58 protein-coding genes and 14 tRNA genes (1 of these 72 only partly in view) are annotated in these 55,680 nt (G+C 49.0%); 49 read left to right on the plus strand and 23 right to left on the minus strand.

Going from position 1 to position 55,680, the window contains the following annotated elements; translation table 11 throughout:
- Positions 1–128: 128 nt before the first annotated feature.
- Entirely contained in the window at positions 129–737 is a 609-nt protein-coding gene (locus MAQ5080_RS13435) for a uridine kinase family protein (RefSeq protein ID WP_067213395.1), read from the minus strand.
- A 157-nt stretch (positions 738–894) separates the two neighbouring features.
- Here MAQ5080_RS13435 and MAQ5080_RS13440 point away from each other — a divergent pair, with 157 nt between their 5' ends.
- From MAQ5080_RS13440 to MAQ5080_RS13455, 5 genes are all read left to right on the plus strand, one after another.
- Complete coding sequence (locus MAQ5080_RS13440; RefSeq protein WP_156496608.1) at positions 895–1,296, plus strand: hypothetical protein; 402 nt, start codon at positions 895–897, stop codon at positions 1,294–1,296.
- Positions 1,290–1,427: a hypothetical protein gene (locus tag MAQ5080_RS17435; RefSeq protein WP_156496607.1), complete on the plus strand. Its 138-nt coding sequence runs from the start codon at positions 1,290–1,292 to the stop codon at positions 1,425–1,427. The genes MAQ5080_RS13440 and MAQ5080_RS17435 overlap by 7 nt, the downstream gene beginning before the upstream one ends.
- Before the next feature lie 13 nt (positions 1,428–1,440).
- Positions 1,441–1,773 carry a DUF3392 family protein gene (locus tag MAQ5080_RS13445; protein ID WP_067213391.1) on the plus strand — a complete coding sequence of 111 codons (333 nt, stop codon included), beginning with the start codon at positions 1,441–1,443 and terminating at the stop codon, positions 1,771–1,773.
- Between the two features lie 266 nt (positions 1,774–2,039).
- Positions 2,040–3,410, plus strand: a complete 1,371-nt coding sequence (locus tag MAQ5080_RS13450) for a glyceraldehyde-3-phosphate dehydrogenase (protein WP_067213388.1) — start codon at positions 2,040–2,042, stop codon at positions 3,408–3,410.
- Positions 3,411–3,770: 360 nt separating this feature from the next.
- A complete protein-coding gene (locus MAQ5080_RS13455) occupies positions 3,771–4,688 on the plus strand; it encodes a LysR substrate-binding domain-containing protein (RefSeq protein ID WP_067332980.1) in 918 nt (305 codons plus the stop codon).
- A gap of 3 nt (positions 4,689–4,691) precedes the next feature.
- Here MAQ5080_RS13455 and MAQ5080_RS13460 read toward each other — a convergent pair whose 3' ends face one another.
- A complete protein-coding gene (locus MAQ5080_RS13460; protein ID WP_067213382.1) occupies positions 4,692–5,459 on the minus strand; it encodes a TSUP family transporter in 768 nt (255 codons plus the stop codon).
- A 186-nt stretch (positions 5,460–5,645) separates the two neighbouring features.
- Between MAQ5080_RS13460 and MAQ5080_RS13465 the strand changes: the two genes are divergently transcribed.
- Positions 5,646–5,930, plus strand: a complete 285-nt coding sequence (locus MAQ5080_RS13465; protein WP_067213379.1) for a hypothetical protein — start codon at positions 5,646–5,648, stop codon at positions 5,928–5,930.
- A gap of 53 nt (positions 5,931–5,983) precedes the next feature.
- On the opposite strand, the gene MAQ5080_RS13470 is transcribed toward MAQ5080_RS13465, so the two are convergent.
- Positions 5,984–6,505 carry a DUF501 domain-containing protein gene (locus MAQ5080_RS13470; protein WP_067213375.1) on the minus strand — a complete coding sequence of 174 codons (522 nt, stop codon included), beginning with the start codon at positions 6,503–6,505 and terminating at the stop codon, positions 5,984–5,986.
- Between the two features lie 8 nt (positions 6,506–6,513).
- Positions 6,514–6,924 carry a PilZ domain-containing protein gene (locus MAQ5080_RS13475; RefSeq protein WP_067213401.1) on the minus strand — a complete coding sequence of 137 codons (411 nt, stop codon included), beginning with the start codon at positions 6,922–6,924 and terminating at the stop codon, positions 6,514–6,516.
- A 457-nt stretch (positions 6,925–7,381) separates the two neighbouring features.
- Between MAQ5080_RS13475 and MAQ5080_RS13480 the strand changes: the two genes are divergently transcribed.
- The 3 genes from MAQ5080_RS13480 to ppnN all read left to right on the plus strand — a co-directional run bounded on the left by MAQ5080_RS13480 (position 7,382) and on the right by ppnN (position 11,406).
- Positions 7,382–9,358 carry a methyl-accepting chemotaxis protein gene (locus MAQ5080_RS13480; protein ID WP_067213372.1) on the plus strand — a complete coding sequence of 659 codons (1,977 nt, stop codon included), beginning with the start codon at positions 7,382–7,384 and terminating at the stop codon, positions 9,356–9,358.
- A gap of 61 nt (positions 9,359–9,419) precedes the next feature.
- Positions 9,420–9,899, plus strand: coding sequence for a peroxiredoxin (locus tag MAQ5080_RS13485; RefSeq protein ID WP_067213368.1), 480 nt, complete (start codon positions 9,420–9,422; stop codon positions 9,897–9,899).
- A gap of 133 nt (positions 9,900–10,032) precedes the next feature.
- Complete coding sequence (gene ppnN, locus MAQ5080_RS13490) at positions 10,033–11,406, plus strand: nucleotide 5'-monophosphate nucleosidase PpnN (protein WP_269447877.1); 1,374 nt, start codon at positions 10,033–10,035, stop codon at positions 11,404–11,406.
- 68 nt (positions 11,407–11,474) lie between these two features.
- Here ppnN and MAQ5080_RS13495 read toward each other — a convergent pair whose 3' ends face one another.
- From MAQ5080_RS13495 to MAQ5080_RS13510, 4 genes are all read right to left on the minus strand, one after another.
- Complete coding sequence (locus MAQ5080_RS13495; protein WP_067213365.1) at positions 11,475–12,563, minus strand: zinc-binding metallopeptidase family protein; 1,089 nt, start codon at positions 12,561–12,563, stop codon at positions 11,475–11,477.
- Positions 12,564–12,619: 56 nt separating this feature from the next.
- Complete coding sequence (nudC, locus tag MAQ5080_RS13500; RefSeq protein ID WP_067213361.1) at positions 12,620–13,423, minus strand: NAD(+) diphosphatase; 804 nt, start codon at positions 13,421–13,423, stop codon at positions 12,620–12,622.
- 80 nt (positions 13,424–13,503) lie between these two features.
- Positions 13,504–14,538: an L-threonine 3-dehydrogenase gene (tdh, locus tag MAQ5080_RS13505; RefSeq protein ID WP_067213357.1), complete on the minus strand. Its 1,035-nt coding sequence runs from the start codon at positions 14,536–14,538 to the stop codon at positions 13,504–13,506.
- A 10-nt stretch (positions 14,539–14,548) separates the two neighbouring features.
- Positions 14,549–15,745: a glycine C-acetyltransferase gene (locus MAQ5080_RS13510; protein WP_067213352.1), complete on the minus strand. Its 1,197-nt coding sequence runs from the start codon at positions 15,743–15,745 to the stop codon at positions 14,549–14,551.
- 33 nt (positions 15,746–15,778) lie between these two features.
- On the opposite strand from MAQ5080_RS13510, the gene MAQ5080_RS13515 reads away from it, so the two are divergent.
- The 13 genes from MAQ5080_RS13515 to MAQ5080_RS13575 all read left to right on the plus strand — a co-directional run bounded on the left by MAQ5080_RS13515 (position 15,779) and on the right by MAQ5080_RS13575 (position 18,201).
- Positions 15,779–16,942 carry a polysaccharide deacetylase family protein gene (locus MAQ5080_RS13515; RefSeq protein WP_231870877.1) on the plus strand — a complete coding sequence of 388 codons (1,164 nt, stop codon included), beginning with the start codon at positions 15,779–15,781 and terminating at the stop codon, positions 16,940–16,942.
- 52 nt (positions 16,943–16,994) lie between these two features.
- A tRNA-Ser gene (locus MAQ5080_RS13520) sits at positions 16,995–17,085 on the plus strand.
- 44 nt (positions 17,086–17,129) lie between these two features.
- Positions 17,130–17,205: transfer RNA gene (locus tag MAQ5080_RS13525), tRNA-Asn, on the plus strand.
- Between the two features lie 3 nt (positions 17,206–17,208).
- Positions 17,209–17,285, plus strand: a tRNA-Pro gene (locus tag MAQ5080_RS13530).
- 23 nt (positions 17,286–17,308) lie between these two features.
- Positions 17,309–17,384: transfer RNA gene (locus MAQ5080_RS13535), tRNA-His, on the plus strand.
- Positions 17,385–17,399: 15 nt separating this feature from the next.
- Positions 17,400–17,475, plus strand: a tRNA-Lys gene (locus MAQ5080_RS13540).
- Positions 17,476–17,518: 43 nt separating this feature from the next.
- A tRNA-Asn gene (locus MAQ5080_RS13545) sits at positions 17,519–17,594 on the plus strand.
- Positions 17,595–17,597: 3 nt separating this feature from the next.
- A tRNA-Pro gene (locus MAQ5080_RS13550) sits at positions 17,598–17,674 on the plus strand.
- A gap of 26 nt (positions 17,675–17,700) precedes the next feature.
- Positions 17,701–17,776 (plus strand) — tRNA-Lys (locus tag MAQ5080_RS13555).
- An 11-nt stretch (positions 17,777–17,787) separates the two neighbouring features.
- Positions 17,788–17,878: transfer RNA gene (locus MAQ5080_RS13560), tRNA-Ser, on the plus strand.
- A gap of 29 nt (positions 17,879–17,907) precedes the next feature.
- Positions 17,908–17,983: transfer RNA gene (locus tag MAQ5080_RS13565), tRNA-Asn, on the plus strand.
- Positions 17,984–18,000: 17 nt separating this feature from the next.
- Positions 18,001–18,076 (plus strand) — tRNA-His (locus MAQ5080_RS13570).
- A 49-nt stretch (positions 18,077–18,125) separates the two neighbouring features.
- Positions 18,126–18,201: transfer RNA gene (locus tag MAQ5080_RS13575), tRNA-Lys, on the plus strand.
- Positions 18,202–18,683: 482 nt separating this feature from the next.
- Here the strand turns inward: MAQ5080_RS13575 and MAQ5080_RS13580 are convergent.
- From MAQ5080_RS13580 to MAQ5080_RS13610, 7 genes are all read right to left on the minus strand, one after another.
- Positions 18,684–18,767, minus strand: a tRNA-Tyr gene (locus MAQ5080_RS13580).
- A gap of 197 nt (positions 18,768–18,964) precedes the next feature.
- Positions 18,965–19,048, minus strand: a tRNA-Tyr gene (locus MAQ5080_RS13585).
- Between the two features lie 53 nt (positions 19,049–19,101).
- Positions 19,102–20,097, minus strand: coding sequence for a ProQ/FINO family protein (locus MAQ5080_RS13590; protein WP_067212130.1), 996 nt, complete (start codon positions 20,095–20,097; stop codon positions 19,102–19,104).
- Positions 20,098–20,279: 182 nt separating this feature from the next.
- Entirely contained in the window at positions 20,280–20,747 is a 468-nt protein-coding gene (locus MAQ5080_RS13595) for a hypothetical protein (RefSeq protein ID WP_067212127.1), read from the minus strand.
- Positions 20,748–20,751: 4 nt separating this feature from the next.
- Positions 20,752–20,973, minus strand: a complete 222-nt coding sequence (locus MAQ5080_RS13600; protein WP_067212126.1) for a cell division protein ZapB — start codon at positions 20,971–20,973, stop codon at positions 20,752–20,754.
- 47 nt (positions 20,974–21,020) lie between these two features.
- Positions 21,021–22,211, minus strand: a complete 1,191-nt coding sequence (locus tag MAQ5080_RS13605) for a flagellar assembly protein FlgT (protein WP_067212123.1) — start codon at positions 22,209–22,211, stop codon at positions 21,021–21,023.
- Positions 22,211–22,717, minus strand: coding sequence for an LPP20 family lipoprotein (locus MAQ5080_RS13610; protein WP_231870852.1), 507 nt, complete (start codon positions 22,715–22,717; stop codon positions 22,211–22,213). The genes MAQ5080_RS13605 and MAQ5080_RS13610 overlap by 1 nt, the downstream gene beginning before the upstream one ends.
- Positions 22,718–23,090: 373 nt before the next feature.
- On the opposite strand from MAQ5080_RS13610, the gene MAQ5080_RS13615 reads away from it, so the two are divergent.
- The 9 genes from MAQ5080_RS13615 (at position 23,091) to MAQ5080_RS13655 (ending at position 29,426) form a co-directional block, all read left to right on the plus strand.
- Positions 23,091–24,077, plus strand: coding sequence for a hypothetical protein (locus tag MAQ5080_RS13615; protein WP_067212118.1), 987 nt, complete (start codon positions 23,091–23,093; stop codon positions 24,075–24,077).
- A gap of 72 nt (positions 24,078–24,149) precedes the next feature.
- Entirely contained in the window at positions 24,150–24,815 is a 666-nt protein-coding gene (locus tag MAQ5080_RS13620) for an alpha/beta hydrolase (protein ID WP_067212116.1), read from the plus strand.
- 11 nt (positions 24,816–24,826) lie between these two features.
- Positions 24,827–25,642 carry an inositol monophosphatase family protein gene (locus MAQ5080_RS13625; protein WP_067212113.1) on the plus strand — a complete coding sequence of 272 codons (816 nt, stop codon included), beginning with the start codon at positions 24,827–24,829 and terminating at the stop codon, positions 25,640–25,642.
- 301 nt (positions 25,643–25,943) lie between these two features.
- Positions 25,944–26,405, plus strand: a complete 462-nt coding sequence (locus MAQ5080_RS13630; protein ID WP_067212110.1) for a DUF2489 domain-containing protein — start codon at positions 25,944–25,946, stop codon at positions 26,403–26,405.
- Between the two features lie 3 nt (positions 26,406–26,408).
- On the plus strand, positions 26,409–26,777 hold the full coding sequence (locus MAQ5080_RS13635) for a hypothetical protein (RefSeq protein ID WP_067212101.1): 369 nt from the start codon (positions 26,409–26,411) through the stop codon (positions 26,775–26,777).
- A 24-nt stretch (positions 26,778–26,801) separates the two neighbouring features.
- Entirely contained in the window at positions 26,802–27,629 is an 828-nt protein-coding gene (locus MAQ5080_RS13640) for a mechanosensitive ion channel family protein (RefSeq protein ID WP_067212098.1), read from the plus strand.
- Between the two features lie 101 nt (positions 27,630–27,730).
- Positions 27,731–28,237, plus strand: a complete 507-nt coding sequence (greB, locus tag MAQ5080_RS13645; RefSeq protein ID WP_067212096.1) for a transcription elongation factor GreB — start codon at positions 27,731–27,733, stop codon at positions 28,235–28,237.
- Between the two features lie 2 nt (positions 28,238–28,239).
- Entirely contained in the window at positions 28,240–29,100 is an 861-nt protein-coding gene (locus tag MAQ5080_RS13650; RefSeq protein WP_067212094.1) for a DUF72 domain-containing protein, read from the plus strand.
- A 17-nt stretch (positions 29,101–29,117) separates the two neighbouring features.
- A complete protein-coding gene (locus tag MAQ5080_RS13655) occupies positions 29,118–29,426 on the plus strand; it encodes a YqfO family protein (protein ID WP_067212091.1) in 309 nt (102 codons plus the stop codon).
- Here the strand turns inward: MAQ5080_RS13655 and MAQ5080_RS13660 are convergent.
- The 3 genes from MAQ5080_RS13660 to MAQ5080_RS13670 all read right to left on the minus strand — a co-directional run bounded on the left by MAQ5080_RS13660 (position 29,407) and on the right by MAQ5080_RS13670 (position 31,996).
- On the minus strand, positions 29,407–29,952 hold the full coding sequence (locus tag MAQ5080_RS13660) for an NUDIX hydrolase (protein WP_067212087.1): 546 nt from the start codon (positions 29,950–29,952) through the stop codon (positions 29,407–29,409). The genes MAQ5080_RS13655 and MAQ5080_RS13660 overlap by 20 nt on opposite strands.
- A gap of 11 nt (positions 29,953–29,963) precedes the next feature.
- Positions 29,964–31,220, minus strand: coding sequence for an HlyC/CorC family transporter (locus MAQ5080_RS13665; protein WP_067212084.1), 1,257 nt, complete (start codon positions 31,218–31,220; stop codon positions 29,964–29,966).
- 71 nt (positions 31,221–31,291) lie between these two features.
- Positions 31,292–31,996 (minus strand): cytochrome C assembly family protein, encoded by a 705-nt coding sequence (locus MAQ5080_RS13670; RefSeq protein ID WP_231870851.1) that lies wholly within the window; start codon positions 31,994–31,996, stop codon positions 31,292–31,294.
- A 191-nt stretch (positions 31,997–32,187) separates the two neighbouring features.
- On the opposite strand from MAQ5080_RS13670, the gene ffh reads away from it, so the two are divergent.
- From ffh to MAQ5080_RS13720, 10 genes are all read left to right on the plus strand, one after another.
- The gene (gene ffh / locus MAQ5080_RS13675; protein ID WP_067212077.1) at positions 32,188–33,570 is read left to right on the plus strand and encodes a signal recognition particle protein; all 1,383 of its coding nucleotides are present in this window, start codon (positions 32,188–32,190) and stop codon (positions 33,568–33,570) included.
- 153 nt (positions 33,571–33,723) lie between these two features.
- Complete coding sequence (gene rpsP, locus MAQ5080_RS13680; RefSeq protein WP_055464159.1) at positions 33,724–33,972, plus strand: 30S ribosomal protein S16; 249 nt, start codon at positions 33,724–33,726, stop codon at positions 33,970–33,972.
- A gap of 15 nt (positions 33,973–33,987) precedes the next feature.
- Complete coding sequence (rimM, locus tag MAQ5080_RS13685; RefSeq protein ID WP_067212075.1) at positions 33,988–34,533, plus strand: ribosome maturation factor RimM; 546 nt, start codon at positions 33,988–33,990, stop codon at positions 34,531–34,533.
- An 18-nt stretch (positions 34,534–34,551) separates the two neighbouring features.
- On the plus strand, positions 34,552–35,304 hold the full coding sequence (gene trmD / locus MAQ5080_RS13690; RefSeq protein ID WP_067212072.1) for a tRNA (guanosine(37)-N1)-methyltransferase TrmD: 753 nt from the start codon (positions 34,552–34,554) through the stop codon (positions 35,302–35,304).
- Positions 35,305–35,374: 70 nt separating this feature from the next.
- Entirely contained in the window at positions 35,375–35,737 is a 363-nt protein-coding gene (gene rplS / locus MAQ5080_RS13695) for a 50S ribosomal protein L19 (RefSeq protein ID WP_067212069.1), read from the plus strand.
- A 101-nt stretch (positions 35,738–35,838) separates the two neighbouring features.
- A complete protein-coding gene (locus tag MAQ5080_RS13700) occupies positions 35,839–36,546 on the plus strand; it encodes a thioredoxin fold domain-containing protein (RefSeq protein ID WP_067212139.1) in 708 nt (235 codons plus the stop codon).
- A 153-nt stretch (positions 36,547–36,699) separates the two neighbouring features.
- Complete coding sequence (locus MAQ5080_RS13705) at positions 36,700–37,995, plus strand: homoserine dehydrogenase (protein ID WP_067212064.1); 1,296 nt, start codon at positions 36,700–36,702, stop codon at positions 37,993–37,995.
- Between the two features lie 12 nt (positions 37,996–38,007).
- Positions 38,008–39,393 (plus strand): threonine synthase, encoded by a 1,386-nt coding sequence (gene thrC / locus MAQ5080_RS13710; protein WP_067212061.1) that lies wholly within the window; start codon positions 38,008–38,010, stop codon positions 39,391–39,393.
- A gap of 71 nt (positions 39,394–39,464) precedes the next feature.
- Entirely contained in the window at positions 39,465–40,175 is a 711-nt protein-coding gene (locus MAQ5080_RS13715; protein ID WP_067212058.1) for a 16S rRNA (uracil(1498)-N(3))-methyltransferase, read from the plus strand.
- 130 nt (positions 40,176–40,305) lie between these two features.
- Positions 40,306–41,358 carry a GGDEF domain-containing protein gene (locus MAQ5080_RS13720; protein ID WP_197464636.1) on the plus strand — a complete coding sequence of 351 codons (1,053 nt, stop codon included), beginning with the start codon at positions 40,306–40,308 and terminating at the stop codon, positions 41,356–41,358.
- 76 nt (positions 41,359–41,434) lie between these two features.
- Here the strand turns inward: MAQ5080_RS13720 and MAQ5080_RS13725 are convergent, their stop codons facing one another.
- The 4 genes from MAQ5080_RS13725 to MAQ5080_RS13740 all read right to left on the minus strand — a co-directional run bounded on the left by MAQ5080_RS13725 (position 41,435) and on the right by MAQ5080_RS13740 (position 45,288).
- Complete coding sequence (locus MAQ5080_RS13725; RefSeq protein WP_067212056.1) at positions 41,435–42,679, minus strand: sugar MFS transporter; 1,245 nt, start codon at positions 42,677–42,679, stop codon at positions 41,435–41,437.
- Positions 42,680–42,907: 228 nt separating this feature from the next.
- On the minus strand, positions 42,908–44,635 hold the full coding sequence (locus MAQ5080_RS13730; RefSeq protein WP_067212053.1) for a methyl-accepting chemotaxis protein: 1,728 nt from the start codon (positions 44,633–44,635) through the stop codon (positions 42,908–42,910).
- A gap of 14 nt (positions 44,636–44,649) precedes the next feature.
- Positions 44,650–44,967 carry a hypothetical protein gene (locus tag MAQ5080_RS13735; RefSeq protein ID WP_067212049.1) on the minus strand — a complete coding sequence of 106 codons (318 nt, stop codon included), beginning with the start codon at positions 44,965–44,967 and terminating at the stop codon, positions 44,650–44,652.
- 27 nt (positions 44,968–44,994) lie between these two features.
- Entirely contained in the window at positions 44,995–45,288 is a 294-nt protein-coding gene (locus MAQ5080_RS13740) for a hypothetical protein (RefSeq protein ID WP_067212046.1), read from the minus strand.
- 148 nt (positions 45,289–45,436) lie between these two features.
- Between MAQ5080_RS13740 and recJ the strand changes: the two genes are divergently transcribed.
- The 8 genes from recJ (at position 45,437) to MAQ5080_RS13780 (ending at position 55,427) form a co-directional block, all read left to right on the plus strand.
- Positions 45,437–47,167 carry a single-stranded-DNA-specific exonuclease RecJ gene (gene recJ, locus MAQ5080_RS13745; protein ID WP_067212043.1) on the plus strand — a complete coding sequence of 577 codons (1,731 nt, stop codon included), beginning with the start codon at positions 45,437–45,439 and terminating at the stop codon, positions 47,165–47,167.
- Between the two features lie 108 nt (positions 47,168–47,275).
- Complete coding sequence (gene folD / locus MAQ5080_RS13750) at positions 47,276–48,118, plus strand: bifunctional methylenetetrahydrofolate dehydrogenase/methenyltetrahydrofolate cyclohydrolase FolD (protein WP_067212039.1); 843 nt, start codon at positions 47,276–47,278, stop codon at positions 48,116–48,118.
- Positions 48,119–48,212: 94 nt separating this feature from the next.
- On the plus strand, positions 48,213–48,803 hold the full coding sequence (locus MAQ5080_RS13755; protein WP_067212035.1) for a UPF0149 family protein: 591 nt from the start codon (positions 48,213–48,215) through the stop codon (positions 48,801–48,803).
- A gap of 31 nt (positions 48,804–48,834) precedes the next feature.
- Complete coding sequence (locus tag MAQ5080_RS13760; protein ID WP_067212031.1) at positions 48,835–50,160, plus strand: aminopeptidase P N-terminal domain-containing protein; 1,326 nt, start codon at positions 48,835–48,837, stop codon at positions 50,158–50,160.
- A 19-nt stretch (positions 50,161–50,179) separates the two neighbouring features.
- Positions 50,180–51,376, plus strand: coding sequence for a UbiH/UbiF/VisC/COQ6 family ubiquinone biosynthesis hydroxylase (locus MAQ5080_RS13765; protein WP_067212028.1), 1,197 nt, complete (start codon positions 50,180–50,182; stop codon positions 51,374–51,376).
- A 293-nt stretch (positions 51,377–51,669) separates the two neighbouring features.
- On the plus strand, positions 51,670–52,641 hold the full coding sequence (locus MAQ5080_RS13770) for a Fe(3+) ABC transporter substrate-binding protein (protein ID WP_497706740.1): 972 nt from the start codon (positions 51,670–51,672) through the stop codon (positions 52,639–52,641).
- A 27-nt stretch (positions 52,642–52,668) separates the two neighbouring features.
- Entirely contained in the window at positions 52,669–54,330 is a 1,662-nt protein-coding gene (locus MAQ5080_RS13775) for an ABC transporter permease (RefSeq protein ID WP_067212024.1), read from the plus strand.
- Positions 54,331–54,347: 17 nt separating this feature from the next.
- Positions 54,348–55,427: an ABC transporter ATP-binding protein gene (locus MAQ5080_RS13780; RefSeq protein ID WP_067212021.1), complete on the plus strand. Its 1,080-nt coding sequence runs from the start codon at positions 54,348–54,350 to the stop codon at positions 55,425–55,427.
- 55 nt (positions 55,428–55,482) lie between these two features.
- On the opposite strand, the gene MAQ5080_RS13785 is transcribed toward MAQ5080_RS13780, so the two are convergent.
- A protein-coding gene (locus MAQ5080_RS13785) for an HDOD domain-containing protein (RefSeq protein WP_067212016.1) crosses the window boundary here: on the minus strand, positions 55,483–55,680 show its 3' end. 669 nt of this gene lie beyond the right edge of the window; the window shows 198 of its 867 coding nt (coding positions 670–867); its start codon lies beyond the right edge, outside the window — the gene reads right to left on this strand; the stop codon is at positions 55,483–55,485.

The raw sequence follows: 55,680 nt of genomic DNA on the forward strand, positions 1-55,680 counted from the left end.
GGAATGAAGTTCATCGATACTAAGTAAGAGCTGTTGAATAGACACAAAAAAATCCGATTAAGAATGCTTAATCGGATTTTCTGGGGCTATTCAATTAAATTCAATCCTTAAGTGAACAGCATTAGCCATTAGGCTCCTTTTTCCGTTAATACGCTATCGATAAAGTGGCGTAGTAGATTAGCGGCGTTGGTAAAGCTGTTATTGTTAGGGATAACAAAGTCAGCCTTGTGGCGTATTTCGATGGTTTTCAAGGAGGCCTGACGCACATGACGCATATAGCGGCTGGTTACTTCGTTAACATTGCGGCCGCGCTCGGCGATATCGCGCTTAAGACGACGCACAACAGCAATGTCCATATCCGTATCCACAAACAGTAGATAGTCGACGGCATCGCGAATGGCAGGCTCTTGAAACATCATGTGCCCCTCGACGAGCACGACTTTTGATGGTTCTAGGTTACGGTAACCAACGCGTTTGTGTTGCGAGTGATCGTACACGGGGATTTCATTGGGCTGCTGCTGATTTTTACAGTTGTGGATGGCCAAGGAGATGCTTTCTAGGTCTAAGGCATTCAGGTCATCAAAATTGTACACATCCGTGTCGATGTTACCGCAGCCTTTGTAGAAACTGTCCTGACAGATGACAGTGAGCTTATTTCCTAAGCCTTCTGCTAATAAAGAGCACAGGCGGCTTTTACCGCTACCAGAAATACCGGTGATGCCGATTACGAGTGCCATGAGCTACCTCAAGAGAAAATGAACTTGCATTACAGAATGGAATAATTAGGCTCTAATTGTACCAGAGAAGTGTTAGAATCGCTTCCTGACTTAATGGTTAAAACTGCGAAGAAAAGAGATCATGTGGAGTATCCGTCCTAGGTTAAGAACAGTATTGGTGAGCGCATGCCTGGTGACCAGTGCGGTGTGTGCTGCTGAAGAAGAGACGGCCGCGCCAGCAACGCCTGTTTATTCAAAAGGAGCTGAGTTGTTTGGCATCCCTTTTAATGATTTGTCCAAGGCCGAGTTTGAGATGCATCTCTCGAAAATGGGCTTGGAGCCTTACCCTTCCTATCGTCAAGGGGTGGCCAATTACAGTTTGGGCGCTTCCGGTATTTTAGGGATTAAAGAGCTGACGGTCGCCTATAACCAATATAATTATGTTGAGCGAGCCACCATGTCTGGGGTGGTTGAGGATCCTGAGCTGCGTGCCAAGCTTGGCTCGGTATTAGAAAAAAATACGGTCCCCCTTCCGTTGGTTTTGTGCGTGATGGCTATGGCCGGGCACGTTGGATGCTGACCGACGGTACCGAGATCGAGCTGCATAACACGACTTTTGATGTGTCGGTGATTTATTCGGATCGACAGCCCAAGCGGGTGGCACCCTCGGGCCGTATCGACGTGGAAGCGCTTCTTAAACGTAATCAGTGATAGTGATGTATAGATGGACCTGATACTCAATTTTAATATGGATATGGCGCTTAAACTGCGTCCCTATCTACAAGATATTTCCCTTGCCTTGGTGGCCACCATGCTCGTGATCTTTGGGGATCATGTGAATCGTACGCTCAAACGCACGGTATCGAATTGGGTGTTTATCGCCCGCATTGGCGCCTTTGTTCTGATGTGTACGTTTGGCTATGGCCTGCTCACTTTATGGGGGCAGCCGTTGGTGTATTGGTTGCTGACACACCTTGAGCCCGCCCTGCGTCCTGCGGCCATCCTCTTTAGCTTCTGTTTGCTCGGTGTTTTGGCTGAGCGAAAGCGTTATTTATAAAAAAATTTAAGAAAGTTTCCTTCTTTTTATGTATGGAAATTACGTAAATTTATTAGATTTTGGCCTCTATTTTTGGTCTAAATCGCCTAATGTTGTTATTTAATGACATACTTCTGATAGTTACGTTGTTTTCATAAAAAAACGCCCTAAAGCCCCGTTTTTAATGGTTTTTTGTTGCCTTGTTACAATTTGATGTTAGTTCTGTGAATGGGTAGACTGCGCCCAAATATTGATGCGAAACGTTTGTTTTTCTCGGGGGCAGATAAATGGCAAACACTTGGTTAGAAACGGTTTCTAAAGTTGAATCAATGATTCCACTTTTGGGCAAGTTAGGTCGCGAACAGTCAGTGAAAGTTCAGCTAGCTGGACAAACTCTGATGTCTGATTCAGTTACTGGTTTGGTAGCATTGTTCGACCAATATCCAGCTGTAGATCTAGCGCGTGTGTATCAAGTGTTAGAGCAATTGATCGCAAACAAAACTTCCAACGCTGTCGTTGAACTTGAAGAAGCACTTTCTGATGCAGACCTTGCATCGATTGAAAGCTTTGCGCAAGCGGGTTCAGCAACACCAGTTGTCCTATACGGTTTCGGTCGTATCGGTCGTCTGCTGACACGTCGTATGTGCACTCTAGGCCACACGACTCCAGGTATGAACTTAGCAGCAATCGTAGTGCGTAAAGCATCTGACAAAGACTTAGCGAAGCGTGCTAGCTTGCTTAAGTTTGACTCAGTACACGGCACTTACGAAGGCGTAGTGAAAGCAGATGAGGAAAACTCTCAGCTAATCATTAACGGCCAGCCTGTTAAAGTGATCTACGCGTCTGATCCAAGCGAAGTAGATTACACTGCTTACGGCATCGACAACGCTCTTCTAGTTGACAACACTGGTCGCTGGCGTGACCACGATGGACTAAGTGTTCATCTAGCGCGTCCTGGTATCGACCGTGTGGTGCTAACAGCACCTGGCAAAGAAATGAAAAACATCGTCTTCGGTGTGAACGATTCTGACATCGAATCAAGCGATCAGATTCTATCTGCTGCGTCTTGTACGACTAACGCGATCACTCCGATCCTTTCTGTTTTAGAAGAGAAATACGGTATCGAGTCTGGTCACGTTGAAACCGTTCACGCTTACACCAACGACCAAAACCTAATCGACAACGTTCACAAAGGTGATCGTCGTGGTCGTGCGGCAGCGATGAACATGGTGATGACAGAAACAGGTGCTGCAAAAGCCGTTTCTAAAGCGATTCCTTCTCTAGAAGGCAAGCTAAGCGGCAGTGCGATCCGTGTTCCTGTGATCAACGTTTCGATTGCAGTGCTAAGCTTGAACCTAAAAGCAGCAACCTCTGTTGAAGAAATTAACGAAGTACTGAAAAACGCTTCTGCAAGCGCAGCCTTGACTGGCCAAATCGGCTTCAGCGCTGAAGCTGACGCAGTAAGCTCAGACTTCATCGGTAGTGAGCAAGCGGGTGTGCTTGATTCACTGTCTACTAAAGTACGTGGTAACCAAGCGACACTATACGTTTGGTACGACAACGAATACGGCTACAGCTGCCAGGTTGTGCGTCTAATGGAAAAGTTAGCACAAATGGCTTTGGTTGATAGCAATGCTGTAGAAACTGCAGCAGCGTAATATGACCGGACACATTTAAGCATGTGTGTTAGTTCGGCGACCCTCGGGTCGCCGTTTTTTTTGCCTAAAGAAAAGTGTGCCAGCAAGGGTTCAGTCGCGACCTAAAATTAGGGCAAAAAAAATCGGGCCAGAGGCCCGATAGAAAATTAACTAGCAGTTTGTGATGAATGGCGCTCACCAACATCACAATCTAATACATGGCTGTGGGGGCATGTATTAGAAAAGGCATCAACATCATAAAAATGCCGAAGTTTGGAAGCAGTACTACCAAAACATGTGCTCCATTTTAGTCATTGCTTCAGATTCCACAAACGATATAAACTGAGTTTTTGGATTAGCTGAACTAATGCAAGAGTGCCCATGAATAAAGCCTCATTACCGTTTCTTCATACCTTTGTGGTGGCGGCAAAGCACCTTAGTTTTACCAAGGCTGCGCATGAACTGTTTCTGACGCAAGGTGCTGTAAGCCAACAAATACGCTTGCTTGAGCAGCGCTTAGGTTTTTCTCTGTTTGTACGCTATCACCGTAGTTTAGAGCTGACGCCAATGGGTGCTCGGCTGGCGCTACATTTGCGTCATATGTTCGCTGACCTAGATGGGCTTATTGAAGAGCTGCGTGAAGAGCGAGACTCCACCATCATTACGCTCTCGGTGATGCCATCCTTTGCCACGCGTTGGTTGATGCCGAGGCTGGGGCGCTTGCAGGAGCGTCATCCAGGTTTGCAGTTGCGCATTCAAGCCAATGATCGAGAAGTGAACTTTACCCGTGACCGTATTGATGCGGCCATCGTGCACAGTCATTTGCATTCGGGCAGTGCTTACACAGTGCCGTTATTAGTGGATCATGTCTTCCCGGTTTGCAGCCCCGCATTTGCTGAGCAAAATACCTTACAAACCCCGGCGGATCTGGTGCATGTGCCTTTGATTAATGATGATTCCGAATGGCGCTTTTTTAGCCCCTATGCAGCATGGGAAGCCTGGTTAGCCAAGGCGCAAGTCAAAGGTGTACGTCCTAGTCGAGCGATGAGTTTTAACCGCGGTGATCTGGCGGTGCAGGCGGCGTTATCGGGACAAGGGGTCGCGCTCGGTCGAACTCCTTTGGTGATGGACGATATTCGTGAAGGTCGTTTGCTAAAGCCTTTTGAGCAAGTGTATGACAATGGCCATGTGTACTTGTTTGCTTGCCCCAATGAGTATCGTGACCGTGAGCCGATTCAACAGGTACTCAATTGGTTGCAAGACGAATGTCGCCGCTACATGGATGAGGTTGCGCAGTAGCGATTAATGATCGGTTAAGAGCTTAATCGATAGGGCGATACACATGACGATTACCATGGGGCGGATCAAGGTGCTGCCACGGCTGATGACTAGGCGTGAACCAATTTGTGCCCCGAACCATTGTCCCAGCCCCATGACGATGCCGATGCCCCATAGTACATGGCCTGTAAAACTGAACAAAATCAGCGAGGACAGGTTGCTGGTGGCATTGAGAATTTTGGTGTGGGCAGTGGCGGCAATGACGGAATAGCCCATCAAACAAATAAACGCAGTGGAGAAAAAGGCGCCGGTACCGGGGCCGATCAAGCCATCGTAAAAGCCAATGCTAAAGCCGGCTAGCAAGGCAAACTGGGTCATGCTGATACGCACAAATTTGGCAATCACTGGCTGAATCTTCGGTAGCACATAGAAGAAAATGGCGACACCGATTAACACAGCAGGAATCATTTTAATCAGCAGGCTACTATCAAGGTACGACACCAAGGTGGTGCCCAACAAACTGCCCAGTGCGGTCATGGCAATCGGAATGCGCATATCGCTTAAAGAGACCTGCTTGGTTTTCACGAAGTGATAGGAGGCAGATAAGGTGCCGGCACAGCCTTGCAGTTTGTTGGTGGCCAGAGCCTCGACTGGCGACACGCCTGCCGCAATCAGGGCCGGTACTGTGATGAGTCCGCCACCACCGGCAATTGCGTCAATCAATCCAGCGACAAAAGCGATCAGAAATAGGCAGGCGACCATCCACAGGGAGATATCCGAAAACCACTCCAATTGAGCCTCCTTGGCGAAAAAAGTATTAGCATCTGTGGCGCATCTTACAGTATGTTTACATTACTAAGCTAGCAGCCCTATGGAGAGGCCCTGTGTTACGTATTGCTACGCAGGCTTGCTTGAGGTTCACGAGGTATCTGGCTAACTTATGGAACTGGTATTGGTTATTTTTGAAGGATTGAATGGATGACTAAACAATACGCAGAAGTGCATCAAGATGACTTTATGAAGTTTGGTGGTGAGCGTCCTAGCTACCTTGATATTGAAGATGCTCTGTTGGCGCTGGGTGGACACGGTGTGTCTGGCAATAACTTTAAAAAAGAAGCCTTGAAGATGGCGGGTTGGACCGGTGGCGCCTTGACCACTTATGCACAGCGTCCAGTCGTGGCGGCGAATGCTTTTAATAAAATTCGTGAAGGGCTAGGTCAAGCGTCGAATGCGGATGAGTTGAAAAGCTTTTTGCAGAGTTAACTGGCGGATAAGAGCAACAATGTATAAGCGGGCTTATACATTGTTTTGCTGCATTACTTCATTTCGGCGTCAGCAATCTCGCGGATGCCATATTCTTCATCAAGAATCTTACCGATGATGTTGTCCCCTGCTAGGTGATGGGCGTATTGCATGTGTAGGCAGCGGATCTGATCCCAGTTTTTGATACCACCAATGCCAAGCTCTTCAAATAGGTGGGTAAAACCTTTCTCTTCGATGATCTGCTTGTGCTCATCGCTCATGGCGTCCCAACGGCGGCGCACATAATCTTCATGGGACTTGTGGTACGCCGCACGCAATTCTTCATCGTCACGAATACGTTGTTCCAGTTCTTTTACCACGCCTTGGCTTTCGATGCGTGCTAATGCTTTGTCGATCGCGCTGCTGGAGAGCCAGTACAGAGTCGGGAAAGGTTGGTCAAATACCCAAGTTTCCATTTCCAGTACTTGAGGCACGCCATTGGGTGAGTAATGTGCAACGCTGCGAATGCCGCTAGGAGTGCGGCCTAATTGCTGAGTAATGATGTCAATATCAGCTTGAGATAGGGTATTAGTCATTAGGGATTTTAACGTGTGAAAGCTGGGAAGCTAGCGGCGAACTGATTGATCCATTCCGCTGCGGCTTCGTTATAGTTTAAGCGCCGGCCTTGATGCTTAGCTTGTCGTCGATAGTGCTCTATTTGTGAGAGCTGCTCAATCATTCGCACACAATAGCAGTCGTCGCTATTGGGGAACTCAATGGCGATGCGGTATTCCTCTTGCTCTTTATCACACCAAGCAATACGTCCCGTCACACAAAAATGCGGGTCGATTTCCTGTAATGTGATACGCACACAAGTGCCTGCCTGATAAGACAGCGGCGCCAAGTAGGTAATCCCCACAAAGCCGAGCCGATCAGTGCCAACAGTTGGTAAAGACTGGTCCTCGACAATCGTAATGTCTAAGGGTAAGTCTTTAGGATGTGCAACAAATTCCATCGCAACAAGCCAGTTTTCGTTCAATTAATCAGTCTATCGGCCGGACAGCCAGATGGTTTAAGAAGAAAGCGAATTGTACGCTTTTTACTCTGACTGTACAGACGAAATTTAGGATAAATTTCAGTCAACGCATAACTTTTTGGAGATCAAATATAACAAACTGAATATTTCACTTCCCAGTGTCTTGCCCATGCCGTTAAAGCGCCTTGAAAACCCTATTTCAGCCACGCTTATGCACGCTATCTTAGGTGTCTAACACCTTTTCAATATGCATAAACCGGTCCAATCAACCATGCTCTATGTGAAATAGTTTTGTAATGAAATGTTAAAAACGTAACAGCAGGTACTTGCAGGCTGGATAAATAACAGGCAGTATTTTTATTTAAATGACTATTTAATTAAAATCCTTTGCCAAGTGATGGTGACAGTAAGCTTGTTTGAAGGGGGGGAGGGATCGATGTCGTTATCCGTTGTGCAGCGAGTATTAATGGGCTTTGTGGTGCTGTTGCTGCTCTTATTTGTGGTGGCTGGGGCCGGGGTCGGCGGTTTGAATTCCGTTCAGGAGCGTATCGAAACCGTGACTGGGGAGATTGCGGCCATTTCTGATGCCAGTATGGATGTTAGCGACACCCTCGCGCAGACCAGTAGTGCCGCGCTGCAGTATCTGGTGGCGTCCTCTGATAGCATGCTGGACGATGCGTTGAGCCAGTATCAGTCGGGCCAGGAGCGTTTTCACGCCAGTGCTGCCGCCTTGAAAGCGCAAGCAGCGGAGGCCCCCGAGGTATTGGCGACCGTGAGTGCCATTGAAGAGCAGTCCGAAGCCTTTTTTAGTTTGGCGGACAATGCTATTGCCGATCACAATCGAATGGTGCAGTTGGAACGCGGCATGGCCGATAAAAAGCTCGATCTGAAAGATGAGTTGAGCTACGCCATTGACGACTTGGATGCCATTGTTGGCTACCCAGACACGGACGAACAGGCGTTTGCGGCGGGCTTAGCGAAAACCCAAATGGAAAGCTTACAGTTGTTGGTTGGGGATTATTTCGATTCGACCACGGTGTCGGCCTTGACCAGTATCCGTCAGGAGATGGGGAAAGCCTTTGCCCCTGTGGACAAGGTGATCGGCAAACTGGGTGACGAGATGATCACCGAGAACATCAATAAAATCCGCACGGCAACCGAGTCTGAAACGGGGGTTGTCAGTGAGGTATTGCTCTACAATCAAATCCAAGTGGCGTCAGAACAAGCGGCAGCGGCGCTTTTACAAAGCTTGGCGGCGATGAACGCGCAACAAGATACCTTAGAGGCGCAAGTGGCGGCGTTACGTGAACACGCCAAAGTCAATGCCTTAGAAAGCTCCAATAATGCGAAAAACATTTCCTACCTTGTGGTGGCCATTTCCGTGGTGATTGCCATCTTGATCGCCTATTGGGTGAGCCTCAGCATTCGCAAACCGTTAGCCAAAATCTTAAAAGTGTTGGATCAAATCGCCAACGGCGACCTGACTCAGCGAGTCAATGTGTCCAGCAAAGACGAATTTGGCCAGTTGTCTTATTGGGTCAATTCGCTGGTGCAAAAGCTGGGAGATGTCATTAAGCAGATCGATGACGCATCCCATCAGGTTGTGTCTTCCGCAGATACTGTTTATCAGTCAACCTCAAACACCCAATCGATGATGCGAGAGCAAAATGATCGCACGACCTCCGTGGCGACGGCGATGGATGAAATGTCTGCGACCGTGCGCGAAGTAGCACAGCATTCGGAGGTGACTTTAGAGAAGGTGCAAGAGGTAGATCACAGTGCCGAAGTCAGCTTGCAACGTATGAATACTAACATTGCCCAAGTACAGCAATTGGTAACGCAGCTGGAATCCTCGGCGGAAGTGGTGAAGCAGGTGGAGCAATATTCACAGAACATTGGCTCCATTCTAGAAGTGATCCAAGAGATTGCTGAACAGACCAATCTACTCGCGTTGAATGCGGCCATTGAAGCGGCGCGCGCCGGCGAGCAAGGGCGTGGCTTTGCGGTGGTGGCCGATGAAGTGCGTACCTTGGCAAACCGCACGCATACCTCGACCGAAGAAATTCAACGGGTGATTAATGAGCTGCAAGGGGGCGTGAAAGCGACGGTAGGCACGATGGCGCAAAGTTGTCAGCACGCCCGTGACAGCATGGCAGAGGCGCAGGGGGTTGGCGACGTTTTAACCGACTTACGTGCTTTTATCGTGGAAATTCGTGATCTTAGTATGCAAATTGCCACATCCGCTGAGCAGCAATCCAATGTCGCACAAGACATCAATCGTAGTGTGCATGAGATTTCCCATAGCTCAGAAGGGGCGATGGACGAAGCCATGGCCAGTCAAACCAATTGCCAGCATATGAATGAGTTGGCACAACAGCAGCGCGCCTTAGTGGGGCAGTTCAAAATCGCTTAGCGTCGCCGTTCTCCTAGTTTCGCGTTATGATGCAGATAAGCGACCTAAAAGGAGAACCAGCATGAGTGTACAGATGGGAGACATGTTGCCCTACGGCAACTTCCTAGTGATGGGGCAAGATGGCCCAGAGTCAGTCGATGTGACCAGTTTTTTCGCCAACAAAACGGTACTCATGTTTGCTGTGCCGGGGGCTTTTACACCGACTTGCAGCGCGCGACATTTGCCAGGCTATGTGAGCAACTATCAGGCTTTTAAAGACAAAGGCGTGGATGATGTGGTGTGCTTGTCGGTGAATGATGTGTTTGTCATGGATGCTTGGGGAAAAGCGCACCATGCAGATAGCATCGTTATGGCAGCGGATAACCTCGCCCAGTTCACTCAGGCGCTAGGGCTAGAGATTGATATTGCCACGGCACAGATGGGACTACGCAGTCGACGCTATGCCATGTTGGTAGAGAATGGTGTGATTCAACACTTATGGCTCGAAGAGCCGGGTGAGTTTGGCATCAGTTCTGCGGAGCAGGTGTTAAGCCAATTATGATCTAAGAAAAGCCGCTAACGCGGCTTTTTTGTGTTTTCGGCGCAATATAGGATTCATGGAAATTTGCTTGCAATTTTATTTTCTAGGATCAATATAGGTTATAAGACAAGCACATAGAAAAAGGAGGGCGATCATGATGTTAGAAGATCGCGTGGATGCGCTGGTATCACCCAAAGGCGCATTAGAAATGTTGTCACAGGAAGAAATCGCACGCATGTCAGAAGACAGCGGCGATTTGCATGAACTATTTCGTCGTTGTGCATTGGCCATCTTAAACTGTGGCAGTGATTCCGATGACCCCGCCGAAGTGATGGCGGCTTTTAAAGATTTTGAAATTCGTATTATTCAACAAGAGCGCGGTGTAAAGCTTGAGCTGACCAACGCACCGAGCAGTGCTTTTGTTGACGGCAAGATGATCAGCAGTGTGCGTGAGATGTTGTTTAGCGTATTGCGTGACATCATCTTTACCTACCATGAATACAATTTCGCACGAGGCATGAACGATGCCTCTTCAGACAAAATCACTAATGTCGTGTTTGAACTGCTGCGTAACGCCAATGTGTTTCGTCGAATTCAAACGCCGGATATGGTGGTGTGTTGGGGTGGTCACTCCATTGCCCGCCATGAGTACGATTACACTAAGCATGTCGGCCATGAACTGGGCTTGCGTGAACTGAATATCTGTACCGGTTGTGGTCCGGGAGCAATGAAAGGCCCGATGAAAGGGGCGGCCATTGCCCATGCTAAACAACGTATCCAGAATGGTATTTATCTGGGCTTAACCGAGCCTGGCATTATCGCCGCAGAGTCTCCTAATCCAATCGTTAATCAGCTGGTCATCATGCCAGACATTGAAAAACGTCTGGAAGCGTTTGCACGCACCGGTCACGGTATTGTGGTATTCCCTGGTGGCGCGGGCACGGCCGAAGAGATCCTCTATATTTTAGGGATTTTATTGCACCCGAAAAATGACGGTATGCCGTTCCCCTTGGTGTTTTCAGGGCCGAAAGAAAGTGCTCCTTATTTTGAGCAAATTCACGAGTTCATTGGCTCAGTGTTAGGGCCAGAGGCGCAAGCCAAGTACCAGATCATCATTGATGATGGGGTAGAAGTGGCACGTGTGATGAAGGCCGGCATGGAAGAGGTGCGTTTGTACCGTAAGGCGCACCAAGATGCCTTCTATTACAACTGGAAGTTACATATTCCAGATGAGTTTCAGCGCACTTTTGAACCGACCCATGAGAACATTGCTGAGTTGAATTTGTTCTTTGGTCAAGAAACACATCTGTTGGCTGCTGACCTGCGTCGCGCTTTCTCTGCCATTGTGGCCGGTAATGTGAAGCCGCAAGGTGTGGCCAGCATTAAAGAACGTGGCCCATTTGAAATCCACGGTGATAAAGCGTTGATGAAGAAACTAGACGCCTTGTTAGAAGCCTTTGTGAAGCAGCAGCGTATGAAGCTACCTGGCACAGAATATGTGCCTTGTTATAAAGTCATTACAGACTGATAGCTTAGTTTGAGCATCAAAAATGCCGCATTAAATGCGGCATTTTTTTGGACGCTACTTCAGAACTGTTACTTATCAGGCATGTCATTGAGTGCGTTGGCTTGATTCTGAATTAACAGCTGGTGAATAAAACCAAGCTTTTCGCGTACTTTAGGGACGATGACAAATGGGTACAGATCCGGCTGTCCCATGCTGCGGTTAAGGTTATTAGCCGCAAACGTCAGTGGTAAATATTGATTGAGCAGCTCATCAAAGTTCAGATGTTGATAAGGGTCGAGCGTAATCTTAGTGGCTAAGGATGAATGTGTGCCATGCACTGGTTGAATTTGAATACCAAATTCGTAGGCGGTTTCAAGCGTATCCAGTATATGAAAATAGTGTGCCCATGTTTCCGCCCAGTCTTCCCACGGATGCGAAGACGCATAGCTGCTGACAAAGTTCTCCTGCCAATTCGCTAGAGGTGTTGCATAGTGTTTTTCTAGTGCTTCACCATAGTCTGCTCGCTCATCACCAAACATCTGGCGATAACTTTTTAAGATTGGAGTGTTCTCTGCAATCAGGTGATCCCAATAGTAATGACCCACTTCATGGCGTAAATGTCCGATCAAGGTCCGGTAAGGCTCATTCATATCCTTGCGCATTTGTTCGCGATCGACGCTGTCAGCTTCAGCGGCATTGATTGTCACTTGACCTAGTGCGTGCCCTGTTGTTGTTTGCGCTCCGTCTGGTACAACGTTTTCCTCTGAAATAAAGTCAAAGGATAGGCCTTCTTCAGGAGCATCTTTTTTGCTGACAACCGGTAAATTTAAGCGTAGAAGAGAATACACTAAGCGATGCTTAGCGGATTCTAGCTCCTGCCATGCTTGTTGTTGCTCGTAATTTTGTAAGTTAGGGATATGGCGGTTTAAATCACAGGCTTCGCAGAGTTCACCTGGCTCTTTCACCATCCAATTACAGACATTGTGTTGTTTGTTTTGGCAGTAATGCCAGACACTATTGGAATCATCCGCTAAAGCGTTAAAGCCACTTTCTAAAGGCGTAAGAGCGCTTAATGTCATCAGCTCAGGTAAAAAGCCAAGTTCTGACTGGCAGTTTTCACATAAGTTATTTTCAAATAAAAGCGGTTGCGAGCATTGTTGGCAATTAAAAAGTTTCATTCAGAGTATTACCTGTCATAAGCCCGAAGGCTGCTTTTAATGAAAGAATGCGTCAGCTAAGCTGACTCATTGGCTATGATATCTGCATGGGCCAAGATTAATTGACCTGAAATACTGGCTGGGTTGGGGATATTGGGTAAATCATCGTAATCCCACCAGCCGGCTTCGGCGATCTCATCGGGCGCAGGGCACAGTTCGCCGCTGTCATATTCGGCAAAGTAGCCGACCATTAATTGATGTGGGAACGACCAAGGCTGGCTGCCACGGTATTCAAGGTTTTTAATGTGTACGCCAACCTCTTCAAATACCTCCCGCTGTACTGCTTGTTCGAGCGTTTCGCCTGCCTCGACAAAGCCTGCGATATTGCTGTAGCGTCCCTCTGGCATAATAAAGGAACGTGCTAATAGCAGTTGTTTGCCCTTTCTGACTGAGACAATGATGCAAGGAGAAATACGAGGATAGTGGCGCGTGTTGCAATGCTGGCACAGCTTGGCGTGTTCTTTATCGTGCTTTTGCGTCATTGGGTTACCGCAGCGGCCACAGAATTGGTGATCCGCATCCCAAGTGGCTAGCTGATGCGCTCTACTGAGGACGCCAAAGTAGGTCTCGTCGGTGCTAAACAACATATCGCGTAGTCCGACTTCTTCAAAGCCTTTAGGCGAGTGAGGGAAGTAACACACGAACAGGTCCTGTCCTTCGAATTGGCCGACGAACACACTGCGCATTTGCGCCGTGGGGTGAAAGTCGGACAGGGTAAATAAGAACTGCTGCTGCAGTGTTAGGACTTTTTGTTTTGCAAGTAAAATGTAGCGCGCATTGCTGTGTGGTGACGGATGCGCGTTGGTGCCGATTTCTAGCATAACAGTCTCGTTCTACAGATGATTCTATAACGCTACTCCGAGCGTGTCGTACACGCAACCGTATGGCGATGAATCCTAAATCAATCAATGGCTTGCCAATCCAATATGACCTTGCCCGATTCCCCTGATAACATGGCGTCAAAGCCTTTTTGGAAATCATGAATGTCAAAGTGGTGCGTTATAATAGGGCTGATGTTCAGTCCAGACTGGAGCATGGCGATCATTTTGTACCAGGTTTCGTACATTTCCCGTCCATAGATACCTTTAATAGTCAGCCCTTTGAAAATGATCTGGTTCCAATCGACGGCGATGTCTTGGCTCGGGATGCCAAGTAAAGCCACTTTACCGCCGTGACTCATGTGGCGGATCATGCTTTTAAGAGCTTTATCGTTGCCAGACATTTCTAAACCGACCGAAAAGCCCTCGTTTAACTGGAGCTCTTCGATGACCTGATGAAGGGATTCCCGTTGCGTGTTTACAACACGGGTGGCGCCTAATGATTTGGCCAGTTGTAGGCGGTAGTCATTGATATCAGAAATGACCACATTGCGGGCGCCAACATGTTTAGCAATCGCAGCAGCCATGGCGCCAATGGGGCCAGCCCCAGTAATTAAAACATCTTCTCCCACTAGGTCGTAGGTCAGGGCCGTATGGGTAGCATTGCCCAGCGGGTCTAAAATAGCGGCGAGATCGTCACTAATGTTGTCGGGTAACTTGACCACATTGCAGGCGGGAATCACTAAGTATTCAGCAAAGGCTCCAGGGCGGTTGACGCCAACCCCTTGAGTGTCTTTGCAGTAATGGCGTTTACCGGCGCGACAATTACGGCAATGGCCGCAGGTAATGTGTCCCTCTCCAGACACGCGATCGCCTACTTTTATGTTGCTGACCTCGACACCCACTTCGGTGACAGTACCGACGAACTCATGACCTACCGACATGTTCAGTGGTACGGTGCTTTGCGCCCACTCATCCCAGTTGTAAATATGCACATCGGTACCACAAATGGCGGTCTTGCGGATTTTTATCAGCACGTCATTGTGCCCACAGCTGGGGCGTTGTGTTCGGGTTAGCCAAATTCCTTGATCAGCTGTGTGTTTTAAAAGTGTCTTCATGTGCAGTTCCTTACAGCATGTTTAACTGCCTGCCGACTTTATAAAAAGCCGCAATGGCGTGATCGAGCTCGACCGGTGTCAGAACCGCCGACATTTGTGTGCGAATCCGAGCTTCGCCCATGGGGACGACGGGGTAGGAGAAGCCTACCACCAATACGCCTTCTTCTAATAGGGCATTGGCCATGCGCTGAGCTAGGTTGGCGTCATGCACCATAATGGGAATGATCGGGTGTTGCCCGAGAATCAATTCAAAGCCTAACTCTGTCATGCGAGCTCTAAAGTAATCAGCATTTTGTTGCAATTGATGACGCAAGCCAGAACGCTGCTGTAAAAGTTTTAAAATGCTCAGGCTGGTGGCGACGATCACCGGGGCTAGGCTGTTGGAGAACAGGTAAGGGCGAGAGCGTTGGCGTAACCAATCGATGATAGGTTGCGCAGCACAAATGTAGCCACCCGAAGCCCCACCTAACGCTTTGCCAAGCGTGCCACTGATAATGTCCACGCGTCCCATGACCTGGCAATGTTCCATCGTGCCTTTACCATGTTCCCCTAATACGCCCACCGCATGGGAGTCATCGACCATGACTAGGGCTTGGTATTGCTCAGCGAGATCGCAGATAGTGGGCAGGTTGGCGATGGTGCCATCCATTGAAAAGACCCCGTCGGTGACGATGAGTATGTTATTGCTGTGTTGTTGGCGAGCCTGCTTTAAACAATCTTCTAGGGCCTGCATATCATTGTTAGCGTAGCGCAGGCGCTTGGCTTTACTGAGGCGAATGCCATCAATAATGCTGGCATGGTTGAGACTGTCGCTGATGATGGTGTCCTGTTCGTTCATTAAGGTTTCAAACAGTCCACCGTTGGCGTCGAAACAGGAGGAGTAGAGGATGCAGTCTTCCATGCCTAAGAAATCGCTAAGCGCTTGCTCAAGCTGGCGATGAATGGTTTGTGTACCACAAATAAAGCGCACGGATGCCATGCCATAACCAAACTGATCCAACGCTTGGTGGGCGGCGGCAATGACTTGTGGATCATTGGCGAGCCCTAAATAGTTGTTAGCGCATAAGTTGATGAGTTTGGCATGCTGGGAGATGGCCACTTGGCTGGCTTGTGGAGTCAACAGCGCTTGCTCGGTTTTATACAGCCCCTGAGTCTGCAGCTCACTGAGTTGGCGATTAAGTTGTGCTAGAAGGCTTTGAGATAGCATATCGTTCCACCTTGGTTTTTCTTATTAGTATAGTTGGCCTTTTCCGTGCGCTGCTATTTTGCTTGGCTGTCACCTACTGATCGTTTCACGTACAATGCCAGCAAAAATTTACAGCTAAGGTTCCTCATGTCATTACCTAAAACTCTGGCCGCGGGCGCATTCCTTTGTGGAAGCGCACTCGCGCTAGCGCAAGATTATTTACCGATTCTGCAATATCACCATGTTGATGCAAACACGCCGCGCGCAACATCGGTTGCGCCAGATGAATTTCGTGAGCACATGGACTATTTAAAGAGTGCTGGCTTTCAAGTGGTGGATCTCCCCCAGGCGTTAACGGCTATAAAAGCGGGGGAACCGTTACCGGAGAAGGCAGTGGCGATCACCTTTGATGATGCCTATCGCAATATTTATGAAAATGGCTTTCCGGTGCTAAAAGAACATGGCTTTCCTTTTACTGTCTTCATTAATACTGGGCCGATTGAAAAAGGGCATAGTAGCTTTTTAACGTGGGCGCAGATGCAGGAGATGGAACAGTCGGGGGGCGTGTTTGCTAACCATACTGTCAGTCACCCTTATATGCTGCGCTTAAAAGACGGTGAGACGCATGAGCAATGGCGAGCTCGTATGGCGCATGAAGTGAATGCGGTGGAGCAGCTACTGAATGACAAGCTCGGTCATTCGCCAAAAATGCTGGCCTATCCCTACGGTGAATCGAACGCTGAGATCCGTGAGCAATTAGCAGAGCAAGGTATGATTGCTTTCGGGCAACAGTCCGGAGTGGTGGATCAGCATTCTGACTTCACCAACTTGCCGCGTTTTCCGGCGGCAGGCCATTACGCCAACTTGTCATCACTCAAGGTAAAGCTCAATGCCAAGCCAATGCCTTTGCTTTCGTTTGAGGATCAAGGGGAGTTTGCCAGCCATCAACCTGTGTCGATGACGCTGAACTTTCAAGGTGGCAATTATCGATTAAAGGACTTGGCTTGTTATGTAGCAGGGCAGGGCAAGGCCAAATTGGAGTGGCTGGAGGCGAATCAAGTAAAGGTTCAAGCAGAACAAGCATTTCCAGTGGGGCGAGGGCGCATAAATTGTACGATGCCTGATCAATCTGGACGCCACTATTATTGGTTTTCCAATGTTTGGATTCATGCGAGCGCCGATCAGGCATATGTTACGGAAAAAATTAAAAAAAATTAAAAAAAGTGTTGCACTGAAATTTAGAATCCGTAATATACACCTCGCTCGCAACGGAGGGGTGGCAGAGCGGTTGAATGCACCGGTCTTGAAAACCGGCGAAGGTTAATAGCCTTCCGAGAGTTCGAATCTCTCCTCCTCCGCCATTTCCTTTTAGGATCTGGTCTGAAGCGAGTTAAAAATTAGTTGTTCCCTGATAGCTCAGTTGGTAGAGCAAACGACTGTTAATCGTTAGGTCACTGGTTCGAGTCCAGTTCAGGGAGCCAATTCGGAGTATAGCGCAGTCTGGTAGCGCGCCTGCTTTGGGAGCAGGATGTCGGGGGTTCGAATCCCTCTACTCCGACCACTAATTTTAAATCAATGGTAATGGTGGGCGTAGCTCAGTTGGTAGAGCTATGGATTGTGATTCCATCGGTCGTGGGTTCGAGCCCCATCGTCCACCCCATTGCCATACATAGTTGGGTCGTTAGCTCAGTTGGTAGAGCAGTTGACTTTTAATCAATTGGTCACTGGTTCGAATCCAGTACGACCCACCAACTATGATAGTGTACAGGAATTATGTTTCTGTATTCTGACAATTCCCTGATAGCTCAGTTGGTAGAGCAAACGACTGTTAATCGTTAGGTCACTGGTTCGAGTCCAGTTCAGGGAGCCAATTCGGAGTATAGCGCAGTCTGGTAGCGCGCCTGCTTTGGGAGCAGGATGTCGGGGGTTCGAATCCCTCTACTCCGACCAGTCAGATAGTGAAAATTCAAATGTGCGGGTCGTTAGCTCAGTTGGTAGAGCAGTTGACTTTTAATCAATTGGTCACTGGTTCGAATCCAGTACGACCCACCACTTTGATATACGGAGGGGTGGCAGAGCGGTTGAATGCACCGGTCTTGAAAACCGGCGAAGGTTAATAGCCTTCCGAGAGTTCGAATCTCTCCTCCTCCGCCATTTCACCTGCCATGTGCGGGTTTTATTGTTCCCTGATAGCTCAGTTGGTAGAGCAAACGACTGTTAATCGTTAGGTCACTGGTTCGAGTCCAGTTCAGGGAGCCATTCTAATGCTTTTTATGGTGGGCGTAGCTCAGTTGGTAGAGCTATGGATTGTGATTCCATCGGTCGTGGGTTCGAGCCCCATCGTCCACCCCATTAGCATCATATCTTAGCGTTACAACTTCACTTCTAGTGTTGCATCAATGGGTCGTTAGCTCAGTTGGTAGAGCAGTTGACTTTTAATCAATTGGTCACTGGTTCGAATCCAGTACGACCCACCATTTCGATGTGCTTTTTTCTTTTTTAGTTTCTTCTTCTCATTGTTTTAAAGCGCTTTTTTGTCTTTATCCTATTCTGCGTTCTGCGTTCTGCGTTCTGCGTTCTGCGTTCTGCGTTCTGCGTTCTGCGTTCTGCGTTCTGCGTTCTGCGTTCTGCGTTCTGCGTTCTGCGTTCGGCGTTCGGGGTGCGTGGTTCTGCGTTCGTGGTTCTTCGTTCTGAGTGCGTGCTTGTGGTGGCTGGGGTGGTCGTTGTGTGTGCTTGGTGTGGTGGTCGGACGGCGGGGTTGGCGGTGTCGTAGAGAGATGTTGTGCTGATCTCGGCTTACGGCTTACGGCTTACGTGCAGCTGGGTAATTGAGTGGTTATGATAAAGATGTAGGTTTGATATTTCTGCAAGGTAAAGCTTGCTGGCGATTCTTGGCCAGGTATTGATAAAGGAAAGGAAGAAATAGGTGTTTCTAAGAAGAAATATAAGAAAAGAAAAGTGGTGGAGGGAGGTGGATTCGAACCACCGAAACTTTCGTGGCAGATTTACAATCTGCTCCCTTTGGCCACTCGGGAACCCCTCCACAGCAGCGGGAGATATACTACTTTTGGTGGCTTTCTTTGTAAAGGGTTTTGGCGCTAATGTTTGAAAAAATAAACGTATATCACGTTGATTTAAATAGAGAAGTTATTGGTATCAAGAGATTGGTTTGCTTTGAGTGTCTCTGGTTGAGGCAGAAATAAATCAGGAGAAAAAATAAATAAGAAGAGAAAAGAGAAATGGTGGAGGGAGGTGGATTCGAACCACCGAAACTTTCGTGGCAGATTTACAATCTGCTCCCTTTGGCCACTCGGGAACCCCTCCACAGCAGCGAGGCGTATATTACTGATCGCCCCGCTCCTTGTAAAGCACTTTTTCTATTTTTTATTAAGAAGTTGCGCTAATTTTGCCTGCATGCGTTCTTCGGCAGACAAATTATCAAATTGTGAGTCTTGTTTAGGCTGAGCCTTGTCTTTGTTTGCTGGACGAGACTGGCCTTTTGCCTTGTTAGACTGTGGCTTGTTACCTTGTGGACGCTTGCCTTTGTTGCTCTTAGGCATTGGCTTTTTGTTTTCCACGGGCTTCTTCGCATTCGGAAGTGCTGGCTCATCGCTTACCGCGTTGCCTTCTAGGTCGATACGTGGCTGACCTGACAGTAGGCATTTTTTGTAGCGATCAGAGCGAGTGTAAGCAGCCATGGCACGCTTTTGTTTGCTGGCGTTGAATTCTTCATCTAGCACCATGTCTTTGTCGATGCCGACCTTCAATGGACGAGGATTATTCCAGTCAAATGCTTTTGGGTAACGCTCTTCTAATAACTTGATTAGGCGGCGGTTGTTCTTTTGGTTTTTCTGACGACGCTTCTCCTCGGCACTGAGTGCTGCTGTTTCAGGAGTGTCGCTTTGTGCAGTTGCTTGGGTTTGCTCAACTTCAGTCGCAGCAGTCTCTTGGATGTCAGCGGTGGTCGTTGTTTGTTGTTCAGTAGTCATAGGAGAGTCTTTAGTTTCTTTAAGGTCTTCAGTTGGTTGATCTTCAAAAGCATGGTGAAGAAGGTCAAAGTGAAAATGGTTTTGGGCTTCGTGTCCGGCGTTGCTGTCGGCGGCTGCCGGTTCGAAAAGGTCTTGGCTGTCGTCGATGTCAGGTTGGGCTGGTTCTAATAGATCCAGGCTGTCTTCGATGTACAGCTGAAGTTGTTCTTCGGTCGAACGCTTTTGGCTCATGGAAGAGAGTAAATCCAGCGAAGCATCGCTAGGCTTGCTGTCTTGTGTCGAGCTTGAGCTTTCGCGTAGACGAGTGATTTCCTGTTGTGCTTGCTTAAGCTGCACAACAAGATCCTCGATACGCTCCTCTAGAGCTTTGATTAAGCGATCCATAGGTTAGTTTCCTGCGTCGGCTAGCCAAAGGGGAACACGAGGTGTTCCGGTACGACCAACCATTTCATTGAGTTGCTTTGAGGTCGGCAGAACAACATCTGCTGGGGCATGGCTTTCTACCCAGAGATAAACGTTAACCAAAGCGATACTAATGATTAAGAGTGCAAACAGCTTCATAGCAATTAGAAAGTTAGGCCTGCGCCAAGGGTTGCGTGTCTGTCGTAGGCGGTATCGTTGCTGTTATAGACCTTCATAAAAAGATCTAAGCGCGTATTGTCACTGATACCAATGCGAAAGCCAATTTCTGGAAAGAAGGCGACATTATCTAGGACGTTAGCGCCTAAACCAACATAGCTCCACACTGGTGCAATGCCATTGACATAGAAAAGAGGCTCTGGCGTATAAAAGCGGCTACCCAGCTGGGCGGCCGTTTCAAAACTGTCACGCAAGATAAAGGTAAAGCCGCCATACACAGATAGGCTGCGCGGGTAAGTGTACTCCATCGTGGCATTGATCATGCTGGCGGTGTTGCTGGTCGCGGTCGATGGCGTACTGTAAACGTGTTCGTAGCTAACAAGTGGAGAAAATTGTCCAGCGGCAAATGCGCTGGTGGCCCCTGCAAGCAGTGCCGCTGTAACAAATTTTTTCATGTGCTTAATCCAGTTGGTTAAGTTTGCTTAGCATTTGGTTCAAGCTGTTTTCCCAGTTGCTGCTTTGTTCAGCTTGTTGTGTCAGTTTCGCTTGGGCTTCATCACGTTCTTCTGAAAGCTCGTAATTTTGCATTTCCAGCTCAGAGATACGCTGACGTAAAGTAGAGATCTCTTCTACGGCTGCATTGATGCGTTGTTCTAGGTGATGTAATAGTTCGTTGTTCATGGTACTTCTAATCCTGATCCTGTAGGTTGTGCGCTGATTTTATAAATTTACCAAGCGATCACAACATCTTGTTGCTGTACGTTTAAAATTCGCGCTTCCACCGCTAATTCACCGATCGCAAAATTCGGCTGCACTTGCGTAATAGTAACATTGATGTTGGCATTATTAAGCTGTGTTTGCGCATTCTGTAATTGGTCAAATATCTCATAGCGACGGAAAACTTGAAACTGGTCGCCTTTTTTAATGCCCGCTAATGCGCCGGCATTTAGGTAGATACGGTTGCCTTCGGTGCGAAAGATGTTCGCGACAAAAGGTTGGCAGTTTAAATCATCGCTGCTGTCTAGTGACATAGCGGTTAAAGCTTGTGCCACGACTTTACCGTAGTGCAGGCCCCAAAACTGTGCTGACCCAAAACCTACCTTGTTGTTATCTTTGGTGTTCCATTTGCCTGTCTCATCGTAACGATGTTGGAAGATTAACGCACCACTAAAACCATCATAAATGTATAAATCCAACACAAATTTACGCTGATCGTCTTCTTTGTTGGCCCAGCTCAGCAGAGAGTTGAGTGGTGTCTTCTGATTTGGGTGCTTGGGGTAGACTTCACCGATGTCGCGAATCACACCGCTGACCACGTATTGTACACCAAGCTCTTCGCCAATGCGGGCGACATCGGTGAGCGAACCATCGTTGTTGGCAGAGGTTGGTGCGTTAATTAAATCGGGGTAAACGCTTAAGTGAGTAGCGGCGAGTGCGCGCAGATAGCCCTGTTGATTCATGGCGTCGACTAGGCTTTTTGGCAGCTCGCGGCCAATGTTATGCAAGGCCCCCAAGGTGGCTTGCTGTGGTGTTTGCAGGGCGAAACCGGTCACGCCGACGGATTTTCGATAAGTATTGCTGGTGCCGTTATCACACATCCCTTCGGTTTCGATGTCCGCTTCGATCGTTAAGCTTAGGATGTCATCAAAAATCTGTTCGGAGAGAATTTTGACATCACTGGCTTGCCCCGCTGATTGCACTCGCGTGTTTGAATGCAGGGTGCCGTTGTTGAGGGTATCGCTGGAGCGTACCGAAGCACTGGCTTGTAAGCTGGCTTGTTTGATGGCCTGCTGCGTGGCGCGATAGCGGGCGTCATTAATGTCTTGGTTGTAAATGATGGCTTGGCCATCGGCACGGATGATCTGTCCGTGCGCACTAAAACAAAGCAGTATAAGGAGGGGCGTGATAAGCGCTTTCATTACTGAACACTATAAAAGGTTGAAGGTTGCTTCTTAGGGGTGGACGTCGTACTGCTGGAGCGTTTGATCAGTTGGCAATTTGGGTTTGAGCGAATGGCTTCCGGAGAGCCAGCACATTGGCGGAAGTTTTCTTGCAACGCCAGTTCAACCACGGTTTCAAAGGTGCCATCTTCTAGCTCCCGTTGCGAAATGACTTTCGCACCGACCAAATACGCATTGACGTAGGTGCGCAGGTCGTCGTGCTGCGCCATCATATTGCTTAACGAGCTGCTGCCATCCAAACTGATGCCGTAAACTCGTTCTGATAAGTTGCGGTAAGCGTCCAGCTTTGAGCCACGTAAAGACATCAAGCGTGCTTGGGCTTTGGATAAGGCTTTATTGGTAACAGGAGCAGAGTAGCCAGTGGCGTTGACAATAATCGGGTCGCGCGGCTGAGCCTCGATGATTTCATAACTTTGCGTCGCGTTGTTCATGCCTAGGTTGTTGCTACTGGTCTGGCTGCTCATGCCATTCACGCAAGGGGACGTTGAATTGCACACAGGTGACGTGGGCTGTGTGACCACACACCCAGTTAACACTGTCGAAAAACATGCCAAAGCAAGTAAGCGACCTTTAAGACTCATTGAAGCTTCTCCATTTTTACAGCCCATTCGGGGTGTCCAACCTAGTTTCAACTCTATTAGACGGGATAATTACAATCTTGTCCCATAGTGTACGGTGTTTGCTACCCAATCTTGAAGTAAATTTGCGCAAAGTTAAGCGGAATTTAAGGTTTTTTACCATTTTGCGGCGCTGTCATGGCAAAGCCGAGTGTTACGCCGGATGGTCAAATAATGATCTGTGTCTATACTTAGGGGGATACAGTGCGGGAGGTAGCGTATGATAAATGTTCTTGAACTTAGCTTGTTAAGCCAAGCTCATAATCTACCAGCCTCATTAGCGGAACGTTTGCGTTTTGAAGTCGAGCAAACTCTGAAAGGGTTGTATGCTGATGAGTCCTTGGTAGAGCGTATTGACGATCTCTTTTTGCCCTTTGCAAGATGGGTCAGTGAGTACAAAAAACCGAAGCATGCGCCCTTAATTTTAGGGTTAGGTGGCCCTCAGGGCTGTGGTAAAACCACGTTCTGTTCGGTGGTCAGCCATATTCTTGCCAAAGGTTTTGACCTGAATGCCATTGTTGTCAGCTTAGATGACTTGTATATGCAGCGTTCTGATCGTTTGCATTACGCGCAAAAGGTGCACCCATTGTTCGCCACCCGAGGGGTGCCAGGCACCCATGACATCCCGCTGGCGTTGAATATCTTTGATCGTCTAAAACACTTACAGGCCGGTGAGGTCATGTATGTCCCCACCTTTGATAAATCTCTGGATGATCGAAAACCTGTGCACCGTTGGCAGGAGGTCGCAGGCCCAGTAGATGTGATTTTCTTTGAGGGCTGGTGCGTCGGTGCGCAGCCGATGGCCCATGAGCATTTGATGGACCCCATCAATGTACTGGAAAAAGATAAAGACCAAGATGGCAGCTGGCGCTTGGCAGTGAATGACCATCTAGAAAACGATTACCGCAAGCTGTTTAATCTGATTGATGTGCGCATGTGGATGCAGCCACCGAGTTTTGATGTGGTGTATGACTGGCGTAACAAACAAGAGCGGGTGCTCGAGGCACACTTACACGATATCCACGGTGGGGTGTTGGATACCTTGGATATTAAAGTGATGTCACCCGAAACCTTGAAGGGCTTTATGCAGTATTTTGAGCGCATCACTCGGCATATGATTTGTTCTATGTTGCAGCAGGCGGATGTGCAATTTGTGTTGGATGCTAATCAGAAGGTGCTGGAAACAAAGTTGCCAGTGTCCCACTAAGCGGCGCAGCAAATGCTTGAAAATATGATAGGCTATCGAGTAAATCGATAGCCTATTTTTTTGGAGAGTACGGTGTCTGAAGCACTTGAATACATTACAGTCGACACAGCGGAGAATCCCACTCATGCGGTGATTTGGTTACATGGCTTAGGGGCGGATTGTCACGATTTTGAGGGCTTAGTACCGCAGCTTGGCCTCGCCAATAAAGCCGTTCGTTTTGTCTTTCCTAATGCGCCGATTCGCCCGGTGACGGTGAATGGCGGCATGCAGATGCGCGCCTGGTACGACATTTTAGAAATGTCCTTGGACCGTAAGGTGGATATGGACAATATTCACGAATCGACGGCGCAAATCGAAGCCATTATCGAGTCCTTACAAGAGCAGGGGATCGCTAGTGAGCGGACCGTGATGGCGGGCTTCTCCCAAGGTGGTGTGATCGCCTACCAAGTGGCGTTGTTTGGTCAATACCCGTTAGCAGGCGTGATGGCGTTATCGACTTACCTAGCGGACTCAGAAAGTGTGCCGCTGGCAGCAGAGTCGATCAATCGTCATGTCCCGATTTTGATTCACCATGGTTCATTTGATCCGGTTGTGGCGCCAACGCTCGCTGGACGTGCCCGTGCGCGCCTAGATGAGCAAGGGTTTAGCACTGAGTATCAGGTGTATGATATGCCCCACTCTGTGTGTCCTGAGCAAGTGGGCGACATTGCCCGTTGGTTAGCGCAGCGCATCGTATAGGAGGATTAAGCATGGATGATGCATCGGTAAATGAATGGCTGGGCTATGCCAAAAGCTGGGCCACGCACGCGGGGGCGATGATTGTCGACGCCCGTGAACAAGCGAACTTCTCAGAACAGTATAAATCCGGTCATGAGCTGGTCACGTCAACGGACTTAGTGATCGATGCCTATCTGTGTCGTCAGATCAAGCAGACTTTTCCGGAACATTTGATTCTCTCGGAAGAGTCGTCGCCGGATCTGGAGTTGGCGAACAACAGCGAGATACCGGTGTGGGTGATTGACCCGATTGATGGCACCATCAACTTTGCCCAAGGTTTGCTGCATGTGGCGGTCTCGATCGCGGTCTACTATCGAGGTGAGCGTTGGGTTGGCGTGGTGCATGCGCCGTTTCTCGGCGAAACTTATTTCGCCATCAAAGGCCAAGGTGCTTGGCTAAACGGCGAAGCCTTGAAAGTCAGTGGCCGTTCGGAGCTGCGCAATGCGATTGTGGCCACTGGTTTCCCGTATAACAAAGACAGTTTGCCGGATTTGCTCACCTTGCTCAGTCGCGTGCTGGAAAACTGCCAAGACATTCGTCGTAATGGTTCAGCGGCATTAGACCTGTGTGCAGTGGCGCGTGGTCAAATGGATGCTTATTATGAATCGGTCAAACCTTGGGACATGGCGGCAGGCGCCTTGATTGCTGTGGAGGCGGGGGCCAAAGTCGGTCACTTTGCTGAATCGCAACAGAGTTGGCCGACGCTGATAAACGGTGATTATTTGATCGCAGCGACTCCTGATGTGTATCAGGGTTTATTAGATATTTTGCAAGTGGCTAAAAAGTAATCTGATCTGCGTCAGCGGTAGAGATCCGTCTGCGGCCTACTCTAGCAATGCAACATATTGCTGATTAGGAGGTTGTTATGTTCTCGGACGGTGTTGTTATCGCTAGTGTGGTGGTTATTGGTCTGTGTGCTGTGTTTATGGTTTGGTTTGGCATCATTGCCTACCGTCACATTATGCAGGACAAAAAATGAAAACTTAGGGCATCGTACTTGGTACGACGCCCTAAATCCCTTCTTTTGCTGATCGTTTCCTGAAGCCTGTGTAGAATAGGTGTATTGCTTGAGATTATTTCAGGAGACTTATGTCTATCAGCGTCTTTGTATCCGTTCTCGCCGTTTGCTTGATTGTCATCGGCGTATCTATCTATTTCATCGTTAAACAGTTAAAGCTGAATCGTCAGCGTGCGGAGCGTATTCAAGCGGGTGAACAGCGCCTGAAAGAAGAACGCGCCAAACGCATCGAGAGCATTCAGGTGATCATGCAGGCGATTGAGCAGGACGAAAAGCTGTCTTGGACGGAAGCCTCAATCCGTGTCAAGAATCTGCTCGATCAGTTGAGTGTGGATCTGTCAGAGCATGAGCATGTGCAAGCCATCTATGCGATTGAAGCGGGCACGCAGCACATTCCAACCCATGACCAATGGAATGAGTTGCCTTTGCAAGCACGCCGTAAATTTCGCGATGAAATGGAAGCCTTAGAAGCCAAGCACATTGAGCAATTACGCCAGGCAAAAACCTATTTACTAGCATTCAAGTTTGAGTAAGGTATGGCACAAGTCCTGCTTGCAATACTGATAAGCTTTGTTTTGTTTGTGTCGATCTTGGTATTTTTTATCAAGCACAAGCAGCGTATGCCTTATTACCAGATTGACCAAGCAGGCTGTGTGCAGCTACTCAGGCAGGCTGTGGATGGGGAGTTATTGGAGCGAGACTGGCATGTATTTATCGGAATAAGTGTACGATATGATGCTGAAATAGAGCAGTTGCGCTTGCAGTGTATTGTGATTGATGAAAATCATGTTATAAATTCTGTCACTAAAAAAGGGCAGAATTATGTCGTTTTCTCCAAGCAAGGATTGTCTGAGTTACAAGCTTTGCTTGAGGAGTGGCAACACAAAGTGGACTATTTGGCCTAAATATTTAACAGAGTGGGAATACCTATGGATGAATTAGAGAAGTTGTTGGATGAAGGAAGTCAGTGGCTACCTTGGTTAACGGAGAAAGGGGTGTCGATTCTTGCTGGCATCGTTATTTTCTTTATCGGTAAAATGATCGCTAGGCGTGTTTCCGATTGGGTCGAAAACCGTATGCTGAAATCCAATGTGGATAAAGCGGTGGCGGGATTCGCATCAAGCATTCTGTATGCTTTGATGTTTGCTGGTGTGGTGTTGATGGCACTGGGGCAAATCGGTGTTGAAACCACTTCCTTTATCGCTATTTTGGGTGCCGCGGGTTTAGCGGTAGGTTTGGCGCTGCAAGGTTCCCTATCGAACTTCGCGTCAGGTGTCTTGATTATTTTATTGCGCCCATTCCGTGCTGGAGACTTCGTTGATGCAGGTGGTCACATGGGGACAGTGGAGCGCATTGAGTTGTTCCATACACACATGAAGACCCCAGATAATCGTGTCATCATCATGCCGAACTCGGACATTATGAACAGCGCGATTGTGAACTATTCACGTGAGGCAACCCGTCGTTTAGACCTAATGGTGGGTATTAGCTACGATTCAGACATCAAGAAAGCGCGTGACTTATTGGAAGATATTTTGGCCAGCGATGAGCGAGTGCTGAAAGATCCAGAGCCTGCTATTTGGGTATTTGAACTGGCAGACAGTTCGGTGAACTTCGCGGTGCGCCCTTGGGTGAAAGCGGACGATTACTGGGCATTACGCTCCGACCTGCTTGAGCGAGTAAAATACACGTTCGACGAAAATGGCGTTGGCATTCCATTCCCACAAATGGATGTGCATTTGTCAAAAGAAGACTAACCTTAGTTAGGGTTATCTAATGGCGCCACGAGTGATCGTGGCGCCATTTTTATTTTTAGAAGACATAAGTTGTTGTTAAACGGTTTCTGTAGAGAGGTTATATGAGCAGATATCGCCCACCTGGAGCTCCCAAGGGTGCCTACATTACCAAAGAAGGGGCTGACAAATTGTTGGCCGAGCTTAAGTATCTGTGGAAGGTGAAGCGCCCAGAAGTCACTCAAACTGTCAGTGACGCGGCAAAGCTTGGCGATCGCTCTGAGAACGCTGAGTACATCTATGGCAAGAAGCAATTGCGTGAAATCGACCGTCGTGTGCGCTACCTCGAAAAACGCTTAGATCAGTGTACTGTAGTAGATCGCGTGCCACTGGATCGCTCTACAGTGTTCTTTGGGGCCTGGGTGACATTAGAAGACGACGACGGTCATCAAGAGCGTTTTCGCATTGTTGGGCCGGATGAGATTGACCATCACGACGCCTACATCAGTATGGATTCTCCGGTAGCGAAGGCACTGCTCAAGCGTAGCGAAGGCGATGAGGTGGTGTTGCGTCGTGCTGACGGAGAGCGAACCTTCTTTATCGAGTTAATTGAATATGTGGATCCTGTGTGACCATGATTCGCTATGGTATGGCCCAGTGGCAGCATCCTGCGTGGGTGGACTATCTTTATCCACGTTCCGAAGCGACAGGGGCGCGTTTAGGGCACTACGCTAAGTTTTTTAGCAGTGTTGAGGTTGGTAGTACCTTTTATACCGATGTGGCGCCCGAGCAAATCGAGCGCTGGGCATCTCAGGTGCATGATGACTTTCGTTTTTCCTTTAAAGTGCCACGGACTATTTCGCATCAATTTGCAGAATTAAGCGAAGCGGAATGTCAGCAAGCGTGGCAAGCTTTTCAAGCCTTATTAAAGCCGATTGAGCATTTGCTGGGACCGACTATGTTGCAGTTCCCGGCAACGGTTGAGCCCCGTCATCTGCCGATCATTAGCAAACTTTGCCAAAATTGGCAGTTAAAGGCACCTTTGAGTGTGGAAGTGCGCAGCTTGGATTTCTTTGATAAAGGCGAGCATGAGGGGGCTTTTCTACGCATGCTGTCAAACACTGAGTGCGATAAGGTGGTGATGGACTCGCGCCCAGTATTTTCCACTGAGGCTTATTGCGAGAGCTTGATCGACGCACAGCGTAAAAAACCTCGCGTGCCTTGTCATGCCGTGGCTACTGCAATGCATCCTGTGGTGCGCTTTATTGGTCACCCTGAGCTTGAGCGCAATCACTCCTGGCTGGATCAATGGGCTGCAAAGCTGGTTCAATGGTTACAAGAAGGGCGTGCGCCGACGGTGTTTGTCCATTCATCGGATAATATCGCTGCGCCAACATTGGCTGCTTGGTTGGATGAGAAACTACAGCAGCAGATGCCTGAGTATGTGCCTCAGGTACATTTGCCGGTGCAGCATGAACAAATAGGCCTGTTATAGAGGTAAAGGAGTAGACGATGTATTCATTGGTGTTTTACGTCCCTGAGACGCATCTAGAGTCAGTGAAAGAGGCGGTGTTTGCCGCAGGGGCGGGACGTATTGGCGAGTATGAGGCTTGCTGCTGGCAAGTTAAAGGTCATGGACAGTTTCGCCCGTCGGCCGCGGCCAACCCGTTTATCGGTGAAGCGGGCAAGCTTGAGCAGGTAGAAGAGTATCGCGTGGAAATGGTGCTGTTGAGCGAGCTAAAAGAGGCGGTGGTCAGTGCTCTGAAACACAGCCACCCCTATGAAGAGGTGGCCTATCATCTTATTCAGGTCGAGTGCTGATCAGAATGCTGTCTTCGTGAAAGCCATAGTCGCCGCTTTTGTGATCGGCCACGAAGAACTCTAAGGATTTTCGTACGCTGCTAAAGGCCATCTCATCCCATGGGATATCAGAGAGCTCAAACAGTTCCACTTCCGAACTCTCGGTGGTGGGGTGAAAGTCAGGCTGCTTTAGCTCGGCGATGTAGAACAGGTGAACCTGGTTTACATGGGGAATGCTGACCATTGAAAACGGCTGCTTGATGGTGACTTCTGAGCCACTTTCTTCCAAGGTTTCGCGTAATGCCCCTTCGACAGTGGTTTCACCGTTCTCCATAAAGCCTGCGGGTAACGTCCAGTAACCGAAGCGTGGCTCAATGTTGCGCTTACACAATAGGACTTTGCCTTGATACAAAGGAATGGTGCCAGTGACCATGAGAGGGTTGTCGTAATCAATGAAGCTACAGTTCGGACAGACCGCGCGCTCGCGGTTATCGCCATCTGGAATTTCCATGTTCACTTGGTGACCGCACTTTGGACAAAATCTCATAAGGTTACCTGCTAGCGTTTGTGTTCTAAGCGCGCATATTTGACAACTTTGTCTTCGATCTCTTGGATCTCAATCATATAGTTGTCGACCCACAGACTGATTGGATGCTCAGGAATGAACTCAAGTGTCTCAATAATCAGACCGTTTAGGGTTTTTGGCCCATCCGTTGGTAGGTGCCAGCTTAGCGCTTTGTTGATGTCGCGAATATGGGTGGTGCCTTCGATGCGGAAAGAGCCATCTTCTAGGATGCTGATTTCCTCTTCCTCATCTTCCTGTGGCGGCGTGAACTCTCCGACAATCTCTTCTAGGATGTCTTCCAATGCCGCAATACCTTGAACGTCACCGTATTCATCCACCACGATACCCATTTGTTGGTGATCTTTCTGGAAGTTTAGCAACACAGTGTTGATTGAGGTGCTTTCCGGAATAAAGTAAGGCTCCAGAGTGGCTTTTAGTAGGGCCGCTTTAGTGGGGTTTGGCTCGCGTAAGAATTGCGCCGCATGGCGCGCATGCAAGATACCGATAACCTTATTGATCTCGCCGTTATAGACCGGCATACGCGTGTGACGTGATTGACAGATTTGCTCAATGATTTCTTCAATCGAGTCTTCGATATCAATGCCGATGACTTCGTTACGAGGCACCATAATGTCTTCGACCGAGACTTTTTCAAGGTCGAGGATCGATAGCAGCATTTCTTGGTGGGCTGGAGGGATCAAGCCGCTAGCTTCATTGACCACGGTACGTAGTTCTTCAGAACCAAGCGTATCGTGGTTGCCGTGGATGTGTTTAATGCCAAATAGGCGCATTAGGCCATTCGACATGGTGTTCACGATCACGACCAATGGGTATAGCGCTTTTAATAGTACCGTTAGCACCCAAGACGCCGGGAAGGCAATTTTCTCTGGGTGGATCGTGGCCATTGTTTTAGGTGTCACTTCGGCGAAGATTAGGATGATTAGAGTCAGCGCACCGGTAGCGATGGCGACCCCGGCATCACCCCAAATACGTACCGCGATAATGGTCGCGATCGCCGATGCTAAGATGTTAACGAAGTTGTTACCAATTAGGATAACGCCAATCAAACGATCTGGGCGCTCCAGTAGTTTGCTGGCTTTTTTAGCCGAGCGATGCCCGCTTTTAACCAAATGCTTGAGTCGATATTTGTTCATCGACAGCATGCTGGTTTCTGAGCTTGAGAAAAAAGCAGAGAGAATGATTAAAAAAAACAGTATTCCAGAGAGAATACTTAAGGGAACTTCGTTCAAGAAAAAAATGCCTCAGTTATTAGATCTGATCGGATTATTAGGGGTTGAGCATCGAGTGTCAAATGCCGAACTCATTTACTCAAAATTTCCAATGCTATCTGTGAGCCAAAATAGCCCAACATAAGCAGGACAAAGCCACTTAGAGTCAGCTTAACTGCCAGTTGACCACGCCAGCCAAGGTAGAGTCGGCCCGCTAGCAGACCTGCAAATACAAACCACGATGCGATGGTGAACGCGGTCTTATGGACTAGGTGCTGGGCGAACATGTCTTCAATAAAATAGAAGCCAGTGGCGATGGTGATGCTTAATAAGACAAACGCCGCCCAGATAAATTCAAACATGAGGCGTTCAAGTACCTGCAAGGGCGGTACGCGTAACAGTTGTTTTAGGTGGTGATGCTTGAGTTGATACTCTTGGATTGCCAGCAAAACACCAATGCCACAGGCGGCGGTAAATAGGCTGTACGCGACTGAAGCAATCAGAATATGCATAGAAGTCCCCAGCGAAGCGCTGTGCAACTGTTGTAAATCCCAAGGTTCGACCGCATTAAGAGCAATAATGAGCGCCGCTAAAGGAAAGGCGATCGACAGCAGTAACGAAAGATCCTTGTCGCGATTGCTAAACCAGAGTAACAGATTGCCGATTAGGGCGATGAGTAAACCAATGGTTAAGAAGTCAAAGCCATCTTTGCTGGCCAAGAGCTGGATCAAGGCCATCGTGTGCAGCACAATCGCAATGGCACCGAGGGTCTGTGTCGTGCGGAGTCCAGGGCGCATGTAGTAGGTGCCCCCAGCTGTGAGCGATAAAATACAAGCAAGCCAAAGCGAAAGATGTGTCATGTATAAGCCGATCCACTGGTTAAAACTATAGGGTGACGATCAAATCTTCGTTATAATAAAGTCAATTTCACCTTGGATAAACTGAATAACGCGGTTTTTTCCATCTAAAGCAAATTTTTGAGGGCAACATGTTTGACAATTTATCAGAACGTTTAACGTCATCCTTAGACCGAATCCGTGGTCGTGCCAAACTCACCGAAGACAATATTAAAGATGTATTGCGCGAAGTGCGCATGGCGCTGTTGGAAGCTGACGTCGCGTTGCCCGTTGTAAAAGACTTTATTAATGCGGTGAAAGAGCGTGCCGTGGGCACCGAAGTGACGCGTAGCTTAAGCCCAGGTCAGGTGTTCCTGAAGATCGTTAAGCAAGAGCTTGAAGCCGTGATGGGCCAAGCCAACGATGAGCTTAACCTGCGTGCTAAGCCACCAGCGATCATTCTATTGGCCGGTCTTCAAGGTGCAGGTAAAACCACATCGGCAGGTAAGCTGGCGAAATACTTGAAAGAGCGCCAGAAGAAATCCGTGGCGGTGGTCAGTGCCGACGTTTACCGTCCAGCGGCGATCAAACAGCTGGAAACGCTGGCCAATGACATTGGCGTGGACTTTATCCCAAGTGATATCTCGCAAAAGCCGATTGATATCGCAAACAACGCCATTGATGTGGCGAAGAAAGCTCATAAAGACGTTCTGATTGTCGATACCGCAGGTCGTTTGGCCATTGATGAAGACATGATGGCGGAGATCAAAGCGCTGCACGGTGCCATTGATCCAGTGGAAACCCTGTTCGTGGTTGACGCCATGACCGGTCAGGACGCAGCCAATACCGCGAAAGCGTTTGGTGATGTGTTACCACTAACCGGTGTTATCCTAACTAAGACCGACGGTGATGCCCGTGGTGGTGCGGCGCTGTCTGTGCGTCACATTACTGGCAAGCCAATCAAGTTCTTGGGTGTGGGTGAGAAAACCGATGCGCTAGAGCCATTCCACCCAGATCGTTTGGCGTCTCGTATCCTAGGCATGGGTGACATGCTGTCCTTGATCGAGCAAGCTGAAGAGAAAATCGACAAGGATAAGGCTGAGAAACTGGCTGGCAAGCTGAAGAAAGGTAAAGGCTTCGATTTAGAAGACTTCCGTGAACAGCTACAACAAATGAAAAACATGGGCGGTATGACGTCGATGTTAGACAAGCTACCTGGTATGGGACAGCTTGGCGATATCCAAGATAAAGTGAACGATAAAATGTTCGTGCAAATGGAAGCCTTAATTAATTCCATGACGCCAGAAGAACGTCGCAACCCAGATGCGATCAATGGTTCACGCAAAAAACGTATCTCTGCCGGTGCCGGTCTACAAATCCAAGATCTCAACCGTTTGCTGAAGCAACACAAGCAAATGCAGAAGATGATGAAGAAGTTCAGCTCCAAAGGCGGCATGAAGAAAATGATGCGCGGCTTGGGCGGAATGATGCCAGGTGGTGGTATGCCTGGTGGCGGGAACTTCCCGAAATTCTAAGACTCGTGCTTAGAATGAAAAAAATGTTTAAAGGGCGATCAATTCGCCCTTTTGTTTTTCGGTCGAATCGACTAGAATATGCCGCCTTCTTGTAGTAGGTCTCATAAAGAGGCCGACAAGAGGTGTTTCGTTAAGCAATAAGGAACCAATCATATGGTAACTATTCGTCTTTCTCGTGGTGGCTCTAAGAAGCGCCCATTCTATCACTTGAGCGTGGCAGACAGCCGTCGTGCACGTGATGGTCGTTTTATCGAGCGCGTAGGTTTTTTCAACCCTGTTGCTCGTGGTCAAGAAGAACGTCTACGTGTTGACCTAGACCGTGTTAATCACTGGGTAGGCCAAGGCGCTCAGCTTTCTGACCGTGTTGCTCAGCTTGTTAAAGAAGCTGGCAAAAACGCTTAATACTGAGGTAATGCTATGTCTACGTTAAAACAGGCGAAAGCTCCTGAGCAGGCGCTTGTAGTGGGACGCATTACATCAGTTTATGGTGTTAAAGGGTGGGTTAAGTTGTACTCCCATACCGAGCCAATGACTGGAATCTTTGATTACAAGCATTGGTGGCTGAAAACCCCTAGTGGGTGGAAAGTCGTAGAACTAAGCCAAGGTCGCACCCAAGGGCGCGGATTGGTGGCAGCAATTAAAGGCTATAACGATCGTGATCTTGTCAAAGAGATCTGTGGTTGCGATATCTATATTGATGCAAAAGATCTACCTAAGCTTGAGGACGGTGAATTTTACTGGTCACAGCTGGTGGGTCTAAAGGTGACTACCAAAGAGGGTGTTCTTCTAGGTAAAGTCTCGCAACTGATGGAAACCGGTGCAAACGATGTGCTGGTAGTACGAGGTTGTGAAGGCAGTTACGATCGTGAAGAACGTTTGATTCCCTACGTGCCAGACCAGTTTGTTCTAAACATTGATTTAGACAAACAAGAAATGGTCGTGGACTGGGATCCAGACTTCTAAGATCGAACGAGGCCTAGCGTGCGAATCGGTGTTGTGACGCTGTTTCCAGAGATGTTTCAAGCCATTACCCAACATGGTGTAACGGGCAGAGCCGTCAAATCTGGCATTGTCGAAGTGGATTTTTTTAATCCTCGCGCCTTTGCGTACGATAAGCACAAAACGGTCGATGACCGTCCTTATGGTGGTGGCCCTGGGATGCTGATGAAAGTTCAGCCCCTAAAAGATGCAATTGAGAGCGCCAGACAATGGGTTCCCAATGCAAAAGTTATTTATCTATCCCCTCAGGGGCGCACGCTCACACAGGAAGGCGTGCAACAGCTTGCTAAACAAGCAGAATTTATTCTGGTAGCAGGCCGTTATGAAGGCGTTGATGAGCGTTTGATTCAATCTCAGGTTGATGAAGAATGGTCGATTGGCGACTTTGTCCTAAGTGGTGGAGAGTTGCCGGCCATGGTGCTGATGGACTCAGTCTTTCGCATGGTGCCGGGAGTGCTTGGTAAACAAGCCTCAGCCGACGAAGATTCGTTTGCTGATGGGTTACTTGATTGCCCGCATTACACTCGCCCCGAGGTACTTGAAGGTGAACCTGTACCACCTGTACTACTTAGTGGCAACCATGAGGCGATACGGCGCTGGCGCTTAAAGCAAAAGCTCGGAAGAACTTGGCAACGCCGGCCAGACCTTTTGCAAGACCTTGAGTTGGACAAGGAACAGCAGAAGTTGTTAAAAGAGTTTATTCGTGAAACTGAAGTTTCAACCTCGGCAGAGTAAGAATCACGAGCTTGTCAGAACGTTAAACCTTCGCGCTGATAAGAAACCATATTCATTAGGAGTCACATCCATGAGCAATAAAACTAAACTGATTCAACAAATTGAATCAGAACAAATGACAAAAGAGATCCCAGCCTTCGGCCCTGGTGATACTGTTGTTGTTCAGGTAAAAGTTAAAGAAGGTACTCGTGAGCGTCTACAGGCTTACGAAGGTGTTGTAATTGCAAAACGCAACCGTGGCCTAAACTCTGCTTTCACTGTACGTAAAATCTCTAGTGGTGTAGGCGTTGAGCGTGCATTCCAAACTTACAGCCCTCTAGTTGATAGCATTGAAGTGAAACGTCGCGGTGACGTACGTCAAGCGAAAATCTACTTCCTACGTGAGCGTTCAGGTAAATCTGCACGTATCAAAGAGAAATTGGCTAAGCGCTAATCTCTTCGTAGTAAAAAAAGGCGACTTCGGTCGCCTTTTTTTATGGAACTTCGTCAGGGTATGATGGCCTAATGCAGCAATCAAAGAGAACAGAGGTGGGTATGGGATATTTAGTCAAAACAGTGTCCGCAGTGGCGTTGACGCTATTAGGGATGACGCAGGTGCAAGCGGGTGAACAAGAAGTCCGTGCTGCCATGGCAAAGGCCTTGCCACAATACTCAATTGAATCCATGGAAGCGCATCAAGGCAGCGGCTTGTATGTGGTCACTCTGAATAACGGTCCGATTTTGCATGTCACTGCAGACGGTAAGTATTTTGTTGCGGGCGATTTGTATCAGGTCGATGGTCAGAACTTGGTGAACGAAACGGAGCAGAAGAAGCTGGCAAAAATTGAACAGATTCCAGAATCGGAAATGGTGGTGTTCAAGGCAGCCAATGAGAAAGCGCATATCTCTGTGTTCACCGATATTAGCTGTGGCTACTGCCGCATGTTGCACAAAGACATTGAAGAGCTCAATGAGCTGGGCGTCACCGTGCGTTACTTGGCTTATCCACGCGCGGGCGTAGGGTCCGAAGCGTACAATGAAATGGTCAATATCTGGTGCTCGGACGATCCGAAAAAGTGGATGACGGCAGCAAAATTAGGTAAAGACGTACCGGACAATAAATGCACTAACCCAGTGGCGAACCAATACCGTTTGGGGAATGCCGTAGGAGTACGTGGCACACCAAGCATCATTTTAGACAACGGTAAGTTTATTCCTGGTTACCTACCGGCGAAAGAGTTGGCAAAAGAACTCGAGCTTTAGTTATTTCAGCAAATAATCTACCAAACTATGGCGTAGTTCAGGCTTTTCGACGTTGGGTTTATGCGCTACTGACGGTATAATCCTTGGACACCTAAATCGCTCTCTATTTAGCGCGAACAAAATTATTAAAACCGTCAGTTGTGGGGTATCGTTTTGAAACCGGTAAAAGTCGGAATTTGTGGTCTTGGAACAGTAGGTTCCGGTACGTTTAACATCCTGCGTAACAACGCAGAAGAAATTACACGACGCGTTGGCCGCAGCATTGTTGTTGAGCAAATTGCAGCACGTCAAGTTAACCCTACCTGTGACACCACTGACATTAACACCACGAGTGATATTTTTGATGTGGCGAACAACCCAGAAGTGGATATCGTTGTCGAGCTAATCGGCGGTACATCGGTAGCGCTGGAGTTGGTTCTGACCGCCATTGAAAACGGCAAACACGTTGTGACTGCTAACAAAGCTTTGATTGCAGTACATGGCAACGAAATCTTTGCTAAGGCACAAGAAAAAGGCGTGATGGTAGCGTTTGAAGCCGCCGTAGCAGGTGGTATTCCAATCATCAAGACGCTACGTGAAGGCCTATCGGCGAACCAAATCGAATGGCTTGCAGGTATCATCAATGGTACTGGCAACTTCATCATGACTGAAATGAGTGAGAAGGGCCGTGCGTTTGAAGATGTACTAAAAGAAGCACAAGCACTGGGCTACGCAGAAGCCGATCCAACGTTTGACGTGGAAGGCATTGATGCGGCGCACAAGCTAACCATCCTAGCGTCGATTGCCTACGGCATTCCGCTACAGTTTGAAAAAACCTACACCGAAGGCATCAGCCGCATCACGGCGGAAGACGTGTCTTTTGCCAAAGAAATGGGCTACTCAATCAAGCACCTAGGTATCGCTCGTCGTACTGCTGAAGGTGTTGAGCTACGTGTTCACCCAACCTTGATTTCTCACAAAGCCTTGCTATCAAACGTTAACGGCGTGATGAACGCGGTGATGGTGAAAGGTGATGCAGTGGGCCCAACGTTGACCTACGGTGCTGGCGCAGGCGCGATGCCAACGGGTTCTTCTGTTGTGGCTGATATCATGGATGTAGCGCGTACGCTAACCGCGGATCCAACCAACCGTGTGCCGCATTTGGCGTTCCAACCTGAGCAGCTGTCGAACGAAAACGTGTTGTCGATCGAAGACGTTGAGTGTGGTTTCTTCTTGAACATGAAGATTCAAGATCGTGCCGGTGTCTTGGCGAACATCACGCAAATTCTATCGAAGAACGGCATCAGCATTGAGTCTGTTATTCAACGTGAAGGCACTGACCTAGTACCACTAGTTGTCATGACTCACGATGTCAAAGAACGCAACATGAACGCTGCCATCGCAGAGATCGAAGCGTTGCCAGATGTGGCGGGTTCGGTACAACGTATCCGTGTTGAAAATCTGGCGTAAGAGGACAAGGTAATGAAATACATTTCGACTCGTGGCCAAGCACCAGCATTGAGTTTTGGCGATGTGCTATTGGCCGGTTTGGCAAGCGATGGTGGTCTGTACGTACCAGAGCAACTGCCAACCTTCTCACAAGAAGAAATCGCTTCTTGGGCGTCTTTGAGCTACCAAGAGCTGGCCTTCAAAGTCATGTGGCCATTCGTAGAAGGCGAAATTCCAGCAGAAGAATTCAAACGCATGATTGAAGAAGCTTATGCAAGCTTCGACCACTCTGCCGTGGCGCCTATGGTGCAAACGGATAACAACGAATGGGTATTGGAATTGTTCCGTGGCCCAACGTTGGCGTTTAAAGACTTTGCATTGCAATTGCTAGGTCGCCTAATGGACTACGTTCTAGGTCAACGTGGCGAGAAGCTGGTCATCCTAGGGGCGACCTCTGGTGACACAGGTTCTGCGGCGATCGAAGGTTGCCGCCACTCAGATCACCTAGACATCTTTATCCTACACCCGTACCAGCGTGTATCAGAAGTACAACGTCGTCAGATGACGACTGTGATCGATGACAACGTGTTCAACATCGCGGTGAAAGGTAACTTCGACGACTGTCAGGGCATGGTTAAAGCGAGCTTCGCTGATCAAAGCTTCCTGAAAGGTGCGAAATTAGGTGCGGTAAACTCGATCAACTGGGCGCGTATCATGGCGCAGATCGTTTACTACTTCTCTTCTGCGCTAGCAGTAGGTGGTCCACACCGTAAAGTGTCTTTCTCTGTACCAACTGGTAACTTTGGTGACATCTTTGCCGGTTACTTGGCGAAGCAAATGGGCTTGCCAATTGACCAGCTAGTCGTGGCGACGAACCAGAACGATATCCTACACCGTACCATTGCGACCAACGACATGAGCCGCCAGGCCCTAAACGTAACGCTATCACCAAGTATGGACATCATGGTATCGAGTAACTTCGAACGTCTACTGTTTGATGCACACGGTCGTGACAGCGCCGCGATTGCCGACCTGATGGCACGCTTCAATGCGGGTGATGTGACGCTAAACGATGACGCTTGGTCGTTTGTGAAAGACAACTTCGACAGCTACAAAGTGGATGACACGCGTACTTGTGAAGTGATTTCGGAAGTCTTCAATGCAACTCAGTACTTGCTTGATCCGCATACTGCAATCGGTTTGGAAGCCGCACGCAAGTGTTGGAAAGACAAGTCTGTGCCAATGATCACGTTGGCGACTGCACACCCAGTGAAATTCCCTGAAGCAGTGGAAAAAGCGGGCTGTGAATCACCAAGCTTGCCAGAGCATATGAAAGATTTGTTCGAACGCGATGAAGCGTACGAAGTGATCGACAATGATCTGTCAGCCGTTCAAGGCTTTGTGGCGAACCACATCTAAGCTTGATTCGGGTAAGCAGGCAGCCCTGCTTACCCGTCCTCCCTCCCTTTTTTATATGGTTTATCGCCTCTATGAACCTGATCTTGCTGGCCCCTGAACAGGCCTTGTCTGAAACCCTTTATCAACTCAATGCGCGTCAACAAGAGCACATCACCAAGGTGCTGAAAAAAAAACACGGAGATACCCTGCGAGTTGGCTTAGTGGACGGTTTGATTGGCGATGGGGTGTTGGATACTGAGCACTGGCAAGTCAGCCTAGGTCAGCTAACCATTGCCCCGCCTAAAGCACTGCCGATGGCATTGGTATTGGCTTTGCCACGGCCCAATATGCTCAAACGAACCTTGATGAACATCACCGCTATGGGCGTCAAAACAGTGCATTTACTAAACTCGGCCAAAGTGGAAAAAAGCTACTGGCAGAGCCCAGTGTTAACCGAGGCTTCGATTCATGAGTACCTGATTGAAGGTCTTGAACAAGCCCGTGATACGGTACTGCCAACCGTCTATCAACACACTCGCTTCCGCCCCTTTGTTGAAGACGTATTGCCGCCACTGTTAGAGAACCGTTTAGGGCTGGTAGCGCATCCTTATCAGGCACAAGCCTGTCCTGTTGACTTAGACCAAGCGTCGATATTGGCCATTGGCCCCGAAGGCGGTTGGAATGAGTTTGAGATGGAGAAGTGGACGGCTGCCGGCATGCAATCCGTGCATTTGGGGGATCGCATTTTAAAAGTGGAAACCGCTGTGCCGGTTTTATTGTCACGTTTATACCCAGCAAAATAATAAAACTTTACTATTCAGTTGGTTAAGTTTTAGGCTATTGTCATACTTATCGATTAACACATGAGTCTTGCTAAGCATGCCTGAGAACAAAGCATCGTCATGGCATCAAAAATGGAAACGATGGTGTTCAATGACATTGAACGCGGGTGCCATTAACCATTCGTTCACCAACCGCTCGCGCAGAGCTTTTATCATCAATCTATTTTGCTTAGTTGGGGTGCTGTTTACCGCGCCATTAGGAGTGTTGTCTCTGTTCAAGGGCAATCTGTTGGTCGGCAGCAGTTTATTAACCATTGCCACCATTTACACCCTCAACCATCTGTATCTGCGCAGCACCCGAAATTACCTGTTCTCTGCCAACGTCATTTTATACCCCCTCTATGCGCTGATGCTGTATTTGGTGTACAGCGGCGGGGTCAATGGTACGGGGCATGTGTGGATTTATTGTATCCCACCCGTCTCGCTGTTTTTGCACGGCCTGAAGCGCGGCCTGCTGGAAGTCTTTTTATTTATCTGCGCGCTGGCATTGATTCTGTTCTACATGGACTCGCCGTTTAATGATTTGGACTATCACCCTGATTTAAAGTCACGCATTATCTATTCCTTTATTTTGATCGCCTTCTTGTCGACCATTTACGAGTACATCTCTTCGCGCTTTAATCAGTCGTTACAAGAATTGTCAGCCAAGCTAGAGTTAGCCGCCACCACTGATCCTTTGACGGGATTGCTAAACCGACGAGGTATGGAACAGCAATTGGAGCAACAGGCATGGGATGCTCCTGCGGTGCTGTTAATGGATGTGGATCACTTCAAGCGCATCAATGATGAATTCGGACACGAGTATGGCGATGAGTATCTGCAACGGGTGGCCTATAGCCTAGAGGGGTTGTTGAGCAAGTATTCTTGTTTAATTTCCCGTTGGGGCGGGGAAGAGTTTATGGTGGTATTAGAGCACCCCGCCAGTATGAAGGACGTTGCCGAGTTGCTACGCCGTGGCATCGCAAGCGCCGTGCTGACGACGTCGTTGGGAGCCAACATTTCGACCACCATCAGTATTGGTGTGACCGAAGCCAAAGTCGGCGAGAGCGTGATTCGTGCTTTAGGGCGAGCAGATAAAGCCCTTTACGAAGCCAAAGACAATGGCCGCAATAAGGTGGTCATCGCGCAAAAAGAATCACCTTGAGCGAAACCTTGCAGACATAAAAAAGCCCTTTCAGGATCACCTGAAAGGGCTTTTTTGTGAGCCTGTTCGTGACGGATTAAGCGCGAACTTTCGAACCGATCAAACCGTAGTAAGCAATGTATAGGTAACATAGCAACGGCAAGATAAAGGAAACCTGTAGGCCGATGCTGTCAGCTAGACCGCCTTGCATGACGGGCACAATCGCACCCCCGACAATCGCTAGACATAGCAAACCGGAGCCACGGCTAGTGTTCACGCCTAGGCCTTTTAGCGCCAGACTAAAGATGGTTGGGAACATGATCGAGTTACACAGACCCACTAGCAAGATAGCGTACATGGCCAGAGCGCCTTCGTTGCTGATCGAAATCGCAATCAATACAGCGGAGGCAATGCTGTTGAACGCCAACAGTTTGCCAGCGGCGATTTTCTGCATCAGAACGGCACCGGCAAAACGGCCCACCATAGCGCCGCCCCAGTAGTAGGCAATGTAGTGGGCTGCTTCAGACTCAGGCATGCCGGCGATGTTTTCTAAGCCGAAGTAGTTTACTAGGAAACTACCAATCGACACTTCCGCCCCGACATACATAAAGATCGCCACAGCGCCTAATACTAGATGGCGGAACTCCATCAGGCGGCTTTGCGCGTTGCTTGCTGGGGACTCTTCCTCAAGGTTCGGGGTCGGCAGAGAGATGCGAGTGAAAATCAGCGCCAACACAACCAAGGCAATAGCGAGACCGAAGTAAGGAACGATCACACTTTCTGCTTCTTGAGTTTTAGTGGCAAACTCGGCTGCCGCAGAGAAGATCAAGATACTGCCGATGATCGGTGCGACTGTGGTGCCCAAGGAGTTGAAGGCTTGCGTCATGGTCAGACGGCTAGACGCGGTGTCTTCGGGGCCCATGATGGTGACCAGCGGGTTCGCCGCCACTTGCAGAATGGTGATACCAGACGCCAAAACAAACAGTGCGGTCAGGAAAATCCAGTAAGTCTGCGCTTTCGCCGCTCCGATGAACAGTAAACAGCCTGCGGCTGCGATCATCAGGCCTATCCCTAGGCCGCGTTGGAAACCTACTTTTTTCACCAAGTTGCCCGCTGGCACGGAGACTAAGAAGTAAGCGCCAAAGAAACAGAATTGGATTAGCATCGCTTGTGTGTAGTTTAGCGAGAATACCGATTTTAGGTGAGGGATCAAAATATCGTTCAGCGAGGTGATAAAGCCCCACATGAAGAATAATGATGTCAGTGCCACCAACGCGAAGCGTTGACCGGATACACCGACACCTTGGCCCACTGGCGTGGCAGTCGTGGCTTGATTGCTCATAAAACCAACCTTTTTAATATTTATGAAATGGGATAGTTAGTGGGCGTGGATAATAACTGAGCTTGTTTCAGAAACGACGTAAAAACGCACTGCTAGCGCAGTAAATTCATCAAGCGTGCAAACTAGAAACGCTAATGTAACGCATTCTTGCGTAGCGTTACGGCCTCTGTTTTTCTCTTGAAAAATAGAGGCCCGTGGTAAGAGGGGGAGGGGAAGGCGGGCCTTGCGTTAGTCTTCTCGAAGCGTATCGCGTCGTGCCATGGAAATGTCGTCGGCGGAGACTTTGAAGCGCTCAATCTGGCCAGTGATTTTACGGCCCAGTTTCATCACATCGTTACCGACTTTCGCCGAGGCATAACTGTGCTCGCGAACTTCTTCAAAACTCGCATTCATTTTGCTGTAGCTCTCAGTGACCTGAACAAAGGTGCTTTGCTGGCTTTCGATAGACTGGCCGATGCCTTGAACGCGCGCAGCGATCTGTCCCATGGCCTCATCTGCGCTGTCCAAAGTGTTGACGCTGCTCTCTACTTGAGTCACAGAACGCTCGGCACTATGGCCACTGCTCTCCATCAGTTGTGACACGCTTGAGGTACTGTTTTGGATAGCGGAGACCATCGCCGCCACTTCACTGGTCGATTCACTGGTCCTTGATGCCAGAGTACGCACTTCGTCAGCCACCACGGCAAAGCCGCGTCCGGCCTCCCCAGCACGGGCCGCTTCAATCGCAGCATTGAGGGCCAGCAAGTTGGTCTGCTCATCGATGCCGTTAATGACATCGATGATGCCAGTGATTTTTTGCGTGTCGTCCTTAAGCGTGTCTAAAGCGCTAATGGCCGCAGTGATGTCTTTCGACATGATGCTAATGGTATCGGCCACGCTGCGAATTTGTTCGCGGCTGCTCATCACAGTCGACACCCCGGTCTGTGTGGATTGGTCGACTTCGGCGAGTTCCAAAGAGACGGCTTCGGACGCTTCGTTCGTCAACGTTAATAGGCCGCGCATATGCTCGGCTTGCTGGCGTTGGGTTTCATTGGCATCGTTTAATTGATTGATCACCCCTGCGGTATCTTCAGAAATGGGGATCAGTCGCACAACGGATTTGAGAGCCTCAGATAAGGTGCTATCAATTTGCGCGATAAAATGGTTAATGCCATGACTTAGTTGTGCCAGTTCGTCATTGCCTTTCTCTGGTAAGCGTTGGGTAAGGTCGCCTTCTCCATTCGACAGATCATTCACCATGTGGATCATGTGTTTGATGGGGCGGGTCATGTAGACGGCAAACAAGTAGCCTAATAGAGCCCCCACGATCAGAGCAGTAATGGCCGCAATCCAAATATTGCGTTGAATTTTACTGGCAAGCGCTTCAATGGGCGCTAATGCTTCCGCCTCACTGATCTCGGAGATTAACCCCCAGCGTATTCCAAGAACAGAAATAGGCTGGTAAGAGGCCACCACCTTGGTGCCCAAATAGTTGTCTTCAATAATGCTGCCGGATTGGCCATTTAGGGAAGCGTCCACGGCTGCGCTGGAAATGCTTTTTTGACCTATGGTGGTATTGCGGACATCTATGTTTTGTAGGGTAGAACGATCAACGCCTAGCTCACTGAGTTGCGTCAGGTAGGCCTGTTTGTCCTGGTACATTTGACGAACATTGCTGCGCAGCTGTTTGTCAGCGCCAATTAAATAGGTTTGGCCAGTTTGGCCAAGGCCATTTTTCTCCCAAGATTGCTTGTAGTTCACCACATCATTAATACGGTCTACCGGCATTTGGAAAATCAACACAGCGATCATCTCATTGCCGTCGTAAATAGGGGACGAAATAAAGGAGGCGGGAGCATTGTAAGACGGGCCGTAGGGAGCAAAATCGGTCAAATACGCTTGGCCTTTTTCGGCCCCTTGTTGCGCCGCTTTAAACGAAGCGCCAATGCCCGTGTTAGCATAGGGACCACTGAGCAACGAGGTGGCAAAGTCTAACTCCTTAAAGACGCTGTAGATAATATGGCCCGTTTTAGCATCGGCAAAAAAACATCGTAGTAACCAAACGTTTGCTGGAAGTTGCGCATCATCGGATGGTAACGCTGATGCACCGCATCATAATCTGAGCCATTATCGGCGCTGATCAGTGTGTCTTTCTCGCCCAGTGGCGCATGGTTATCTGAGATGTAAACCGACTGCAGTAACACTGCGGTTGGGTTAAGTTGGTTTAATAACGTCTGTGGGTTGGCTGATTGATTTTGGTTAAGACTTTTATATTGCTGTTCAAAATCTTGCTGGTAGTAGTTTGCCAACCCTTGCTTGCTGGCGGACGGGGCGCCCTAGAATTGCTCAGGGTAATTGCTAAAGGCCTGTGAAAAAGCACGACTGGCTTCGATCACAGAGACATCACTGGCAAAGCTCGTGGCTTGATCGCGAATGAAACTAAAATAGTTTGTGATGGACTCTGAAGTCAGGTCCGAAATAGCGGTCAGTCGTGATTGGGCACTATCACGGAGCGAATCAGAGCCTTCTTTCAAGGCATTGGTGCTTAGAATAAAGCCCACAATCAGGGTTGGTATAAAGGCTAAGCAAGTTCCTAATAAAACCAATCGGGTTTTAATTGTGAGATTCATCCTCATAATCCTTATGACAGTTGTCTAAAACATTTTAAATGTTAGCGTTATTCACAATACGCCTAGCCGCCCGATTGGGATGTGTGGAAATGTTAACCTTTGTTTTTTAATTGTTAATTTAAATGACTCTAATACAGAAGAAGTCTGCATGCGCATTATTACCCGCTCCATAGATACTGACTCAGCCAATTACTTCCCGCCGCAATTTCCGCAGACTCTAGCACGCATTTATCGTGCCCGTGGGGTCACTGGGCCGCAGGAGCTGGAATACAAATTGACCAGTCTTGAGCACCCAAAACAGTTTTTTGATATTCAAAAGGCCGCTTCCATTCTGGCCGATGCGATTGAACAAGAGCAGCGCATTGTGATTGTTGGCGACTTTGATGCCGACGGCGCCACCTCGACCACCTTGGGGATTCTGGCGCTCACGGCGATGGGGGCGATTGCACCGCAATATATCGTGCCCAACCGTTTTGAATACGGCTATGGTCTGACCCCTGAAATCGTTGAGTTGGTGCAAGAGCTGGAAGCCGATGTGCTGGTCACAGTGGATAACGGCATTGCCAGCATTGATGGGGTGGCCGCCGCCAAGGCCGCCGGTATGAAGGTGATCGTCACCGATCACCACTTACCAGGGGATAGTTTGCCTCAGGCCGATGCCATTGTGAACCCAAGTCACCCACTATGTGACTTCCCCAGTAAAGCACTCGCCGGTGTTGGGGTGATCTTCTATGTCATGTCGGCGCTGCGAGCACTGCTGACTGAGCGTCAATGGTTTGAAAAAGCGCATATTCCCCGTCCTAATATGTCTGACTATTTGGATATTGTGGCGCTCGGTACCGTGGCCGATGTGGTGCCTTTGGATGCCAATAACCGCATCTTGGTACAGCAAGGCTTGGCGCGCATCCAAGCGGGTAGAGCCCGTCCTGGGATTCTCGCGTTGTTGGAAATCGGCGGTCGTGATCCGAGCCGTGTCAAAGCCACCGATCTCGGCTTTGTAGTTGGGCCGAGGCTTAACGCTGCTGGGCGCCTAGACGATATGTCCATTGGTATTGAGTGTCTGCTCAGTGAACAAGCGATGTTGGCGCGCTCTTATGCCGAGCAACTGGACCAGTTTAACCGCGAGCGTAAGGCTATTGAGTCGGATATGAAGCAACAGGCGGAGCGTTCGTTAGCCGAGTTAGACGCGGGCACCGACTTACCCTATGGCATGTGTTTCTATCGCGAAGATTGGCACCAAGGGGTGATTGGTATCTTGGCATCGCGTATGAAAGAAAAGTGCCATCGTCCGGTGATCGCCTTTGCCAAAGCCGATGACGACACCTTGAAGGGCTCGGCCCGTTCCATTCCTGGGGTGCACATTCGTGATGCACTGGATCTGTTGGCAAAACGCTATCCACATATCCTGACCAAATTTGGTGGTCATGCCATGGCGGCAGGGATGTCGATTAAAGCGCAGCATTATGATGAGTTTGCTAAGGCGTTTGATGCCATCATCGAAGAGTGGGTCACGCCGGAGCAGTTAGAAGCCACGATTTATACCGATGGGGAATTAGCAGCAGAAGATTTCAGCTTGGAATTTGCTGAGCAATTGCGTGTGGCGGGGCCTTGGGGGCAGGCGTTTCCAGAGCCCTGTTTTGACGGTGAGTTTGAATTGCTGCAGCAGCGTATTGTCGGGGAAAAACATCTTAAACTGACGCTGCGCGACCCGAAAACCGGTCTGTTAGTCGATGGCATCCATTTCTTTTGCGACCTGTCGGTTTGGCCAAATACTGCACAACAAGCGAAATTGGTCTACAAATTAGACATCAATGAGTTCCGTGGACAGCGTAATTTGCAGCTTTTGGTAGACCATATCGAGCCTATTGCAAGGAATTGAAAGAATAAATAGCGGCTATTTGCATACATGGGGGCGGCATTCTTCCGATAATAGGATATAATCGCCGTCCCTCACTCAACCACCGAATATTTTTGCAGGAGTTCATTCATGGCTGCACTGGTTCTTGACGGCAAACAATGCGCGATAGAGACCGACGAGCGTTTAGCAAAACAAGTTGCTGAACTAAAAGAACGTACCGGCGGTACCCCGATTCTGGCTACAATTCTAGTAGGCGCGGACCCAGCTTCTGCGACTTACGTAAAAATGAAAGGCAATGCTTGCCGCCGTGTCGGAATGGACTCTCTTGCGATTGAGCTACCAGAAACCACCACGACTGACGAATTGCTTGCGAAGATCGACGAACTTAACGCAAATCCTGATGTTCACGGTATTTTGTTACAACACCCTGTGCCAGCACAGATCAACGAGCGTGCCTGCTTCGATGCCATTGCCGCGCACAAAGACGTTGATGGTGTGACCTGTCTAGGCTTTGGTCGCATGGCCATGAAAGAGCCTGCTTACGGTGCGGCAACGCCTGCGGGTGTGATGCGTTTGCTAGAAGCATACGACATCCCTCTGGAAGGCAAACATGCGGTGGTAGTAGGACGTAGCCCAATTCTTGGTAAGCCAATGGCGATGATGCTATTGAATGCCAACGCTACCGTGACCATGTGTCACTCGCGTACACAGAACCTACCTGAGCTAGTAAAACAAGCTGACATCATCGTCGGTGCAGTCGGCAAACCTGAGTTGATCAAAGCCAATTGGATCAAAGACGGTGCCGTGGTGGTGGACGCAGGTTACCATCCAGGTGGCATCGGTGATATCGAATTGGCGCCTTTGTACGAGCGCGCTAGTGCCGTCACACCGGTACCAGGCGGTGTTGGCCCGATGACGATCAACACGCTGATCTTACAAACCCTTGAAGCGGGTTTGAAACACTTAGGTTAAACTTGAAGTCACCCTAGGTGATCCTCATATAAGTGATAGCGAGCCGTGCCTTTGGTACGGCTTTGTTTTTTGTTGAAGATAAAGGTTGCTTTGCATGTCCACTGAAATGTTACTCGACGCGCTGGATTTCGATCTGATCGCCGACGTATTTGTCACTGAATCCATTTCCGCGTCACCGGCTGAACTGCACGGTCAATTGTGTGGTTACCTAGCCTCTGGCGTGGGTTTACCACTGGAAGACTGGTTAACCATGGTGGCGGAGTTTTGCGATATCGAAGGCTGGAAAGAAGACGCTAGCCGAGCTGCGATTGTAGAGCTGCACCAAGCAACCATCGCCCTGTTCCAAAACGGCGAATACGCCCTAGTACCTTGCATCAGTGACGACGAGTCGCCGCTCAGTGAACGTGGTACGACACTATCGCAATGGGCCCATGGCTTTTTAGCAGGCTATGGCTTGTCGGGTCACAAACCCAATTTGTCGGACGATGCCAAACAAGTACTGCAAGACTTCGCTAATATCTCAGCGATGCAAGCGGAGATGGCCGATCTGGAAGACAACAACGATAATGATAACGACCTAACCGAATTGGTTGAATATGTGCGTTTGTCAGCCATGATGCTCTATTCCGAGCACCACTCAGTTGCGGATGACAGCAACTCAGGTCAAGCACCGTTGTTCCACTAATCATCCGAGTGTGATGTAACAGGAGTATGGAATGAACTTATCGAAAGAAATTTATCGCGAGCGTCGACAGCGCTTGATGAATAACCTTGGCATGGACAACACCATTGCCGTGCTGCGCTCTGGTGAAATGGCAACGCGCAACAACGATTGTGAATATGAATTTCGCGCCCATTCCAGCTTCTTTTACTTAACCGGCTTCCAAGAGCCAAGTGCGCTGTTGTTTATCTTGCCGTCAGGCGAAAGCCATATGGCAGTGTTGCCCAAAGACCCTGAGCGCGAGCAGTGGGATGGCTTCCGTCACGGCATCACGGGTGCCATGCAGACTTTTGGCATGGAGCAAGCGGTCGAGTTAGACGAACTCGACGAGCTGGCGTTGGAGCTGCTCGATGGCGCGGATCAAGTGGCCGTGTTGATGGATGATGAATACCTACGTGATCAAGTACTGCATTGGCGTGATCAGTTGGCGGCTAAAGCGCGCCAAGGAGCCATCGCCCCCACTGGCCTAGTAGATTTAAGCGACACGCTACATGAAATGCGCCTGATTAAAGACATAGGCGAGATTGAAATCATGGAACGAGCCGCGCACATCAGTGTGCAAGCACACATTGCCGCGATGCAGGCGGTGCAACCTGGCATGATGGAGTATGAGCTGGAAGCGGAGCTTAACTACATCTTTATGAAGAATGGCGCGCGCGTACCGGCGTACAACAACATTGTGGCTTCCGGCAGCAATGCTTGTGTACTGCATTACATCAAGAACGATGAAAAAATCGAAGATGGCGACCTGATTCTGATCGATGCTGGTGGCGAGCTAGGTTGCTATGCCTCAGACATCACCCGTACTTTCCCTGCCAATGGTAAATTCAGTGAACCACAGGCACAGCTGTACCAATTGGTGCTCGATGCTTACCACGAAGCTTTGACCCATATGCAGGTTGGTAAGCCTTATGAAGACTTCCATAATGCCGCCGTCGAAGTGTTGACCAAAGGGTTGGTCGAGCTTGGCTTACTCCAAGGTTCTGTGGCAGAGCTGATTGAGAACAAAGCCTACCGCAAGTTTTATATGCACAATACTGGCCACTGGCTGGGCTTGGACGTACATGATTGTGGCCGTTACAAAATCAACGGTGCATCGCGTCCGTTTGAAGCGGGCATGGTGGTGACTCTAGAACCAGGCCTGTATGTGAACCCTGATAACGAAAACGTCGACGCCAAATGGCGTGGCATCGGTATTCGTATTGAAGATGACATTCTCATCCGCGAAGACGGCCCGTACGTACTGACTCAAGGGTTAGCAAAAGAAATTCATGAAATTGAAGCCTTAATGGCGTCGAAAGCCTTAATGGCATCTCATTAAGTTGAAATAGAGGTTTGGCATGGCCAGAGAATACGATGTAATCATTGTGGGTGCCGGAATGGTGGGCGCCTTAACGGCGGTCCTCACGGCGCAAAAGGGGCTCACGGTTGCCCTGATTGATAAGCACTCTGGCCGCTATGCCTTATCCACTCCACCGGCCTACGATGCCCGTGTCAGTGCCATCTCGAAGTTATCCCAGCAATCGCTCGAAGAAGCGGGTGCGTGGCAGCGAATCGCCCAAGGTCGCCTAGCACCGTACCACAAAATGGCGGTTTGGGACGGACTTGGGGATGGTTATGTGGATTTCGATGGGAATTATCAACAGGCGGGCGATTTAGGTCAGCTTGTGGAAAACGCGGTGTTGTGTGATGCCTTGATGAAAAGCGTGCACGATACCCGTGGCATTGATCTGTATTTTGACGACAGTGTCGCTGCTCAGCGTCATACCGATGTCGGCGTGGAAATTGATTTGGCCTCGGATCGTCAGTTGCAAGGCGCTGTCTTGATCGCCGCCGATGGCGCAAACTCGCAGCTACGTCAGCAAAATGGCTTTGATACGGTGGAATGGGACTATGGCCATCATGCCATCGTCACCACAGTAGAGATTGATCAAGCCCATGAAAACACTGCCTGGCAAGCATTTGGCGAAGAGGGCATTTTGGCTTTCTTGCCTTTGCCAAGTGTTGAGGGTAAGCACTATGTCTCGATTGTTTGGTCGGTGGCGCCCACGGATGCGGAGCAGTTAGTGGCACTGGATGATGCGGCGTTCTGTAAACGTCTGACCTATGCCATCAATCGCCGCTTTACGGCGTTGTCGGTTACCGTGCCACGTATGGCGATCCCGCTGCGTCAGCGTCATGCCAAGCAATACGTGCAAGAGGGCTTAGTCTTAATTGGCGATGCGGCACACACCATTCATCCGCTGGCAGGACAAGGGGCCAACCTGGGGTTTGCCGATGTCAGCGCCTTGGTGCCGATTTTAATCAAAGCCCATCAACGTGGTGAAGCGTTGGGGTCGTTAAAAATCCTACGTCGTTATCAGCGTGCGCGCATGCTCGACAACATCGCTATGTCAGCGTCCATGGAAGCCTTCAAACGCATGTTTACCACACAACAGCCGGTTGTGGTGCAGCTACGCAATATGGGCATGAAACTGTGTCAATCGTCTCCTATGATCAAGCGTCAGCTGGTGGCCCACGCGGCGGGTGTGCGCTAACGATATCCTGTTACAAAAAAGAGAACTAAGGTTCTCTTTTTTGTCTATTCAACCCGTTAAATTAGATTTATAGCAAGCCCGCGACGATCCGTGCGGAAAAGCTATGTAAACAAAAACTGTTTTCATTTATAGTGATATTTATATCGTCGTATTAACAGTTCAGTTTTTGAGCTTTGGTGAAATAGGTTGTTAAGATGAAAGGTCCAGCACAAGTTTTGGGTACAAACCCACGTTCTCAGATGGTCAAAGGTGTGTCTCTATCTGTTTTGACAGGCGCGCTATTGGCCAGCTCAATGGCTACGGCAGCCGGTGAAGTAAACGTTTACTCAGCACGCAAAGAAGCCCTAATTGCCCCAGCACTTGACGCATTCTCAAAAGCACACGATGTCACCGTTAATTTGGTTACAGGGGATGCCGATGCTTTGTTGCGTCGTCTACAAGTTGAAGGGTCGGCGAGTCCTGCGGATGTGTTTATTACGGTGGATGCTGGTCGTTTATACCGTGCCAAAGACGCCGGCGTATTGCAGAGCTTTGCTACCGATCTGATCGAAGAAACCGTGCCGGACAATCTACGTGACCGTGATGGTTACTGGTACGGTTTGTCACAACGTGCGCGCGTGATTTTCTACAACCCTGAAAAAGTCGATGCCAGTGAGCTATCAACCTATGAAGATCTAGCTGATGCCAAATGGCAGGGGCGTATCTGTGCGCGCTCTTCTTCTAACATCTACAACCAATCCCTAGTGGCTTCGATGATTGAAGCAGAAGGGGCAGAAGCGACTCAAACTTGGTTAAACGGCTTTGTTAGCAACTTTGCACGCCCGCCATTTGGTGGTGATACCGATCAGCTAAAAGCGGTCGCAGCAGGTGTGTGTGATGTGACCTTGGCGAATACCTACTACTTTGGCCGCCTTGGTCAAAGTGACAAAGCCAGCGACCGTGAAGTGTACGACAAAGTGGCGCTGTTCTGGCCAAACCAAGATGAGGGCGATCGTGGTGCCCATGTCAACGTCAGTGGCATTGGTTTAACCGCTGCGGCCACTAACATTGATAATGCCAAGCTGCTGGTGGAATACTTGATCAACCATGAAAGCCAAGTTTGGTACGCGGATGTCAACAACGAATACCCAGTAGTAGAAGGCATTGCTCCGCCAAAGAGTTTGCAACCATTTGGTGAATTTAAAGCCGATTCTATGTCCTTAAGTGTACTGGGTGACAATAACCGTCAAGCAGTTGAGATGATGGACGCGGCGGGTTGGAAATAAGTTCACTGAACTAGAGTAAGTGTTTTAATGTCGACATTGACCCATGCTAATCCCATTTCGACGAGTCGAAATGGGATTTCTTTGTTAAAGCTGAGCGCGATTTTTGTCGCCTTGGCGCTGGCCATTCCCGTATTGATCGTGGTGATCAATATCTTTTTGGGGGGCAGCGGTGTATGGCAACACCTGTATGAAACGCTGTTGTTTGACTATGTGTCGAACTCCTTTTTACTGATGCTGGGAGTCACCCTAGGGACTTTGGCCATGGGCGTTCCCGCGGCATGGTTGACCAGTGTTTGTGAGTTTCGTGGTCGTAGTATGCTCTCTTGGGCGTTACTGCTGCCATTGGCTATGCCAGCCTACATTATTGCCTATACTTATACGGGCTTATTCGATTTTGCCGGTCCCGTACAGACCTTTATCCGCGATGTCACGGGGTTAGGTTACGGTCAGTATTGGTTTTTTGAAATGCGCTCCCTAGGTGGCGCCTTTGCCATGCTGTCACTGGTGCTGTATCCATACGTCTACTTAATGAGTCGTGCGGCGTTTTTGGAACAGTCAGCTAATACCTTAGAAGTGTGTCGTACCCTTGGTTACTCAACCCCACAAGCTTTCTTTCGTTTGGCCTTGCCCATGGCGCGTCCGGCGATCGTCGCTGGTGTGACCTTAGCGATGATGGAGACGTTGGCCGATTACGGGACTGTGCAGTACTTTGGTGTGACCACCTTTACCACGGGTATCATGCGTACCTTCTATGGCTTTGGTGATTTGGCGGCGGCGTCACAGCTGGCGGGCATCTTATTGTTATTTGTTGCAGTACTGATTTTTGCTGAGCGCTACTCGCGTCGTAAGATTAGTTATCATGGCTCGGGGCTGCGTAAAGCCAGCCAGCGTAAGATTGAACTGCGCGGCATTTATGGGCTGGTAGCCTTTGTTGCCTGTGCGATCCCTGTGTTCGCGGGGTTTGTGATCCCTGCGCTGGTGCTGTTGTACTGGGCGGTGTTTGAAGCCGAAACCGTGGGCTGGGACTTTGTGCAACTGTCGTGGAACTCCTTCTATTTAGCAGCGTTAGCGGCTTTGATTACGGTCTCGCTGGCGTTGGTATTAGCCTATGCCGGTCGCTTACACAAAGAGAAGAGTGTACAAATGGCCATTGTCACGTCCGGTATGGGGTATGCGTTACCTGGTACCATTATCGCCATTGGTGTGATCGTGCCTTTAGCATGGCTGGACCATCGCATCATTGCCTTTGTGCAGCAGACGTTTGATACCAAGATTGGCTTATTCTTCTCCGGCACCATTATTGCGCTGTTGTTTGCTTACACGGTTCGCTTTATGGCAGTCTCACTAGGTTCGGTGCAAAGTGGCTTAGGTAAGATCAAACCCAGTATGGACATGGCTGGGCGCTCCTTGGGCTGTTCACCGGCGCAAGTGTTACGCCGCATTCACGTTCCCTTGCTGAAAAGCTCGGTGCTAACGGCGCTGTTGATCGTTTTTGTGGATGTCTTGAAAGAGTTACCAGCGACGCTGATTTTGCGTCCCTTTAATTTTAATACGCTGGCGGTGCGAGCTTTCGAACTGGCTTCCGATGAGCGTTTGGTTGATGCGGCACCGGCTTCGCTGATGATTGTCGCAGTGGGTCTCATCCCAGTGATTTTATTAAGCCGCTCGATATCATCGAGCACGCATTAGGCTTAATGGGGTATAACATGACGGCAATGCCACCAAATAAAATGTTAAAAGAACTAAAACTAAGCAACATTGCAGTGGGCTACCAAGGTGTCCCCGTAGTACAGGATGCTAACTTTCGTATCGTCGAAGGCCAGATCGGCTGCTTACTTGGCCCAAGTGGCTGTGGCAAGTCGACTCTACTGCGTGCCATTGCAGGCTTCGAACCCTTGTTGGCGGGAGAGATTACCCTCGATAATGAGCTGTTGTCGTCGGCGAGTAAAACCTTAAGCCCGGAAAAACGCAGCATTGGTATGGTGTTTCAAGACATTGCTTTGTTTCCGCATTTGACCATAGGCGCCAACATTGCCTTTGGCTTAAAAGGTTGGTCAAAAAAACAGGTGGCGGAACGCATTGACCACTTACTGGAGTTGGTCGGACTGAGTGGCTACAAAGACCGCTATCCGCATTCCCTCTCCGGTGGTCAGCAGCAGCGTGTGGCCTTGGCTCGTGCCATTGCACCTAAGCCTAAGTTGCTATTAATGGACGAGCCCTTTTCGGGCTTGGATGCGAAATTGCGCGAGGAGCTGGTGCCGGATATTCGTGCCATTCTGCAACTTGAAAAAGTCAGCGCGATTCTGGTGACCCACGATCAGGCAGAGGCCTTTGCCATGGCCGATCAAGTGGCGATTATGGAGTCTGGGCGTATTCTACAAGTGGGCACGCCGTATCAGATTTACCATGAGCCCGCGTCGCGCTTTGTGGCGATGTTTATCGGCCAAGGTGATTTTTTGCCCGCGGTTGTGTGTGGTGACAATTGTGTACACTCTGATTTAGGAGAGATCCAAGGTCAGCTGAACCATGGTTTTGAGTCGGGAGCTAAAGTCGATTTACTGGTACGCCCAGACGATATCCTGCATGACGATGACAGTGCCTTTAAAGGCTTAATCGTCAGTAAATGGTTCCGTGGTTCCTACTTTTTATATCGCGTGAAACTGCCGTCTGGCAAAGTGACCTATTGCTTCTCATCGTCACATCATAACCACGCCATTGGCCAAGACATTGGCATCAGTGTGCACCTAGATCACTTAGTGATGTTTCCTAGGGAAGAACGTCAATAATATCTAATAAAAAAGAGCGCCGCGGCGCTCTTTTTTATTTTACAGAAGGGAAGCTTTAAAGATTGCCAATGCCTTGTTCGCGGCAGGTATCAATGATCCCTTCAAAATCGTATTCGGTTAGCTCTAGGTGCTCTAGGGCGTGATGGCCGACCAGCATCCATTCATAATCTTCAGCCGCTTTGCCAAGGTGTTTGTAAGTGGCACTGATATGCTCGGCCATTTTTAGAATCGACATAAAGGTCAGGTACTTACT

This window comes from Marinomonas aquimarina (assembly GCF_900089755.1).
Classification (GTDB): domain Bacteria; phylum Pseudomonadota; class Gammaproteobacteria; order Pseudomonadales; family Marinomonadaceae; genus Marinomonas; species Marinomonas aquimarina.

Excerpts from the sequence above, each read along its gene's own strand:
- MAQ5080_RS13475 (WP_067213401.1), bottom strand. The coding sequence starts at position 6,924 with ATGGAATTTGTTGCACATCCTAAAGACTTACCCTTAGACATTACGATT.
- MAQ5080_RS13485 (WP_067213368.1), top strand. The coding sequence starts at position 9,420 with ATGAGTGTACAGATGGGAGACATGTTGCCCTACGGCAACTTCCTAGTG.
- MAQ5080_RS13635 (WP_067212101.1), top strand. The coding sequence starts at position 26,409 with ATGGCACAAGTCCTGCTTGCAATACTGATAAGCTTTGTTTTGTTTGTG.
- tdh (WP_067213357.1), bottom strand. The coding sequence starts at position 14,538 with ATGAAGACACTTTTAAAACACACAGCTGATCAAGGAATTTGGCTAACC.
- greB (WP_067212096.1), top strand. The coding sequence starts at position 27,731 with ATGAGCAGATATCGCCCACCTGGAGCTCCCAAGGGTGCCTACATTACC.
- folD (WP_067212039.1), top strand. The coding sequence starts at position 47,276 with ATGGCTGCACTGGTTCTTGACGGCAAACAATGCGCGATAGAGACCGAC.
- MAQ5080_RS13510 (WP_067213352.1), bottom strand. The coding sequence starts at position 15,745 with ATGCTATCTCAAAGCCTTCTAGCACAACTTAATCGCCAACTCAGTGAG.
- MAQ5080_RS13770 (WP_497706740.1), top strand. The coding sequence starts at position 51,670 with ATGGCTACGGCAGCCGGTGAAGTAAACGTTTACTCAGCACGCAAAGAA.
- MAQ5080_RS13760 (WP_067212031.1), top strand. The coding sequence starts at position 48,835 with ATGAACTTATCGAAAGAAATTTATCGCGAGCGTCGACAGCGCTTGATG.
- MAQ5080_RS13755 (WP_067212035.1), top strand. The coding sequence starts at position 48,213 with ATGTCCACTGAAATGTTACTCGACGCGCTGGATTTCGATCTGATCGCC.
- MAQ5080_RS13610 (WP_231870852.1), bottom strand. The coding sequence starts at position 22,717 with ATGAGCAGCCAGACCAGTAGCAACAACCTAGGCATGAACAACGCGACG.
- nudC (WP_067213361.1), bottom strand. The coding sequence starts at position 13,423 with ATGCTAGAAATCGGCACCAACGCGCATCCGTCACCACACAGCAATGCG.
- MAQ5080_RS17435 (WP_156496607.1), top strand. The coding sequence starts at position 1,290 with ATGCTGACCGACGGTACCGAGATCGAGCTGCATAACACGACTTTTGAT.
- rplS (WP_067212069.1), top strand. The coding sequence starts at position 35,375 with ATGAGCAATAAAACTAAACTGATTCAACAAATTGAATCAGAACAAATG.
- MAQ5080_RS13455 (WP_067332980.1), top strand. The coding sequence starts at position 3,771 with ATGAATAAAGCCTCATTACCGTTTCTTCATACCTTTGTGGTGGCGGCA.
- MAQ5080_RS13670 (WP_231870851.1), bottom strand. The coding sequence starts at position 31,996 with ATGCGCCCTGGACTCCGCACGACACAGACCCTCGGTGCCATTGCGATT.
- MAQ5080_RS13725 (WP_067212056.1), bottom strand. The coding sequence starts at position 42,679 with ATGAGCAATCAAGCCACGACTGCCACGCCAGTGGGCCAAGGTGTCGGT.
- rimM (WP_067212075.1), top strand. The coding sequence starts at position 33,988 with ATGTCTACGTTAAAACAGGCGAAAGCTCCTGAGCAGGCGCTTGTAGTG.
- MAQ5080_RS13655 (WP_067212091.1), top strand. The coding sequence starts at position 29,118 with ATGTATTCATTGGTGTTTTACGTCCCTGAGACGCATCTAGAGTCAGTG.
- ffh (WP_067212077.1), top strand. The coding sequence starts at position 32,188 with ATGTTTGACAATTTATCAGAACGTTTAACGTCATCCTTAGACCGAATC.
- thrC (WP_067212061.1), top strand. The coding sequence starts at position 38,008 with ATGAAATACATTTCGACTCGTGGCCAAGCACCAGCATTGAGTTTTGGC.
- MAQ5080_RS13605 (WP_067212123.1), bottom strand. The coding sequence starts at position 22,211 with ATGAAAGCGCTTATCACGCCCCTCCTTATACTGCTTTGTTTTAGTGCG.
- ppnN (WP_269447877.1), top strand. The coding sequence starts at position 10,033 with ATGATGTTAGAAGATCGCGTGGATGCGCTGGTATCACCCAAAGGCGCA.
- recJ (WP_067212043.1), top strand. The coding sequence starts at position 45,437 with ATGCGCATTATTACCCGCTCCATAGATACTGACTCAGCCAATTACTTC.
- MAQ5080_RS13595 (WP_067212127.1), bottom strand. The coding sequence starts at position 20,747 with ATGAAAAAATTTGTTACAGCGGCACTGCTTGCAGGGGCCACCAGCGCA.
- MAQ5080_RS13435 (WP_067213395.1), bottom strand. The coding sequence starts at position 737 with ATGGCACTCGTAATCGGCATCACCGGTATTTCTGGTAGCGGTAAAAGC.
- MAQ5080_RS13480 (WP_067213372.1), top strand. The coding sequence starts at position 7,382 with ATGTCGTTATCCGTTGTGCAGCGAGTATTAATGGGCTTTGTGGTGCTG.
- MAQ5080_RS13775 (WP_067212024.1), top strand. The coding sequence starts at position 52,669 with ATGTCGACATTGACCCATGCTAATCCCATTTCGACGAGTCGAAATGGG.
- MAQ5080_RS13630 (WP_067212110.1), top strand. The coding sequence starts at position 25,944 with ATGTCTATCAGCGTCTTTGTATCCGTTCTCGCCGTTTGCTTGATTGTC.
- MAQ5080_RS13650 (WP_067212094.1), top strand. The coding sequence starts at position 28,240 with ATGATTCGCTATGGTATGGCCCAGTGGCAGCATCCTGCGTGGGTGGAC.
- MAQ5080_RS13780 (WP_067212021.1), top strand. The coding sequence starts at position 54,348 with ATGACGGCAATGCCACCAAATAAAATGTTAAAAGAACTAAAACTAAGC.
- MAQ5080_RS13600 (WP_067212126.1), bottom strand. The coding sequence starts at position 20,973 with ATGAACAACGAACTATTACATCACCTAGAACAACGCATCAATGCAGCC.
- MAQ5080_RS13465 (WP_067213379.1), top strand. The coding sequence starts at position 5,646 with ATGACTAAACAATACGCAGAAGTGCATCAAGATGACTTTATGAAGTTT.
- MAQ5080_RS13470 (WP_067213375.1), bottom strand. The coding sequence starts at position 6,505 with ATGACTAATACCCTATCTCAAGCTGATATTGACATCATTACTCAGCAA.
- MAQ5080_RS13700 (WP_067212139.1), top strand. The coding sequence starts at position 35,839 with ATGGGATATTTAGTCAAAACAGTGTCCGCAGTGGCGTTGACGCTATTA.
- MAQ5080_RS13495 (WP_067213365.1), bottom strand. The coding sequence starts at position 12,563 with ATGAAACTTTTTAATTGCCAACAATGCTCGCAACCGCTTTTATTTGAA.
- MAQ5080_RS13590 (WP_067212130.1), bottom strand. The coding sequence starts at position 20,097 with ATGGATCGCTTAATCAAAGCTCTAGAGGAGCGTATCGAGGATCTTGTT.
- MAQ5080_RS13450 (WP_067213388.1), top strand. The coding sequence starts at position 2,040 with ATGGCAAACACTTGGTTAGAAACGGTTTCTAAAGTTGAATCAATGATT.
- MAQ5080_RS13615 (WP_067212118.1), top strand. The coding sequence starts at position 23,091 with ATGATAAATGTTCTTGAACTTAGCTTGTTAAGCCAAGCTCATAATCTA.
- MAQ5080_RS13660 (WP_067212087.1), bottom strand. The coding sequence starts at position 29,952 with ATGAGATTTTGTCCAAAGTGCGGTCACCAAGTGAACATGGAAATTCCA.
- MAQ5080_RS13625 (WP_067212113.1), top strand. The coding sequence starts at position 24,827 with ATGGATGATGCATCGGTAAATGAATGGCTGGGCTATGCCAAAAGCTGG.
- MAQ5080_RS13640 (WP_067212098.1), top strand. The coding sequence starts at position 26,802 with ATGGATGAATTAGAGAAGTTGTTGGATGAAGGAAGTCAGTGGCTACCT.
- MAQ5080_RS13720 (WP_197464636.1), top strand. The coding sequence starts at position 40,306 with ATGACATTGAACGCGGGTGCCATTAACCATTCGTTCACCAACCGCTCG.
- rpsP (WP_055464159.1), top strand. The coding sequence starts at position 33,724 with ATGGTAACTATTCGTCTTTCTCGTGGTGGCTCTAAGAAGCGCCCATTC.
- MAQ5080_RS13445 (WP_067213391.1), top strand. The coding sequence starts at position 1,441 with ATGGACCTGATACTCAATTTTAATATGGATATGGCGCTTAAACTGCGT.
- MAQ5080_RS13740 (WP_067212046.1), bottom strand. The coding sequence starts at position 45,288 with ATGAATCTCACAATTAAAACCCGATTGGTTTTATTAGGAACTTGCTTA.
- MAQ5080_RS13715 (WP_067212058.1), top strand. The coding sequence starts at position 39,465 with ATGAACCTGATCTTGCTGGCCCCTGAACAGGCCTTGTCTGAAACCCTT.
- MAQ5080_RS13765 (WP_067212028.1), top strand. The coding sequence starts at position 50,180 with ATGGCCAGAGAATACGATGTAATCATTGTGGGTGCCGGAATGGTGGGC.